This window comes from Pseudomonas sp. RGM2987 (genome assembly GCF_022952855.1).
In the GTDB taxonomy this organism is placed as follows: Bacteria; Pseudomonadota; Gammaproteobacteria; order Pseudomonadales; family Pseudomonadaceae; genus Aquipseudomonas.
The window spans coordinates 1-57,351 of the sequence record NZ_JALJDX010000220.1 but is presented as its reverse complement, the minus strand read 5'-3'; the positions used below and the strand labels follow the sequence as shown (position 1 = coordinate 57,351).

At 56.0% G+C, this 57,351-nt stretch carries 49 protein-coding genes, 3 tRNA genes and 5 pseudogenes (1 of these 57 only partly in view); 31 read left to right on the top strand and 26 right to left on the bottom strand.

The window, feature by feature from the left end; all coding sequences use genetic code 11:
• On the top strand, positions 1-268 hold the 3' portion of the coding sequence (locus RGM2987_RS24750; protein ID WP_245145477.1) for an Lrp/AsnC family transcriptional regulator. 170 nt of this gene lie to the left of the window's left edge; only the last 268 of its 438 coding nucleotides appear in the window; its start codon lies off the left edge, out of view; it ends in the stop codon at positions 266-268.
• 46 nt (positions 269-314) lie between these two features.
• On the opposite strand, the gene RGM2987_RS24745 is transcribed toward RGM2987_RS24750, so the two are convergent.
• Both RGM2987_RS24745 and RGM2987_RS24740 read right to left on the bottom strand, forming a co-directional pair.
• Complete coding sequence (locus tag RGM2987_RS24745) at positions 315-1,664, bottom strand: hypothetical protein (protein ID WP_245145476.1); 1,350 nt, start codon at positions 1,662-1,664, stop codon at positions 315-317.
• Between the two features lie 537 nt (positions 1,665-2,201).
• Positions 2,202-2,873 (bottom strand): Bax inhibitor-1/YccA family protein, encoded by a 672-nt coding sequence (locus tag RGM2987_RS24740; RefSeq protein ID WP_245145475.1) that lies wholly within the window; start codon positions 2,871-2,873, stop codon positions 2,202-2,204.
• A 124-nt stretch (positions 2,874-2,997) separates the two neighbouring features.
• Here RGM2987_RS24740 and RGM2987_RS24735 point away from each other — a divergent pair.
• The 4 genes and pseudogenes from RGM2987_RS24735 to RGM2987_RS24720 all read left to right on the top strand — a co-directional run bounded on the left by RGM2987_RS24735 (position 2,998) and on the right by RGM2987_RS24720 (position 6,367).
• Positions 2,998-3,085 (top strand) — tRNA-Ser (locus RGM2987_RS24735).
• A gap of 134 nt (positions 3,086-3,219) precedes the next feature.
• Positions 3,220-3,600 (top strand): IS66 family insertion sequence element accessory protein TnpB, encoded by a 381-nt coding sequence (gene tnpB / locus RGM2987_RS24730; RefSeq protein ID WP_245145565.1) that lies wholly within the window; start codon positions 3,220-3,222, stop codon positions 3,598-3,600.
• Between the two features lie 340 nt (positions 3,601-3,940).
• Positions 3,941-5,318, top strand: a pseudogene (locus RGM2987_RS24725) (IS1182 family transposase).
• 575 nt (positions 5,319-5,893) lie between these two features.
• On the top strand, positions 5,894-6,367 hold the full coding sequence (locus RGM2987_RS24720; RefSeq protein WP_245145474.1) for a MarR family transcriptional regulator: 474 nt from the start codon (positions 5,894-5,896) through the stop codon (positions 6,365-6,367).
• Here the strand turns inward: RGM2987_RS24720 and RGM2987_RS24715 are convergent.
• Positions 6,357-9,155, bottom strand: a complete 2,799-nt coding sequence (locus RGM2987_RS24715; RefSeq protein ID WP_245145473.1) for an AMP-binding protein — start codon at positions 9,153-9,155, stop codon at positions 6,357-6,359. The two genes, RGM2987_RS24720 and RGM2987_RS24715, sit on opposite strands and share 11 nt — an antisense overlap.
• A 95-nt stretch (positions 9,156-9,250) precedes the next feature.
• On the opposite strand from RGM2987_RS24715, the gene RGM2987_RS24710 reads away from it, so the two are divergent.
• From RGM2987_RS24710 to RGM2987_RS24655, 12 genes and pseudogenes are all read left to right on the top strand, one after another.
• Entirely contained in the window at positions 9,251-10,489 is a 1,239-nt protein-coding gene (locus tag RGM2987_RS24710) for a CoA transferase (protein ID WP_245145472.1), read from the top strand.
• A 117-nt stretch (positions 10,490-10,606) separates the two neighbouring features.
• A complete protein-coding gene (locus tag RGM2987_RS24705; RefSeq protein WP_245145471.1) occupies positions 10,607-11,560 on the top strand; it encodes an ABC transporter substrate-binding protein in 954 nt (317 codons plus the stop codon).
• On the top strand, positions 11,557-12,345 hold the full coding sequence (locus tag RGM2987_RS24700; RefSeq protein ID WP_245145470.1) for an ABC transporter ATP-binding protein: 789 nt from the start codon (positions 11,557-11,559) through the stop codon (positions 12,343-12,345). Before RGM2987_RS24705 ends, RGM2987_RS24700 begins: the two co-directional genes overlap by 4 nt.
• Before the next feature lie 28 nt (positions 12,346-12,373).
• Positions 12,374-13,192: an ABC transporter permease gene (locus RGM2987_RS24695; RefSeq protein ID WP_245145469.1), complete on the top strand. Its 819-nt coding sequence runs from the start codon at positions 12,374-12,376 to the stop codon at positions 13,190-13,192.
• A gap of 33 nt (positions 13,193-13,225) precedes the next feature.
• Positions 13,226-14,212, top strand: a complete 987-nt coding sequence (locus tag RGM2987_RS24690) for a Phenylacetic acid catabolic protein (RefSeq protein WP_245145468.1) — start codon at positions 13,226-13,228, stop codon at positions 14,210-14,212.
• A gap of 304 nt (positions 14,213-14,516) precedes the next feature.
• Complete coding sequence (locus RGM2987_RS24685; protein ID WP_245145467.1) at positions 14,517-14,786, top strand: hypothetical protein; 270 nt, start codon at positions 14,517-14,519, stop codon at positions 14,784-14,786.
• Between the two features lie 2 nt (positions 14,787-14,788).
• Positions 14,789-15,589, top strand: a complete 801-nt coding sequence (locus RGM2987_RS24680) for a Phenylacetic acid catabolic protein (RefSeq protein WP_245145466.1) — start codon at positions 14,789-14,791, stop codon at positions 15,587-15,589.
• A 559-nt stretch (positions 15,590-16,148) separates the two neighbouring features.
• Positions 16,149-17,390: an OprD family outer membrane porin gene (locus RGM2987_RS24675; protein WP_280640049.1), complete on the top strand. Its 1,242-nt coding sequence runs from the start codon at positions 16,149-16,151 to the stop codon at positions 17,388-17,390.
• Positions 17,391-17,730: 340 nt separating this feature from the next.
• Positions 17,731-17,934, top strand: a pseudogene (locus tag RGM2987_RS24670) (transposase); the annotation flags it as partial.
• 314 nt (positions 17,935-18,248) lie between these two features.
• A pseudogene (locus tag RGM2987_RS24665) lies at positions 18,249-19,264 on the top strand (integrase arm-type DNA-binding domain-containing protein); the annotation flags it as partial.
• Between the two features lie 136 nt (positions 19,265-19,400).
• Positions 19,401-19,916, top strand: coding sequence for an NAD(P)H-binding protein (locus tag RGM2987_RS24660; protein WP_245145464.1), 516 nt, complete (start codon positions 19,401-19,403; stop codon positions 19,914-19,916).
• A gap of 48 nt (positions 19,917-19,964) precedes the next feature.
• Entirely contained in the window at positions 19,965-20,246 is a 282-nt protein-coding gene (locus RGM2987_RS24655; protein WP_245145463.1) for a hypothetical protein, read from the top strand.
• A gap of 348 nt (positions 20,247-20,594) precedes the next feature.
• Here the strand turns inward: RGM2987_RS24655 and RGM2987_RS24650 are convergent, their stop codons facing one another.
• Positions 20,595-20,861, bottom strand: a complete 267-nt coding sequence (locus RGM2987_RS24650) for a hypothetical protein (protein WP_245145462.1) — start codon at positions 20,859-20,861, stop codon at positions 20,595-20,597.
• Positions 20,862-21,058: 197 nt separating this feature from the next.
• On the opposite strand from RGM2987_RS24650, the pseudogene RGM2987_RS24645 reads away from it, so the two are divergent.
• Together RGM2987_RS24645 and RGM2987_RS24640 are read left to right on the top strand one after the other, a co-directional pair.
• A pseudogene (locus RGM2987_RS24645) lies at positions 21,059-21,217 on the top strand (integrase); the annotation flags it as partial.
• Positions 21,214-21,543, top strand: a pseudogene (locus RGM2987_RS24640) (hypothetical protein). The pseudogenes RGM2987_RS24645 and RGM2987_RS24640, both read left to right, overlap by 4 nt.
• A 42-nt stretch (positions 21,544-21,585) precedes the next feature.
• On the opposite strand, the gene RGM2987_RS24635 reads toward RGM2987_RS24640, so the two are convergent.
• Entirely contained in the window at positions 21,586-22,488 is a 903-nt protein-coding gene (locus RGM2987_RS24635; protein WP_245145461.1) for a LysR substrate-binding domain-containing protein, read from the bottom strand.
• 110 nt (positions 22,489-22,598) lie between these two features.
• Between RGM2987_RS24635 and RGM2987_RS24630 the strand changes: the two genes are divergently transcribed.
• The 3 genes from RGM2987_RS24630 (at position 22,599) to RGM2987_RS24620 (ending at position 25,583) form a co-directional block, all read left to right on the top strand.
• Positions 22,599-23,444 (top strand): class II aldolase/adducin family protein, encoded by an 846-nt coding sequence (locus RGM2987_RS24630; protein WP_245145460.1) that lies wholly within the window; start codon positions 22,599-22,601, stop codon positions 23,442-23,444.
• A gap of 113 nt (positions 23,445-23,557) precedes the next feature.
• A complete protein-coding gene (locus RGM2987_RS24625) occupies positions 23,558-24,874 on the top strand; it encodes an MFS transporter (protein ID WP_245145459.1) in 1,317 nt (438 codons plus the stop codon).
• 34 nt (positions 24,875-24,908) lie between these two features.
• Positions 24,909-25,583 carry an NADPH-dependent FMN reductase gene (locus RGM2987_RS24620; protein ID WP_348529653.1) on the top strand — a complete coding sequence of 225 codons (675 nt, stop codon included), beginning with the start codon at positions 24,909-24,911 and terminating at the stop codon, positions 25,581-25,583.
• Positions 25,584-25,829: 246 nt separating this feature from the next.
• Here the strand turns inward: RGM2987_RS24620 and RGM2987_RS24615 are convergent, their stop codons facing one another.
• From RGM2987_RS24615 to ilvC, 4 genes are all read right to left on the bottom strand, one after another.
• The gene (locus RGM2987_RS24615) at positions 25,830-26,090 is read right to left on the bottom strand and encodes a LysR family transcriptional regulator (protein ID WP_245145458.1); all 261 of its coding nucleotides are present in this window, start codon (positions 26,088-26,090) and stop codon (positions 25,830-25,832) included.
• A gap of 215 nt (positions 26,091-26,305) precedes the next feature.
• Positions 26,306-27,292 (bottom strand): PDR/VanB family oxidoreductase, encoded by a 987-nt coding sequence (locus RGM2987_RS24610; protein WP_245145457.1) that lies wholly within the window; start codon positions 27,290-27,292, stop codon positions 26,306-26,308.
• A 71-nt stretch (positions 27,293-27,363) separates the two neighbouring features.
• Positions 27,364-28,908: a Rieske 2Fe-2S domain-containing protein gene (locus tag RGM2987_RS24605; RefSeq protein ID WP_245145456.1), complete on the bottom strand. Its 1,545-nt coding sequence runs from the start codon at positions 28,906-28,908 to the stop codon at positions 27,364-27,366.
• Positions 28,909-29,039: 131 nt separating this feature from the next.
• Complete coding sequence (gene ilvC / locus RGM2987_RS24600; protein WP_245145455.1) at positions 29,040-30,056, bottom strand: ketol-acid reductoisomerase; 1,017 nt, start codon at positions 30,054-30,056, stop codon at positions 29,040-29,042.
• A gap of 107 nt (positions 30,057-30,163) precedes the next feature.
• On the opposite strand from ilvC, the gene RGM2987_RS24595 reads away from it, so the two are divergent.
• The 3 genes from RGM2987_RS24595 (at position 30,164) to RGM2987_RS24585 (ending at position 34,183) form a co-directional block, all read left to right on the top strand.
• A complete protein-coding gene (locus tag RGM2987_RS24595) occupies positions 30,164-30,892 on the top strand; it encodes a GntR family transcriptional regulator (protein WP_245145454.1) in 729 nt (242 codons plus the stop codon).
• 205 nt (positions 30,893-31,097) lie between these two features.
• Positions 31,098-32,027, top strand: a complete 930-nt coding sequence (locus tag RGM2987_RS24590; protein ID WP_245145453.1) for an AEC family transporter — start codon at positions 31,098-31,100, stop codon at positions 32,025-32,027.
• A 362-nt stretch (positions 32,028-32,389) separates the two neighbouring features.
• Positions 32,390-34,183 (top strand): DAHL domain-containing protein, encoded by a 1,794-nt coding sequence (locus RGM2987_RS24585; RefSeq protein WP_245145452.1) that lies wholly within the window; start codon positions 32,390-32,392, stop codon positions 34,181-34,183.
• Between the two features lie 120 nt (positions 34,184-34,303).
• On the opposite strand, the gene RGM2987_RS24580 is transcribed toward RGM2987_RS24585, so the two are convergent.
• Positions 34,304-34,495 (bottom strand): DUF2188 domain-containing protein, encoded by a 192-nt coding sequence (locus RGM2987_RS24580; RefSeq protein ID WP_245145451.1) that lies wholly within the window; start codon positions 34,493-34,495, stop codon positions 34,304-34,306.
• A 111-nt stretch (positions 34,496-34,606) separates the two neighbouring features.
• The gene (locus tag RGM2987_RS24575; RefSeq protein WP_245145450.1) at positions 34,607-35,506 is read right to left on the bottom strand and encodes a polysaccharide deacetylase family protein; all 900 of its coding nucleotides are present in this window, start codon (positions 35,504-35,506) and stop codon (positions 34,607-34,609) included.
• Positions 35,507-35,744: 238 nt separating this feature from the next.
• Between RGM2987_RS24575 and RGM2987_RS24570 the strand changes: the two genes are divergently transcribed.
• Both RGM2987_RS24570 and RGM2987_RS24565 read left to right on the top strand, forming a co-directional pair.
• On the top strand, positions 35,745-35,999 hold the full coding sequence (locus RGM2987_RS24570) for a DUF6555 family protein (RefSeq protein ID WP_245145449.1): 255 nt from the start codon (positions 35,745-35,747) through the stop codon (positions 35,997-35,999).
• A 152-nt stretch (positions 36,000-36,151) separates the two neighbouring features.
• Positions 36,152-36,382: a hypothetical protein gene (locus RGM2987_RS24565; protein WP_245145448.1), complete on the top strand. Its 231-nt coding sequence runs from the start codon at positions 36,152-36,154 to the stop codon at positions 36,380-36,382.
• 93 nt (positions 36,383-36,475) lie between these two features.
• Here RGM2987_RS24565 and RGM2987_RS24560 read toward each other — a convergent pair whose 3' ends face one another.
• On the bottom strand, positions 36,476-36,703 hold the full coding sequence (locus tag RGM2987_RS24560; protein ID WP_245145447.1) for a PLD nuclease N-terminal domain-containing protein: 228 nt from the start codon (positions 36,701-36,703) through the stop codon (positions 36,476-36,478).
• A gap of 90 nt (positions 36,704-36,793) precedes the next feature.
• The gene (locus tag RGM2987_RS24555; RefSeq protein ID WP_245145446.1) at positions 36,794-36,979 is read right to left on the bottom strand and encodes a hypothetical protein; all 186 of its coding nucleotides are present in this window, start codon (positions 36,977-36,979) and stop codon (positions 36,794-36,796) included.
• Between the two features lie 252 nt (positions 36,980-37,231).
• On the opposite strand from RGM2987_RS24555, the gene RGM2987_RS24550 reads away from it, so the two are divergent.
• Positions 37,232-37,594, top strand: a complete 363-nt coding sequence (locus tag RGM2987_RS24550; RefSeq protein WP_245145445.1) for an NUDIX hydrolase — start codon at positions 37,232-37,234, stop codon at positions 37,592-37,594.
• A gap of 490 nt (positions 37,595-38,084) precedes the next feature.
• On the opposite strand, the gene RGM2987_RS24545 is transcribed toward RGM2987_RS24550, so the two are convergent.
• From RGM2987_RS24545 to RGM2987_RS24535, 3 genes are all read right to left on the bottom strand, one after another.
• Positions 38,085-38,654: a hypothetical protein gene (locus RGM2987_RS24545; protein ID WP_245145444.1), complete on the bottom strand. Its 570-nt coding sequence runs from the start codon at positions 38,652-38,654 to the stop codon at positions 38,085-38,087.
• Positions 38,655-39,143: 489 nt separating this feature from the next.
• Positions 39,144-39,230, bottom strand: a tRNA-Leu gene (locus tag RGM2987_RS24540).
• A 185-nt stretch (positions 39,231-39,415) separates the two neighbouring features.
• Positions 39,416-39,489: transfer RNA gene (locus tag RGM2987_RS24535), tRNA-Cys, on the bottom strand.
• A 350-nt stretch (positions 39,490-39,839) separates the two neighbouring features.
• Between RGM2987_RS24535 and RGM2987_RS24530 the strand changes: the two genes are divergently transcribed.
• From RGM2987_RS24530 to RGM2987_RS24520, 3 genes are all read left to right on the top strand, one after another.
• Positions 39,840-40,661 (top strand): cyclase/dehydrase, encoded by an 822-nt coding sequence (locus RGM2987_RS24530; protein WP_245145443.1) that lies wholly within the window; start codon positions 39,840-39,842, stop codon positions 40,659-40,661.
• The gene (locus RGM2987_RS24525; RefSeq protein ID WP_245145442.1) at positions 40,661-41,833 is read left to right on the top strand and encodes a zinc-dependent alcohol dehydrogenase; all 1,173 of its coding nucleotides are present in this window, start codon (positions 40,661-40,663) and stop codon (positions 41,831-41,833) included. Before RGM2987_RS24530 ends, RGM2987_RS24525 begins: the two co-directional genes overlap by 1 nt.
• Positions 41,834-41,967: 134 nt before the next feature.
• Positions 41,968-42,747: a TSUP family transporter gene (locus RGM2987_RS24520; RefSeq protein ID WP_245145441.1), complete on the top strand. Its 780-nt coding sequence runs from the start codon at positions 41,968-41,970 to the stop codon at positions 42,745-42,747.
• Here RGM2987_RS24520 and nudC read toward each other — a convergent pair.
• The 10 genes from nudC to RGM2987_RS24470 form a co-directional block, all read right to left on the bottom strand.
• Positions 42,715-43,545, bottom strand: a complete 831-nt coding sequence (gene nudC / locus RGM2987_RS24515) for an NAD(+) diphosphatase (protein ID WP_245145440.1) — start codon at positions 43,543-43,545, stop codon at positions 42,715-42,717. The two genes, RGM2987_RS24520 and nudC, sit on opposite strands and share 33 nt — an antisense overlap.
• Before the next feature lie 6 nt (positions 43,546-43,551).
• Complete coding sequence (locus RGM2987_RS24510) at positions 43,552-44,364, bottom strand: crotonase/enoyl-CoA hydratase family protein (protein ID WP_245145439.1); 813 nt, start codon at positions 44,362-44,364, stop codon at positions 43,552-43,554.
• Between the two features lie 264 nt (positions 44,365-44,628).
• Positions 44,629-46,113 (bottom strand): efflux transporter outer membrane subunit, encoded by a 1,485-nt coding sequence (locus RGM2987_RS24505; protein ID WP_245145438.1) that lies wholly within the window; start codon positions 46,111-46,113, stop codon positions 44,629-44,631.
• Positions 46,110-49,214 (bottom strand): efflux RND transporter permease subunit, encoded by a 3,105-nt coding sequence (locus RGM2987_RS24500; protein WP_245145437.1) that lies wholly within the window; start codon positions 49,212-49,214, stop codon positions 46,110-46,112. Before RGM2987_RS24500 ends, RGM2987_RS24505 begins: the two co-directional genes overlap by 4 nt.
• Positions 49,215-49,404: 190 nt before the next feature.
• Positions 49,405-52,500, bottom strand: coding sequence for an MdtB/MuxB family multidrug efflux RND transporter permease subunit (locus RGM2987_RS24495; RefSeq protein WP_245145436.1), 3,096 nt, complete (start codon positions 52,498-52,500; stop codon positions 49,405-49,407).
• On the bottom strand, positions 52,497-53,813 hold the full coding sequence (locus RGM2987_RS24490; protein WP_245145435.1) for an MdtA/MuxA family multidrug efflux RND transporter periplasmic adaptor subunit: 1,317 nt from the start codon (positions 53,811-53,813) through the stop codon (positions 52,497-52,499). Before RGM2987_RS24490 ends, RGM2987_RS24495 begins: the two co-directional genes overlap by 4 nt.
• A gap of 194 nt (positions 53,814-54,007) precedes the next feature.
• Positions 54,008-54,508, bottom strand: a complete 501-nt coding sequence (gene tpx, locus RGM2987_RS24485) for a thiol peroxidase (protein ID WP_245145434.1) — start codon at positions 54,506-54,508, stop codon at positions 54,008-54,010.
• Between the two features lie 294 nt (positions 54,509-54,802).
• On the bottom strand, positions 54,803-55,474 hold the full coding sequence (locus RGM2987_RS24480; RefSeq protein WP_245145433.1) for a DUF3313 domain-containing protein: 672 nt from the start codon (positions 55,472-55,474) through the stop codon (positions 54,803-54,805).
• An 84-nt stretch (positions 55,475-55,558) separates the two neighbouring features.
• The gene (locus RGM2987_RS24475) at positions 55,559-56,056 is read right to left on the bottom strand and encodes a GNAT family N-acetyltransferase (protein WP_245145432.1); all 498 of its coding nucleotides are present in this window, start codon (positions 56,054-56,056) and stop codon (positions 55,559-55,561) included.
• Positions 56,057-56,239: 183 nt separating this feature from the next.
• Positions 56,240-57,220 carry a LysR family transcriptional regulator gene (locus RGM2987_RS24470; protein WP_245145431.1) on the bottom strand — a complete coding sequence of 327 codons (981 nt, stop codon included), beginning with the start codon at positions 57,218-57,220 and terminating at the stop codon, positions 56,240-56,242.
• Positions 57,221-57,351 lie beyond the last annotated feature (131 nt).

Below are 57,351 nucleotides of genomic sequence, written 5' to 3'. Positions count from 1 at the left end.
CAGGAGCTTCGGTTATCAGCTCCAGGCTATCGTGCGGATTCGACCGTTACCGGGCCAATTGCAGGAGGTGGAACGACAGATCCAGGCAATAGCCGAGTTTACCGAATGCGACAAGGTGACCGGCGACGACTGCTTCATCGCTCGACTGCATGTGCGCTCGATGGAGCAATTGGACACTCTGCTGGACAAACTCAATGTCCACGCCGAGACCAGTACGGCTATCGTCAAGAAGACCCCGGTCAAGCGGCGCTTGCCGCCGATGGTTTGAGCGGCATCAGGTTCCGGCCCCGGTGTGTCCGGGGCCGGTCGGCACGCTATTCCAGGCCTTCCACTTCTGGACTGCGTTGCACTTTGTACACCTCTTGCTGAGGCGCATTGCTCGCTTTCATCAGGTTAGTGGGCTTGATTTTATCGCAGGCATTTTTGCCGTCTGCATACACGCCGCTGTGGTTGCATTTCCAGTCGTAGAAATTTGCCAGTGCGGCAGACAATTGCAGACTGTAGTCGGTACTTTGGGTGTGCGGTGAAAAGGGTTGCCCGGCCGGGATGTTCTGGAACCATTTCATCCAGACATCCCCGCCTACCGGCGGCGGGTTGGGCTGGAAGGTCGGGTTCATCGGCGCCAATTGCTGGTACTCAGCGGTCATATGGCAACTCATGCAGGACGCCTGGGGATTGTCCACCGGGCCGTTGAGGCGTCCGTTCCAACCCAGATGGGTCGGCGGCAACTCCTTGGTGTTGGCATTGATCGCGCTCTGTTTCAGGGCCGGGTTGATTTTGGTTTCGGTCGGCGTCGGGTTGGTGAACGCGTTGCCGTTATCCTTGGGATCGTTGCCCCACATGATTCCCACCGGCACCAGGTTGTTCCAGTTAGCCTTGCCCGTCACGGCGCCGTTGTACTGGAACGTCCCGAAAAGCCAACCGGTATCTTTCACGCGGGTGTCGCGTACAGCGATATCCATCTGGATCAGCGCGACTTTTGTCACCGCCCGGTCGGTCGAAGTGAACGTCTTGGTGGTGTAGGCATTCCACAGCAAAGGATTGGCCAGGGACGGGACGGTGGTGGCGTCTATGTCGGCAAACAACGCTTTGCAGACCACGGTACCGTTGGGGAAGCTTTTGGGCTGCGACGTGTAGCTTGGATCAGGATTCTGCGGGTCTTTCCAGACCTGGCCAATGGTATAGGCACCTATATCGTTGTAGATGCCGACAGCATAGGTTTGCCCACTGCCTGTCTGAGTACTCGCCAATTGCAATGGCTTGATCGGAGCCTCCTTGGTCAGGCCACGAATACCCTCACGGCCGTTGGGTCCGTAATGCTGCCAGGGCATGTGATACCAGCGGCGGACCTTGTTCTTCTGCACATCCCAGGCAATCTCGGTATTGCCTTCCAGGCAATACGCCTTTACCTCGTTCATGTACGAGCGCCAGGTTTCAAAATCGTTGCTGAATGTCGTGGGCAGGTTTTTGAAGAATGTCGGCATCGAAGCAGGCCCGGGTGCCACGGTAGGATAGTCCTGGCTGAGCTGGAACAATTGCCCGGCATAGGCACTTTTGGGCGGAGCGAAGCCGAAATCAGGGAAGGTACCGGCCTGGACGGCCGACATGGATAAAGTACCTGCGAGGGCTAGCAGTGCTGCGATCTTTCCTTGGGGATGGTTCATCGATATCTCCTTATAGGGAAACGCCTGCCGTCCCATCGAATGGCTGGCCGATGCGCAGGGTCTCCTTCTGTTATCAGGCCTGGGCACAATGCCCAGACCCGCTCACGGTCCACGCTATTGTGATGTGACGCACCTCCTTCACGCCCGGAAAGCGGGCGCAATCAGACCTGGCCTTGTAGCCGAATGCGAACGATATCGAGGGAGTGTGCGGCGAAGATTTCGCGCTGTGATTGGCTGGCCGGCCTCATGCTGGCCCTGGCAAATGCGATCCCTTGTCATAGGTGTAGATCAATTATTCGGGAGCGCCATCATGTTGGGGATTTTTGTGAGTCATTGGCTATTGCAGCGGTCTCTGGGAAACCGTTGTGAGGCGAAAGGCTGGATATGAATGACACGACGCCTTCGCGGGCAAGCCCGCTCCCACACTTGGAACGTGGTGCAGCAGTCATCGCAGCACGGATATGTACGCAAATCCAAACCAAAAAAAACGGCGCTTCCCCTACTCGGGAAAGCGCCGTTTTATGTACCGCGATGCGATCAGTCGTCACGCCCCATCAGGCCAAACAGCTGTAGCAGGCTGACAAACAGGTTGTAGATCGACACATACAGGCTGATGGTCGCCATGATGTAGTTGCGCTCGCCGCCGTGGATGATCGCGCTGGTCTGGTACAGGATGCAGACCGACGAAAACAGTACGAAGCCAGCGCTGATCGCCAGTTGCAGGCCGCTGATCTGGAAGAAGAAGCTGGCCAGTACCGCACCCATCAACACGAAGAAACCAGCGGTGATGAAGCCGCCCAGGAAACTCATGTCCTTGCGGCTGATCAGCACGTAGGCGGACAGGCCACCAAACACCAGTGCGGTCATGGCGAAGGCCGAGCTGACGACTTCAGCGCCGCCCTGCATTTGCAGGTAGCGGTTGAGGATCGGGCCCAGCAGGAAACCCATGAAACCGGTCAGGGCGAAGGCCGATACCAGGCCCCAGGCCGAATCACGGAGTTTGTTGGTCAGGAAGAAAAGGCCATAGAAACCGATCAGCACGACGAAGATGTTCGGGTAACCCACCCGCATCTGTTGTGCGACATAGGCCATCACGCCGCTGAAAGCGAGCGTGAGTGCCAGCAGGCCATAAGTGTTGCGCAGGACGCGGCTAACCTCTAGCTGCTCAGCCTGCACGCTGTTGTTCACTGCGTAATCCTGTTCGCGCATGGCGACACTCCTCCGGTTTTGAAACATTCAGTGGCAAGGATAATAACAGACGCTCTGTAACAAGCTACGTAGAGAGTTTGACAGTGTGTTTCATTCGGGTATTATGGCGCCCGCAACGCAATACGGAGGTGTGGCCGAGTGGTTTAAGGCAACGGTCTTGAAAACCGTCGACTGTAACAGGTCCATGAGTTCGAATCCCATCGCCTCCGCCATTTTCTAACGTTAAAGCCCTGATTATTCAGGGCTTTAACGTTTCTACCGTTTAGCAAAAACTCACAACCCACACTTCAGCCCACACCCTCGATTGAGTATTGCTTTTCGACCAGCGGTCAATGTCAATTTTCGGATGCTAAATTGTCGCTGCACTCCTGCAGCGCGCTCCGGCACCGAAACAGTGCTTGTGCGGGTGGTCGCGGTGCTCGGTGCGGCACAGCCACATTGTGCTTATCTGCTCGCCAATCGCCGCGCCACTCGGATGAAAATTCTGGTGCATGACGGCTTCGGGATCTGGTTGGCTGCTCGCCGATTGAATCAAGGCAGATTTCACTGGTCTGGCATTCTTCATGGATCTGAAATGGAACTGAACCGAGCAGCTTCAGGCATTGGTGCTGTGCCTGCCATGGCAACGTGCAAGTTCCGAAGGCTTGATCACGCTGCTTTAACGGCCGCCATTAGTCCATCGACCTATCGCCGCAAATTGGCTGCTCTGGCAAAATCGGCGCCATGATTTCGCTCTCCAATCTCGATCACCTGCCCCCCGAGCTGCGCATCTAGCCGGTGCAGTTGATGACACGCGACGCCGTGGGATTCTTTGAAAATGACGTCTGGCATCTAAGTTCGGGTTTTAGTTGGCCACATTGGTTCCTATGCGTGCTTCGCCCAACGGAGGATCGATCAATGGTCAACAAAGACCTGCTTCCCTCGATGCTATTCAAACTCAATGAAAATAAGCTCGCGATCACTAAAGCCATTGAAAAGCTCTCCTACTCAGACTGTGTGAAAACCTAGCAATCTGCGCGGTGTTCAAAAAAATGCTCCGTATCGAAAGATACGGAGCATTTTTCGTTATGGCCTACATCCAAGGGCAGTCCCGTAGTCAGACCAGCCTGTTTCCGGTCTCGCTGGAAGAGTTGATCCCCGAGGATCACCTCGTTCGAGTCATTGACCTGTACGTCGCCAAACTGGATCTGGTGCAACTGGGCTTTGATAAAGCGCCTAAAGGCACTGGGCGCCCCTCTACGGTTATTTCCAGCGCATCCGTTCATCACGGCGTCTCGAGACCGAGTGCCAGCGCAACATCGAAGTGATGTGGCTGATCAACCGCCTCAAGCCCGACTTCAAGACCATCGCCGACTTCCGTAAAGACAACAAACCCGCTTTTATTGCGACGTGCCGGGCTTTCGTCCAGTTTTGCCGCACAGCGGGTTTGATCGCGGGCGATTTGGTGGCGATTGATGGCAGCAAGTCCCAGGCTGTTGCTTCCTCGCGGCGCCATACGAGTTTGCAGCGGCTAAAGCTCCAGGAGCAGAAGCTGGATAAACGCATTGCCCAGTGACTGGCCGATCTGGATGAGACGGATAAAAACGAAGCCGACGAGAAGGTTGACCGTCGCGCGATCAAGACGGCTTTGGCGCAACTTGAAATCAGGCATTCCAACAATCTGACGTGCCAAGCGCTGATGAAATCAATGGCACTTGAGCAATTCAATACCCACGAAAGCGATGCTCGAATGATGCGCACGCCGCGGGTCGGATACAACGTGCAAACCGCCTTAGACGCTGAGCATTGCCTGATCCTGCATCATGAAGTGACTCAGGACAGCGATGATCGCAAGCAACTTGAACCGATGGCCAAGGCCGCCAAGGAACACTTGCAGCAAGATGAGCTGACGGTCGCTGCCGATGCGGCCTATTCAAATGGCAAGCAGTTCCAGGTCTGTGATGATGGGAGCATCACAGCTTATGTACCGCCCAATCGATCAATTAACTCAAGCGGCGAGGAGAAGGTGTTCTTTGACCGAACCCTGTTTGCCTACGATGCATCGCAGGATCGCTATCAATGTCCAGCCGGTAAGTGGCTGACACTCAAACAGACCAGTAAGGGAGATCGCATTTACCAGGCGGCGGTAAGCGACTGCGCCAGCTGTCCGCTGAAAGCGCAATGCAACGAGGCCAAGCGTCGATATGTCTCACGCCATGCTCATGAAGAGGCTTTTGAGCGAATGGAGCGGCGAATGCAGGCGCACCCCGAGATGATGGTCAGCCGAAGATCATCCTGGAGCATCCGTTCGGCAACCTTAAACAATGGCTATTTGGCAACGCGCGCTTCTTGCTGCGACAGCTTGAGGGTACGAGAGCCGAAATGGCTTTGGCGGTGAACGCCTATAACCTGAAAAGAGCGATTAACGTGCTCGGCGCACGTCAGTTGATGGCGCTGATGGGCTGAAAAGCCTTTTCTCGTCTGCTGCCCGCACAAAACAAAACGCCCCGAATAAGTCGGGGCGTTTGCTTGACGTACCTTCAGCGTGTTTTCACACAGCCTGTACTGGTTACCTATATGACCAGCTCGATCCTGGCAGCCCAGGCCGTCAATGGATTTTCGGAAGTCGACGGTTTTGGGACAAAGATAAACTTTTTCAACTTTGCGTCGGTCGCATCATGACGCGCTGACTCCTGAGGGAGGATCGAGCGCACAGCATCGGGCATCAACTAAATAATGATCCCGGGCTTTCGATTGCCAAACTGATTACCACCGCCCACCCCGTTACCATCTAAGGAATAATTCCCCGCCCAACTGGATGACGTCGATTGCACATCGACCTGCTTGCTGTCAATGGGTGCCCTCACTGGCTAGCGTATTAGCCCTAGCCTGATGCTCACCATTACACGTTCGCAAACGATCGATGAGTGCGCTCCAGCGTACAGACCGTTAGAATAAATACGATGAGCTTACGCCTATGCGCGAAAAACCGAGGTCACAGCCATACTTCAAATGTCACCACCGGCCGGAAGGAGTCATAAATGGTGAAAACTGATCCCAAGACAGTTGAGCAGCTTTTGAATGAGTGCGTTTATTTTGACTTACGTCGTACGACCAGGCGGATTGGAAACCTGTACGATCAGATGATTGCGCCATCAGGGATTACATCCTCGCAATGGTCGTTATTAAGAGCAATTGATTTTGAGCACCATGCCGCGGTAGCCAAACTAGCTACGGATTTGGAAGTTGACCGCACCAGTCTCCGCCGAATGCTTGACCCATTGGAGCGGGACGGACTGATAACTGTGAAGGTAGATCAATCAGACAGACGGGCAAGACTTGTTGAGCTAACCTCTGAGGGGCGCATGGCATTGAAACAAGCGCACCGGCATTGGAAGATGGCCCAGGACAAACTGATGGATGTCCTGGGGGAGCCAGCCATGCGAGAACTGGTCCATGTTCTGCGCAAAGCCAACCGTGCAGTGCGGGAATCTCAAAAAAACCTCAATTTATAGCCGTTTCAGCCTCCACAATAGCGAATTTCATGACCTTTCCAATGGGGTTACGCGGTAGTGCATTCAAAAAAATGACGCGCCGTGGGCTCTTATAATGGGCAATGAGCGATCGGCAGCGCGATATTACTTCCGCCTCAGATAATGCACTACCGGACCGCAGTACGAGTGCCGCATTCACGCTCTCACCCCATCTTTCGTCAGAGCGACCATAAACGGCAGCCTCTTTGACTTCTGGGAACCCTAGCAGGACGTTCTCAACCTCCACAGCGTATACGTTTTCGCCACCGGTGATAATCATATCCTTTACCCGACCTTTAATTTCAATATTGCCGTGAGCATCAAATTCCCCAATGTCACCCCCATGGAGCCACCCTTTTTTTAGGGTAACTTCGCTAGCACTTGGATTATTCCAATACGCTGAAATTACTTGTGGGGATCGAACCACTATTTCCCCTCTGCCCATTCTGGCAAGACGCCCATCATGAGCGTCCACTATGCAAATCTCGCCTCCCAATTCAGCCCGTCCGACACAACCCGGAGCATGCTGCGCATACTTGTCATCTTGGCCGACTTCGTGCCGGGCGATGCTACCTGCCTCGGTCATACCGAGCGTATTGCTAACCTTTACCCACGGAAGCACCTTATGAATGCGATCAAGTAATACGCCAGGAAGAGGTGCCGAAGCCGATGACCAGTATCGAAAGGAGTGGAGCTGTCCCGCGCTACCGCGCTGCTCAATTCGGTCTAATAGATCGACGCCAATTGTAGGGGGGATAAACTGACCCGCAATTCGATGCTCAATCAACAGATCCAATACTGTGTCAACCTTGAACTCACTCCGAACCAGCGAAGACCCACCTGTGGTGAGAGCCCCGAAGATAGCCGGTTCATGTCCGGTGATGTGGAACATTGGGGTTGTGATTAAAAAGCTTCCAAGACGTCGTGTTCTAAACTCACTCGCCATACCAAGAAACGAAAACCACAGTACATTACGATTTGTTCGTACCGCTCCCTTTGGGAAGCCTGTAGTCCCTGCTGTATACAATATGGATGCTGGCCGCCGTTCGTCAGGCACGATACGTGGAGCGGGAGGTAAGTTATCAACTTGCACACCCGAAGCACTGGCAACCGTGGTGAGGGGGTCAAACTCTGCGAAGCGTACTGGACCTCTAACTAGCGTGCCGACCTGACCTACCACATCACCGAGATCGCGATTGTGGAGCAGAAGCTTAGCCCCGCTATCGTCCAACACAAAGGCAATTTCCTTAGCCATGAGCCGGAAGTTTATGGGTACACATATAGCTCCCAACGAATTCGCAGCCAAGTAGGAAATAACAAACTCCACGCTGTTACGCCCAATCACAGCAACCCGGTCGCCTACCCCAACATCAAGAGAATGAGAAAATATTTTCGCCAACTGCTCTACACGCGTCACCAGGTCTGCGTAGGAGATTTTGCGGCCGTCCGTATCAATGGCTAATTGCTCTGGACGCCAGCGGGCGCTGCGCCGAATCAGCTCGGTGACATCAATTTCCGAGACCCAATCAAGCTGGTTTTTTTCCAGGACTTTCAGCTTGGTGGTGACACTTTCGATAACAGTGCCTAGGTCGACACCGCCTTCCCGCGCAAATGAAAAACCATCTGAATGCATCACTACCTTCGTTGGGAGTCGACTCCAACCATCGGCGTAGAAACCGCACGATTCGTCCACTCCAAATCGGTCAACACTGATTTGCGGCGAGCGCGCTGCCAAGACCCCGTCGGCACCACTGCTCTGCTCAATTCCACTGGTGGAGACGACAGCTATGTCAACGCCAGGAAAACCATGCCACAAATCTCGGTCTGAAGAATACTCGGCAACGATCCCGTCGAGTGCACTTAAAAGCAACGGGCGAATTATTATCCCAAGCGCGTTGGCTTTTGCACTCCAGACTGGAATCACCGATGGCAAGGCTTCAGCCGCATCAATAGAGAGGATAACTGTAACTTTCGACTTTCCACTCCAAAGTCTGGAGAATGTATAAAACACCGCTTCAACATGCTTAGGCGCGACAACCAAAGTGTCAAAGCTCCGAAGATCAGGCTCGGTTCGGGAATTTCTAAACCGCTCCTCTTCAATATGATAAATTTCCACTCCACCAGCGAGACCAATAAATAGCAATATTTCAAATAACGCAGGGCTTAGAGAGCCTATCACTGCAATACGCTGGGTGCGATCCGTATGTATGGCGAATGTTCCAAAAAAACCGGTATAGGTTATTTGTCTATGTGTACGCCCGCCGCCGTATTGCCTACCAGTATTAGGAAGCGCCACAGCAGTCCACGCTATGACTGCGTCTTCATCCTCACCCTCCCCTTCATTAACCGAGCGGTTTTTTTCTTGTTCCAGATCGTGATCAGTTAACCTGAAACCGAACAGCGACTGAATATCCAACGCCTTGCCCGGCTGCTCGTGAGCAAAGCCACCGACTTGCCAGTGCGACTGTAATGGATCAATGGGCGGCTTCTCACTGCTACCCAGCACTGGCAATGCGTTCAATCTCGTCAGAGCCCAATATAACAAGGCATTCTCGACAAAACTGCTTCCTAACAATGCCACGCTATTGCCCGCGCGCACTCCAGCAGCAGACAGCGCTGCCGATAGGTGAAGGACATGGTCATAGACCTCAGTCCCGGACATCGACGGCCCTTCAAGGGCAGCTAACAAAGGCTTGTCATGAGCGGATAGTGTCCCGCGACGCAGGAGCGATTTTAAGTTGATTGCATTGACTTGATGAGGGTTGATCATGAGAGATAGGCCGCCTGGAAGTACTCAAGAGGCGTGAACAATATCCAGAAGAATTTGTGCGAACAACAGCATAAAAAGCATAAGCAAATAACCAAATGAGTGTGTACACATCCTTTTTTATCTTTTACAGTTCTTGCACTTTCTTATTCGACGGCAGCAGTCATATGAAGCTTCATGGCATACGCGTTCTCGATTTTTCGCAGTTTATGGCCGGTCCGTTGGTATCCACAACGCTCGCTGATCACGGAGCAGATGTAATAAAAATTGAATCACTGCAGGGTGATCCGACTCGTAATGTCGGTCCCGGGAGTGGACTTAACGGAAGTGATTTTTTCGCGAGTTTGAATCGGGGGAAGCGCAGCGTATCTATCGATTTAAAAAGCTCGGAATCACGTGATGTTGTGCGTCAATTAGTGGAGACGGCGGACATTCTGGTTGAGTCTTATAGCGCTGGTGTCACACAGCGTTTGGGTATCGACTATGCAACTGTCCGGGAATGGAATCCTAGAATTATCTATTGTTCCATTACTGCCTTCGGTCAGTCGGGACCATTGAGTGGCATGGCATCACATGACCAACTGGTTCAAGCAGCAGCTGGCACATTTACCTTTGGAAAGGATGGTGCGCCAATCGTTCCTACCGTGCCAATTGCAGGCGCAGTAGCCGGCTATGCCGCACTCTCAGGCATCCTTATTGCCCTATTAGCCGCACGTCAAGGTCGGGGCGGCGACCATCTAGATTTATCGATGTTTGACGCTACTCTTACGACACGCCCTACCGCTGTAGGGCATGCGCTGCAGGCGCTGCACGAACCTGAGGGCTACCACTTCAAGCCTGGAGTTGCGCTACTGGAAACTTATGAGACGGCAGATGCGCACTGGATCAGTCTAGGCGCCCATGAACCTCGTTTTGCCAAAGCATTATTCAACCGGCTTGGGCGACCGGATCTTATACCACTGGCCAACGCAGAGCCTGGCGAGGCACAAGATCCTGTGCGTGCTTTTCTGAGAACAATATTTATCAGCGAGAATCTGGACACCTGGCAGAACTGGGCGAAAGACACTGGTATCAGTTTGGGCCCGGTGCTCAATTTTGCGCAAGCGTTAGGGCACCCTCACACGTCCGCTAGAAAAATGCTAATACACGACCATGCTGGCCGGGCGCACCTCGGTACTCCGATAAACTTCACTAATGAACCAGGCTCACCAAATATGGAAGTCGCTGCGCTAGGACAACATAGTATAGCGGTTTTATCCGAAGTGGGTATTGACCCAGCATTGATCCAACGACTTGTAACCGATGGCGTTGTCCATTCTTGCCAAATACCCAGATAAGCTAAATGCGTCAAACCGTTTCAATTCTTTAGCGGCGCTGAGTCGCCACGCACCGAGCTATGTTTAAAACAGAGTGAAATAATTATGCGGATAAAACGCCGAACGCCGAAAAAAAGCATGCTCGTATTCGCTGTCTCAATGACTATGGCGATAAATGCTTTCGCGACTGACACTAAGATTCGTTTTGGATACATTCTCGGAAATCCTGCTGCCGCGCTAGTTGCACAGGAACTTGGTTACTTCAAAGATGAAGGAATTGAAGTCGAGCTCATTCCGGTACAAAGCGGGCCCGCGGCAGTAGCCGCGACAGCGAGCGGTGCAGTCGACGCCAGCTTTGGCGATGTGCTTGCCTGGGGAAGTGGCTTGGCTAACGGCTTTACTCAGGTAAAACTTATTCTTCCAGGTACCCACGGAGCCACTAGCCGGCTATTGGTCAGCAAGGGGAGTCAACTACGAACACCTGCTGACTTCATAGGCAAGCGCATTGGAGTCCCTCCACCGTCGATGATAACAGTATCCCTGAAAGTATGGCTGGCACGCGCCGGCGTCGATATCAACTCAGTCAAATTTGTGATTATTCCTAACAGTGGCGATGGCAATGCCCTTGCTCGTGGAGATGTCGACGCCGTAGTTACTTTTGAACCCGCTACTACCCGATTGGTTCTGGAGCAAGGTGCAGTGCCTCTGCTCGACCCCACGCTGGTAGGGCCGCCAGCGGATGCTACGTTCACTGCGTATTACGCTAATGATGACTTTTTGAAACGCGATCCCAAGGCGGCTGAGCGCTTCATTAATGCTATTCGACGCGGGGCAAAAAAATATGGAGACCTGCCGCGCTTAGAGGCGGTAGCAATACGGGGGAAATACAGCGGGATTGACCTTATCAATCTGTCGCACACCGTTCCAGGCTTAATCGAGCGCATGGATCTGGGAGCCTCGCAGTTATCATCTGTGAATCTTAGGGAAACCCAAGCGTGGGTCGACAGGGCGGTGACCTACGGGGGGGTGCCGCGACCAGTTGATATCTCGCCTTATGTCACGCCTTCGGCATTTGAGGCAAGTTTGAAATGAGCATTCCACTACCACGCCCCACACAGTTAATCAGTTATCAGGCACTTACAAAAAAATACGGAAAGGGAAAAAACTCCGTCGCGGCCATTAGTAACGTCAGTGGTAGTGTTCCAGGCGGCTCATTCTTATCAATTATAGGTCGCTCCGGAAGTGGAAAATCGACACTCCTCCGGTTACTTGCAGGACTGATAGACGCTGACGCCGGTATTATCAGGGTGGGAGGTCGACCCATCGGCAAAGACAGCAGCGTGCGTTATGTCTTTCAGAACTATAGTGAGTCGTTATTACCTTGGGCCACGGCCAAGAGCAATGTCGAATTTGGATTGCGCCACGCAACTGTATTACATAATAGTAAGATTTCGGAACTGGACGCTAATCACTACTTATCTCTAGTGGGCCTCGCGGGCCACGGCCACCGCTTTCCCTGGGAGTTATCGGGGGGAATGCAACAACGACTGGCAATCGCACGTGCGCTGGCTTCTGCACCGAGCATCGTATTGATGGACGAGCCTTTTGGGGCAGTGGATGCGCTAAGCCGAGCGAATCTTCAAGATATGATTCTCAAGCTATGGAGCGAGCTTGGAGTCACCATCATCCTAGTAACGCATGACATAGATGAGGCTATCTACTTATCTGACCGTGTCATGGTAATACGTTCAGATGGATCGGGAATTGCCGCCGATATCGAGATCAACCTGCCACGCCCCCGCCATCAGTTTGAAACACGTGAACAACCTGGTTTTAATCGCTATCGCAAGGAATTGTATGATCACGTCCTCAGCTAATACGAACCGAAGTACACGACTTTCTGGCATGAGAAAATTCTTTGTGCGCGCGCAGGTCTCACTACCCAATTGGCATAGAGTTGTCCATTCGCGCATTATGGGGTGGGCGGCTATAGTTGCCTGTATTTTTACTTGGGAACTTGTTGTAAAAACCGGGCTTTTAGTATCTCCAAGTCTTCCAGCCGCCTCCACGGCAGCCGCGACTTGGTGGAGGGAAATAACGGAAGGAACACTATCTACTGAACTCGCTTCCACGCTAGGAATAATGGCGGTCGGTTATTTTTGTGCAGCTGTCTTGGGTATATCGCTAGGATTGCTGATGGCGTCAGCAAGACCCGCTTGGGCTCTATTGGAGCCTGTTGTAGAGTTGCTTAGACCTGTGCCTGTATCGGCGACGGTACCTCTCCTCATCCTCTTCCTGGGCATAGACTCAAAGCTCAAAATTGTCTCCGTTGCACTAGGTGCGGTATTTCCCATTCTTCTGGCGACTTACGCGGGAGTTAAGAGCGTTACACCAACTATGCGCGAAACCGCATGCACATTCCAGCTAACCCGGTGGCAGACACTAAAAGAAGTTCTAGTGCCCAGCGCTGCGCCTCACATTTCCATAGGCTTAAGAACTTCCCTAGCAATCTCGTTAATCGTAACTGTTTTTGCCGAAATGATTGCTGGGAGTTCAGGCATTGGATTCTTTATTTTACAAGCTCAACAGACTCTGAGTGTCGATAAACTCTACGCGGGTGTTCTCATGCTTGCCATTGTTGGCTACATATTAAATGCTGCTTTCCTGCAAATGGAAAATTTAATTCTACCATGGCGTGTCGGCGGCCCACGACGTCGTCACTAACAGTGATAATAACTTAGATAAAACGAGGTAAAGATGACCACACTGAATGCGCCACTCCTAAATAATAGGAGCATATCTTCGAAGCCTATTCGAAATACCGAGATCGAAGAGTTGGCATTACAAGCTCGACTCAATGCCGGTGGTACGGTAGAAGATGAAAGCGAAATGACTGAGCGCTATCGAAATGTACTCATAGCGACTATCTCTATTGCAGCAGACCTTGAAGTCATGACGTTGCCTATGCAACACAATGCACTTTTCAAATCCAACTCTATTGACGAGCGCATTGCGTTGGCATCGGCGCTGCAGGATGAGATGGGACACGCGCACGTGATGTTTAGGCTGCTAGAGGACTTTGGCATTGATACCCAAGAATTGATTTTCGAACGCGCCCCCGAAAATTTCAAAACGTTTTACAATCTGGAGTGGGAACCTGTCGACGCTATTTCTACCGCCATCGGGCATATTATGGGTGATTTAGCTGGATATATAACTACTTTAGATCTTGAGCAAAATTGTTCATATGGCCCCTATGCGCGCTCACTTCGCAAGGTTAATTTCGAGGAAAACTTCCACGTCAAGCGAGGTGAATACAGCGTCCGTTGGTTCATGAGCTTGGGTCCTGAGATACGTAAACGAGTTCAAAAACAAATCGACGACACCTTCCCTCGAACTGCGGAATGGTTCGGGACAACTGATGACGTTAAATCGCGCACCGATCAATTGCATTATCGCGTACGCGGTCACAGCAACGACCAACTGCGCCAGCAATGGTTAGCGAGAGTAGTTCCTTTTTGTGAAGAAGTTGGTCTTAAAGTGCCGGCCCATTTCGATGAACAGCGCGGCATCTACGTTTTGGACTATCAACTTCCAATACTCTACGATGAAAAACTCGAAAAATGGGATTTTCAAACCGTGACCTGGAAAGAGAAAATTGCGCAGTGGAAACGTGGTGGGCCCTTTAAGATTCCAGCTCTCACGCGCCTTCAACAGGAACTTTGGGGTAACTCACTATGGTGAATGAACAGGACATCCGAAGGGCCCTTAGTGTAGTCAACGACCCTCACGTTCCGGTCTCAATTGAACGCATGGGCATGCTTCGTAATATCAGTATAGATGCGCGGGGCTTGGTTGTTGTTGAACTTGGCATTCCATGCTTGGCCTGCCCAGGAGTTTCTATGCTGAAGAGTGAAATCGTGAATGTGGTAGGCCGCTTGGCGGGTGTCACTCACGTGGAGGTGGATGAAGGGTGGCATCACCAATGGGACACCTCCATGATAGCGCCAGAGGCCCGTATTTTCATGCAGCGAAACGGAATCAGCACATGACAAGCAATACTCACAAAAAAATAATTGATTTGAAGCTAGAGATAGGCGAATCAGGGCCGATATATTATGAAGTTTTTGCTCGTGAAAACTCGCGAAAACCGTTGACTCATATAGGCTCAATTGACGCTCCAAACCTTAACTTAGCAAAGGCTAGAGCTTGGTTTGTGTTTGATCATCAGCCCTGGTTAGAAATGGTGCTTGTACCTAACAATGTCATCACGCCTGTTTTGAATAACGAGCACTACCTACATGTGAAAGGGGTTTAAAGATGTCAACTGACGAAATTGTTTGTCCCTCAGCAAGAGCAGAGACTGACGAAAAATTGCTTTTTGACGAACTGTTATGTGTAGCAGACAGCAAATTCATACTGGGTAACTGGTACTTTATCGCATTACCTAATGGTCGCTCAGTGTCCGACTGGACCGCACTTTGTGCGATGATGCAAAATCATTACGGGCACGCCCGAGCACTTTATCGATATCTGTCTCGCTATGGGTTCACCCGCCAGCAAGCTGAGTGGCAACGTAGCGCAGTAAGTATTCGCAGCGCGCGCGTGCTGGATAGTGCGCCAGCCTCGTGGGTTGACTTCGTTGTTACCAGCGATCTTTCTGAGCAGGCATTCTCGGCTCGGCTTGCCTCGCTCGCTGCCAGCACTTCGATCGACCCGCAACTGAGTCGCCTGGCAACGAAAATTGTCAGGGAAACCGACTTCCATCAGCTGTATCTAGATGGATGGCGCCGCCTGCTGGTCGATGGCCGTGCAGAAGAAACTCAGCATGCACTTGATCAGCGCTTACCTATTTTGCTGGAATGGTGGGGCCCAAACCATAGCGCTTCCGACCGTTTACATCTGGCTGGCCTACGCTCAGCCTCCGATCACAAACTTTCACAGGACTTCATTGAGGGGATCGCTAACGCGTACCATCCGCTGGGGGGGTCATCAGCCGTTCAGAACGCCACGGGCTCCGATACGTGGGCTCTTGAAGTGCGCCGTAGCGGTCCGCGGGGAATTCCGGCAACGCTGCATGAATTGATCCGATTCAAGGAACCAGAACTTGCGATTCCCTGACCAGGTGAAGGATAAATTTCCAAAGACGGGTCCTGGGCAAGTTCAATGTGCCCACTGCGGCAGTACAAGCGTTCAGATCCAATCTTTATTTGGAGGCAGCGTATCGGAAATACTCTATCGGTGCGCGGAGTGCCGCAGTTTCTTCCATTGGGTAAAGCTTCAAAAATAAACCGGCTGGTTACCCGCGCGGCGCCAGCTAACATACCCCAGGCGAAATCGCCAAGGTCTTTGTCACCTCAAATAATAGCAGGATAAACAGTTCGGCCTTTGAGTACAGTTAACAACTTCCTGATCTCGACCCGACACACAACTCTAAATCAGTTAATGCGTAACATTAATAATTAGTCGCACGCCCCACAATTATTAAATTAATGCTTTCTATACTTTTTAGGATCGTTAGCGCTTTGGTGCATAATCGCACTTTAAGGGCGCGAACAAACACGCGCAAACACAGCTGCACACTTCAAGCGTGCAGCTTTGCAGTAACAAACCACTAATCTCTCACGGCCCAGGCAAATCTTTTACCGCCTTGACCTCCACTAGTTAAAAGGTACACACAATGCTCCGAAACACACCCAGGGGACACATCTTAACTTTAATTGGTAAAACCGTAGCACTCACGGTCACGACGAATTCAGCGCTTGCTGATTACTTACATGATAGCCGTCTGGATATAGACATGAAAAATTTCTACCTTCACCGCAACTATTCTGGCCCACCTTCAAACGTCGGCAGTTGGTCGCAGGGTTTTGATCTAAAATTTGTTTCTGGTTATACCGATACACCACTCGAGGTAGGACTGGATATTGATGCCCAATACGCGTTGAAGCTTGACTCCGCCGGTAATGACGGTTCATTACCGTACAGCGAGACTGCCGGAAAGGCTTCTGATGCAAGCCGTGCGGGCGTAACAGCTAAATTCAAGTACTCAAATACCGAATTAAAAATTGGCGACTTTCGGCCTCGACTTCCAGTCGCGTGGTTTGATCCTAGTCGTCAGCTTGAAACTATATATCAAGGAGCAGTCGTCGAGTCCAATGAAATCGATGGTTTAAATATCATGACAGGGAGCTTCTGGTCGGCGGCAACCCGGGCCTCATCCAATCATGAAAAATTCTCTCTTTCTGGCCCACCAGAGAGCCCTGAGAGTTCGGGGCTCGATTTCGCCGGATTTAGTTACAAAATCACCCCAACTCTTGAAGCCAGTTATTACTTTGGGTTGATGCACGACTTATACAGACAGCATTACGCAGGCCTCTCGCACTTCGCCGATCTGGGTAACGGATTCAATCTCAAGACAGACGCCCGATTTTGGCAAAGCATCGACGAGGGAAGAGCAAAAGGAGGTAACATTGATAACAAAACTTATGGTCTTCAATTTACAGTCACCAAAGGCTACCACCTATTTGGATTAGGCTATCAACAATTGGAAGGCGAATCAGGTTTTCCGACGCTCAGCGGCTATATTCCGAACTTGCACATGGTCAACTGGAGTTACACTGTGTTTGCTTTCGCCGATGAGCGTTCATGGACCACTCGCTACGCTTATGATTTTGGCGGTGTCGGGATTCCAGGATTAAAAATGGGAGCGCGCTTCACAAAAGGTACGCATTGGGATCTAGGCCAAGGACAAGGAAACAATCAGCAAACAGAGCGCATTTTATTCGCCAACTACGTAGTTCAATCTGGCGAATTGAAAAACTTGTCATTCGATGCTCGAACCATTCTTGCCCGATATGAAAAAGGAGCAAACTTCAGCGAGCTTCGACTAACAACCACCTATCCCTTGAATGTCTGGTGAACAATGTCTTGAAAGACGCATTGCTGAAAAACAAACAGCTAGTCGCTTGCGCTGAAGATGGATTTCACCCCAAGAGAAAAAACGCCGAGTCGGCCTGCTGCTCATGGCAGTTAATGCTGCACAGAGGCTGTGTGCTATTTGCCGGGCTATGGCGCCAGCTGCTTGTGCGGCCTGCCTAGTTCACGAGGCAAGTAGTTGACTCTTGAAGGGGTATGCACAACATAGAGCTAATCGGAACGCCGGCTGCCGTCCATATCTCGCTCATTGAAGCGATGCCCAGTGCGCTCGACCGAGGTGCTGAGCACACGCAATTTCATCACCAACTGCGCCTGGCGCCCAGCACAAAGCCAAGCGTGAAATCGCGAACCTCAAAACCCAGACAAGGGCCAAGGTTGAGCATCCGTTTCGGGTAATCAAACGCCAGTTTGGGTACGCAAAAGTACGCTTTCTTAGGCTGATGAAGAACACGGCTCAGTTGACCACGCTATTCGCGCTGTCGAACCTGTGGATGTCTCGAAAACAGCTGACGGGTATGGGCGAGTTACACACTTTACCGGGGAGACCGGGCGAAAACGCCCTCAATACCCGATGCATTGTTCGCTTTCAGCGGACAGCGATGCGTGCCGAGGACATTTAGACTTGACGCGGTCGCGCGCCAAGTTGATCGGTGCATCCCTAACGGATTGCTACAGCCACGCGAACTGCGCCTATGAGAGGAGGTGGGTTTGACCTCATACGTTGATCGACCAGCTAATCCGCGAAACCGGCCTTAAGCGGTAAGGCTCAATCCCACGTATGTTTTGTCAGAACTCCGGGTGAAAGGGCCTGGAAGAGTCGTCATTTGCGCTTGAGAGGTTAATCCGCATTCACTGGACCGCCAATGATGCCGGCCCCATCCTCAAGGAGGATGGCAATCTGGCCTGTCGAATCTCAGTCCGCAAGGACGGTGTGTCGGTCAGCTTTTTCTAAAGTTATCGCTGGGGCGAGCAGAATAAGGAGTACGCCTGCGGAACCTGGCCGCGCGAATCCCTGACGGACATCCGCAAGGCGCGTAACCAAGCCCGGGCACTCATTGATGAGCAGATCAATCCCAATGGACACAAGAAAACCGCCAAGGCACAGCCATACGCCGCAGCTAACGGAGAGGTCGAACAAGTAAAAACGACGAAGGTGCAAACGTTGACCGTCCAGGATCTGGTCAAGGCCTGGCTGTTGGATGGCGTCGCGCGTAAAGACGGCAATGCCGAGTTGCAACGACGCCTTAACAAGGACCTTTTGCCAGCAGTCGGCAAGACCGCTGTAAGCAGTATCTCCGAACACGATATTCGGGCGCTGATCCGCACTGTGGTCAACCGCGGCGCTCACCAGCAAGCCATCAGTTTCTTCACCGACCTCACTCAGATGTTCAGCTGGGCTAGAAAATGTCAGCCCTGGCGGGCCTTATTGATTGAGGTGATCCGACGGAACTGGTCGACAACTCCCCATTGATCCCTGCCAACTACGAAGCGGAAAGAAGCCGCTTCCTTTCCCCGGCTGAGCTGTTGGAATTGCACAACCGTTTCCTGCAAATGACCGCCGATTACGACACCCTCCCCGCGGGCCAGAAATACGACGGCATTCGACTGCAAAAGAAGGAAACGCAACTGGCACTGTGGATCAGCCTGGGCACGCTGTGCTGTATTGGTGAGTTGCTCCAGGCCGAATGGAAGAATGTCGATCTGAACCGGCAGACCTGGTTCCTCCTCAGCGAAAACGTCAAAGGCAACCGAAAAAAACAGGACCACCATATCTTCCTCTCCCCCTTCGCCTTGCATTTCTTTCAGGAGCTGAAGTCCCTGACAGGAGGCTCTCAATGTTGCTTTCCGAACAAGCAGACTCTGCCCGGCAAGACAGGCACTGATTTGCACACACCTATAGTCCGGTGAAGGATTGAAGCACCCTCTCAATTAACCGAGCCTGACGCGACTCATTGGCTCGAGCGCAACCTAGAAGCGAATGGAATTAGAGTTAATGAGCAAAAACGTTAATCGTCCCGTGCTGGTGACCGGAGCGACAGGGGCTGTCGGCTGTATCGGCCGCACAGTGACCGAAACGCTGCTTGCCAGATGGCTGAAGGCACGCGCCTTGGTTCGACGCGAAGATACTCGCTCTGCCGCTTTACGTCAGCTCGACGCTGACGTGGTGGTAGGCGACCTGACCGATCTTACGTCGACGCATCGTGCGATCGAAGGTGTCGCACGAATCTACTTTGGCATGTCTGTGTCGCCGGCTTATCTGGAGGCCACGGTCAATAAGGCTGCGGTGGCGCGGCATCACGGTGTCGAGGCCTTCGTGAACATGTCACAGATGACGATGTCACAGATGAGTTTCACTGAAAACCAACAACCCTCAGCACAGCTGCACTATTTGGTCGAGCAGGCGCTCGCATGGTCGGGGCTGCCTGTCGTGACGCTTCGACCCACAGTGTTCATGGAGGGGTTCTTTCTGCGTTTTGCCGCAGCCAATGTTCGGAAAAAGAACACATAGCTGCTTCCGCTAAGCCAGAGCAGAACCTCACCCATCTGCGCCGCAGATGTGGCCGATGCCGTATCGGACATCCGGTTTGATCCTGCACCTCATATCGGCAAGGCCTACAAACTCACCGACCCGCAGTCCACTGATATGGAGCACCATGCCCGGATATTCTCTGATGCGCTCGGCCGACCCATCACCTATCGGGATGTGTCGGTGGCAACCTGCGCGGACAATTTGCGCGATGCCAGCGTCCCCCCGCACGTCGTCGACCACCTCTCGATCATGGCTCAACTGCATCAACAGGGCGGTACGACCGTGAAACAGACGAACTGCCCGCTCTGACCGGTAAGCCTGTGACCACAATGGCTGATTTCGTCCGCCGCCACGCAGCGGAGTACGCGCAGCAGACAACCGACCTATGAAATTCGGCTCACAAACATCGACTCTCTTAATCCTTTGCGTGGACATGAGTGATTGGACTACTTGCCTATAGGTTGGATGGGACCCCTATTGTCTCGGTCTTCCTAACGGACGAAGAATGGAAAACTGAAGCGTTGAACAAATCCCGGGACGTCTTCATGCCCGAGAGCAAAAGCCAAGCGGTGCTCAAGGTTTCGCGGCTCGGGCACCGCTTCTTTTCGCATAAGCCAGGTGAACGCGGACTCAGTCAGTCGGGGGGGAAAGCGATGATCATGTCATGCTCAAAATTAAATCACTTTTTGCTGCAACGGCCACGGGTTGGTCTGCACTTCCTAAGCAGTCGGGGGTGACAGCTTCCGGCAAATTTTTCGGGCTGACATTCTCTGCACTCACCCGAACGGTAAGAGCAAGGTAGCCATCGAAATACAACGATCGACACAACGCGATGTTGATTATGAAACACGCCAAAAGACCCACGAGGAAGGAGGTATCCGCTGCATCTGGATCGACATTTCCAAGAAAGCGTATCGTCATCACATCAGCAAGCCAACCAAGGCGCTTCCTCGATTCGAGTGAAAGCGTGAGTCTCCCGAGAGGGCACCATTTGCAGTACATAGACGGCTATCAGCGTCTACTCAAAACCCTAGAGCCCGCGAAATGCGGGCTTTTTGGTCTCTGGAGCTCCATCCCCGCCTCTTGCAGCCAGCCTCTTTTTGGTACATTTTCTGTACAGACGGTATGAGCAGATTACAAAGCAACTTGCGCCAATCAAAGGAGGTAGTTGCTACCAGCTCGACCAACACCTTGATCAGGAGGCACGCGCACAAATCAGCTATGAGCTGGGGCACGGTCGTATCGACGTAGTTTCGGCCTACATCGGTGGCCGAGCATGAGCAAGCCATTCGATATGGAGGTATTCCTCGCGGGAGTCATGTACGGCTCGCAAACTACACGTCAGCGCCACCTACACTAGGCAAAAGCCATCCAAGCAGCTAAAGCTGTGCGCTGGCACCGAGACAATCCATGGACTTGGCAGAGAAAACACCTTGCGTGATTTTTGAATTACCACCTAAACCATCACACTGAATCGACGCGCTATTACTATTTGCTGACCATGCAATTACTCACTCATCGCCTAGGAAAATCTTGGCAATTCAACCTCTACGCAAAGGTCAGAAAACGGCCAGAAGTAGCCGATGGACAGAGCGATGGCGCATGAGTGCCTCATCGATCGACGACTTCATCGTGCGCCTTCGCAGTGTTAAGCACCGTCCTCACGACATGCCTCAGTCAGCCATTCGCGAAATGCCACTGTCTTCGGTGAGTTTCTCTGCGTATGTCGATAGCAGAGAAAATGAATTTCGCGCACTACAGATCGACAGTCTTCAACAAGATATTTAACCAGACTGCCACTAGCCAATTCTTGTTGAGAGAAACGCACACTCTCAAGTGCCAGGCCAAGCCCATCGACTGCCGCAGCTAATGCCAGGGCGCCTCGGTCAAATGAAGGGCGATGCATGATCTCGGGGATCGGCTTTCCATGCTGACGAAAGTAATCTTGCCAGGATAGTGGGTTGAGCTGCGATTCGATAAGGGGAATGGAGTCCATTTCGTCGAGCTTGATGTCTGTTCGACCGCCCAGCAGCATCGGTGCACCTAGGGGGCAGCACTCCTCGGCCCCCAGGCTCTGAACACAAATATCAGAGCTTTTGAGGGCCGTTCCGTAAGCAATCACCATGTCCAGTTCAGCATGCTTATGCAAATCAATCGGCGTGGCGCTCGATGAGAGCTGAATGGTGAATTGGGGGTATTTGGCGAAAAAATCTGGCAGACGTGGGCCTAGCCACTTGCTCGCGAAACTTGGTGAACAATGAACCGAAAGCTTCTCGGTCTCAGCGAACGGTCGTAGCTCCGTACATATCTGATCCACAGCATTGAACGCAGGTTGGACGACATTGAACAACCTACGACCCTGGTTATTGAGCTCAAGGTGTCGACTGTGGCGTACGAAAAGTGGAAAGCCGAAAAAACTTTCGAGACTCTTGATCTGGTGACTGACTGCAGATGGAGTCTGGTGGAGCTCAGCCGCAGCAACACTGAAATTACCGTGTCTTGCAGCTGCTTCAAAGGCTCGAAGCGCAACCAGGCTAGGTCGATTACTCATTATTTTTGTCCTGTGAAATTATTTCACAGGACAGTGAAATAGCATCGTTTGTATCAGTTTGCAAGGTTTGTGAAGGTACAACCTCAACCGAGCCAATGGCGGATGCCTTCATGAATATCAGCGTTAAACAACCAGACAGCACACTGACCAAATCCAAGAACCGGATCTCCATTTATCAGCCTGAACAAGAGGGTCTGATTTATCCGGAGGTGCCGGAATTTGAAACCTATGCCGAACAACGCAAGCATTTGAAAGAGCGCCTGGTTGCGGCATGCCGGGCGTTCGCGCTGCAAGGTTATGACTACGGCTTTGCAGGTCACCTGACCGTGCGGGATCCAGAGTTTCCTGAGCTGTACTGGACGAACCCGATGTGCGTCCATTTTTCACAGGTCAAGGTATCCAACCTGATCCTGGCTGACCACAATGGCAAAATTATTGAGGGGGAATACGCCATCAATCGCGCCGGTTTTGTACTGCACGCCAACGTCCATGAGGCTCATCCACACATCGTTGCGATGTGTCATGCCCATACCGTATATGGTGGCGCATGGGCCAGTACCGGCCTGCCGCTGGAGCCGATCACTCAAGACGCCGCAGCGTTCTTCGAGGATCAACTGGTGATCACTGCCGAAGCTGGTGCGGTAGCGGTTAAAACAGACTCCGGGAAATCCATTGCCTCTCTCTTCGGCAAACACAAAGCCATCCTGCACCAAAATCACGGCCTGCTGACCGCGAGCAGCCACAGTATCGAAAGCGCCGCATTCTGGTTCATCGCGCTTGAGCGTTGCTGCCAGCAACAGCTGATGGTGGCGGCAACTGGTATCAAGCCAAAACTGGTAACTGACGAGCGCGCCCGCTTCAGCCGAGAAAACGTGGGCAGCGATTACATTGGCTGGCTTCACTTCCAACCAATCTGGGGCCAGTTGCTCCAAACCCAGCCAGACATGCTCGACTGATGGTTTCCTGCTGTAAGTTTCTAAAATAATACGACACCCCTTGCAGCGTTTGAACACTCGGCAAGGGGTGAGACGCGAGCCTTATAAATTTAAAAATGCTTGGAGGCGTCCTCATGAACACCATTGCCGACCGTGCTCAGCCATTACCAGGAACACTGTTGAACGCGGAGGATCTCATATATAAAAAGGTGATTTTCCGGCTCATTCCGTTTCTCTTCCTCTGCTATGTGTGCTCCTACCTCAACCGTATCAACGTGAGTTTTGCCAAGCTGCAAATGGCTCAAGATCTAGCCTGGAGCGACGCCGTTTATGGCCTCGGAGCAGGTATGTTTTTTATTGGCTATTTTGCCTTTGAAATTCCGAGCAACATCATCATGTACAAAGTGGGAGCTCGACGCTGGATTGCCAGGATCATGGTGACCTGGGGTGTGATTTCCGCAGCCATGATGTTCGTCAATACACCAATGCAGTTTTACGTCATGCGGTTTCTTTTGGGCGTAGCTGAAGCAGGTTTCTTCCCCGCAATCCTTCTTTACATCTCCCAGTGGTTCCCTTCATCCAAAGGTGCCAAAGTCACCGCTCTGTTCATGGCTGCGATCCCGATGTCGGGTGTCATCGGCGCTCCGCTTTCGGGGTGGATCATGCATTCTCTGAGTGGTGTGCAGAATCTCGCTGGCTGGCAGTGGCTTTTCATCCTGGAGGGGCTGCCAACCATCATCGTAGGGGTTTTCGCTTACTTTTATCTGACAGATAGAATTGAGGATGCACATTGGCTAGGCGAGGAAGACAAAAAAATTCTACGCCACAATATCGACAAGGAATCCAGCGGCAAGCACCTTCACCGGATGATGGACGGCCTCCGAGATCCCAAGATATGGCTGTTGAGCTTTATCTATCTGTTCTTCACCATGGGGCTGTACGGCGTTAGTTTCTGGCTTCCAACGCTTATCCAGGCTTCAGGCGTCACAGATTCGATGCACCTGGGTCTGCTGACTGCCATTCCCTATAGTTGCGCCGTAGTCACCATGATCCTTGTAGGGAGAAGTTCGGATCGTTTCAAAGAGCGACGCTGGCATCTTGCTGTGCCTGGCGTGCTCGCGGCAGCAGGTTTCCTGATCAGTGCATCGTTCCAATTAGACATCCTGATCAGTCTTCCAGCGTTGTGCTTGGCCACAATGGGGGTAATGACCACTATCTCGCAGTTCTGGACATTGCCGCCTGCAATCCTGACCGGCGCGGCCGCTGCCACCGGCATTGCGTTGGCTAACTCCATAGGTAGTGCCTCGGGTTTCATCAGCCCCTTCGTCATGGGCACGATAAACTCGGTAACACACAGCACCAGCGCGGGAATTATCATGCTTTCCTTCGTGCTGGTAGGCGGCTGCCTGCTTGTTTTCCTAGTCCCCAAAAGATTGCTGACCTACAAGTAATCGCCGGAAGCCCTCTCACAGAGGGCTTCTTCTTTTGTTGCCTGCCAGCGTTCTTAGCGTCATCGCCCGTGTTACTGCAACGCACCAATCTACCCTTTCCAAGCACCGTGCTAAGCCTACCGGAGGCACTTTGAGAACCATTCATTTATTAGGACTCTGCGCGAGCTTGAGGCGCGAATCGAACAACGCAATCATATTGAGCACTATAAGTACTGAATTATTGCCACCGAACGTCCTTTTGCACATCCACCCACTGCACGATCTCCCGCTATACAACGGTGATCAAGATGGGGACGACGCGCCTGTACCAGTCGTAGCATTACGCGAGGCAGTCAATCACGCCGAGGGGGTCATCCTTGCCTCTCCTGAATATAGCCACGGAATGTCAGGGGTAATGAAAAATGCCCTGGACTGGCTGTCCAGTCCCCACCGGCGGTCGCCACTAAAGGACAAGCCGACCCTAATGTTGACGGGATCGACGGCCTTCATTGGTGGCGCTCGTGCCCAGCAGCAGCTCAGCGAGACGTTATGGGCCATCCAAGCCGCACTTGTACCGTACCCTCCTATCGTTATCAGCGATATTCACACCAAAATATCTGATCACCGTCTAACGCATTCAGCAACACGTGAATTTCTTGCTCGAGGAATTGTGACGATGGAGCAGTCGATCCGAATGGAGGCATCAAAGCCAGAGCTTATTTGGGCATAGCTGCGGACACAGGAACGTGCCGAGGAAGGTATAGCTTCCTGACCTCAAATTTACCAAACTGAGCGCCTAGTCAGAATTGATCTATCGCTGGGCGTCACCCGAAATGTGCAGACACCATGCATCAGTCAAAAAGAAAAAGTCGCTTGAGGCAGGATTTCTGACCACAACTTCTACTGCCTGTAATGCATCCTGGACGTCCGCTCACGATATCAAGGGCGTCCCTTCCTTAACCTGTCGAGCCCCCCATTAACGACACTCAGCAAGCTCCTCGCTGAGCGTTTTCATGGCGCAGACCACCAACTTCGCTACATGCCAAACTTTCACACCGTCAGGGCTGAGTATCCTTTTCTTCGATGACGGGTCAAATAGCACCACACCAAATTCAACCCCCAGTGAGTTCAAATGCTTACTCACCGCAGGCTGGCCAATGTTCAACTTCAGCGCTGCAGCGCTGACCGTGCCATACTCAACGGTGGCCAGAAAACTTTCAAGCTTGATTAGATTCATTTGTGCGACCCTGATTCAGGATTGGATTTCGACGCGAATCTGGAATGGCGAGCTCAGCACGTGTAAAGTTTATTTCGCCGTAGATGTGCAGGTCGTCATCTATGCACCCATCTCGCTCCCTTGCAGGTGGGAATCTTGTTGAGTGAAATGAATAGGGTGCAGGCGGGGCATGACAGGGGTTGGCCGAACGATGTCGCCCCCCCCTATTTGTACATTCAGAGATCGAGCAGCAAAGTACCGCTCACGGCGCGAGATACACAGCAAGTAAGAAATTCAGGCCTCTCGCTGTCATCGAGAATGAAGTCTTGATGGGCGACAGTACCGGCCAGGTAGCGCACCTTACACGTCCCGCACAAACCAGATTGGCATGACGTCTCCACTGGATAGCCAGCGCTGTTCAAAGCCTCTGCCAAGCTCTGATCTGGCGCCACTTCCAAACGCTCACCCGTGCTGGCGATCTCGGCGATGAATCCACCGACAATCGAGCACTCGTCAGTTTCTTTCTTGACGGGCGCCTTGAAGTGCTCGAAATGTACCGACCCACTTGGCCAGTGCTCCGAAGCATCCTTGCAAGCCTGCATGAACCCTCCTGGCCCGCAATAATAGAGATCGCACGAGCCCTCGGGATTCTTCAAGATCGAAGGAATATCGAGTTTATTACTAGGATCACCCCCATCGAAATGGAAGCTGATTCGACCCGATTTCGCCAACCCTTCGAGCTCTGATTTGAAGGCGGCAAACTCCGGCCCCTTGGCGCAGTAGTACATTTCGTATGAAATGTTTTGCGCCTCTAAATGGTGGGCCATCGACTTCATCGGTGTCACCCCGATGCCTCCGGCCAGAAGGACGACCTTGGTTGAACCAGGGTGCAATTCAAAATTATTTCTGGGCGCGCTCACGCGTACCCGGTCACCTACTTTGATGCTTTCGTGCACCGCCGCAGAGCCGCCGCGACCATTAGGATCCTTCAGCACCGCAATCATGTAACGATGGCGCTCTGATGGAGAGTTGCAAAGCGAATATTGACGAACAATGCCAGAACCGACGTGGATATCAATGTGCGCGCCAGCAGTGAAGGGCGGCAAATCGGAGCCGTCTGAAGAGACAAACTCATAGGAATTTACGCCGTTCGCTTCCATCCTGATTTGCCTGACCACCAGCTCTAGATGCGTTGCGGCTGCGTTATCTACAATTGCGTTCATACCTCACCTCGGCGATGCGCTTACAACTCTCGAGATAAGAACTATCTCGAGAGCTGATGTGGGCCTTTTTGTTATTTTTTGAAGCTTTGTTCGAGCTGTTCGAGTCGCTCTTTCACGAATGTGGCTCGTTCGTCCCCCTTCAACTGATCTGCCTCGGTAAGAATTGCCACAGTTTCTTTGGCCAGACGACGGCGGTTTGCAACCTCTTGTTCCACCGTATCGGCGATTGGCATTTCAAAAACGTTACCTGCGCAATAGCTATTGGGAGCGCCGTTCATTGAGCGCAGCCATTCTGCAAAACCATGAGCACCTGCAGCGGGGTTCGTTCCGCGAACAGCGTCACGGAGCATTTTGCGGAACGCGTAGACACCTGCATCGAACTTGGTAGGGTTTTCGAGTTTGTGAACAGCGATAGGCCGCTGCGAGATGATCGCCTCGTAATCGCCTGGCGCGTATTGAGCGTCCTTGTAGATCTCACGTTCACGGTGATTCGTCGGGATCGGTGGCAGCTCATCAAGCTTGTATTTGCCAAAGCGCTCAGGCCGACGCATCGCCACCTGCCCTTCGAGAAAGTCGATCGTCTCGTAACCGACCATGTTTTTGTCACCGATCCCACGTGTATCAATACCTGGGCCCATGACACGCCAGCCCATCATCTTGCTGTTCTCGTCATCGACCGGAACTGTCCAGCGAACGATGTGGAATCGGCTGAAGAGCTTTTTCGCCGATCCATCCTCGGAGGTGTACGCGTGCAAGCTCAGATTGGGCAATACCTGGTGCTGTATGCGCAGGAACATCCTGTCGTCGTTCACGCGACGTGCGCCGGCGCAGGCGAGGCTTCGACCTTGATGGACGGGGATGAATTGCATGTCTGGTGCAACTTCCATTGACGCTGCGCCGACCTCATCGAAAGTCGTGCCCTGGAAATTTTTATTCACCACATTTTTGGCGGAGTGCAAGGCCGTAGGGTGGAAATTGTCTGCCGCGTTGTCTTGAACCTGCATCCAGTTGCAATGCTGGAAGTTGCTGTAAGGAACCAGCTCGTCACCTTCAGCGACGGTAAAGTTTTCTTCCCACTCAGGGAATGGCGGCTCTTCATCTGGTGGGCCCATGTAAGCGAACACCAAACCATGACGCTCGAACGCCTTATATGCACCCTGGCGGATTGAACAGGCGTATTTCTCCGCCTCTTTCTCTTCACCGGCAGGAAACGGCACGTGTAAACACGCGCCGTCCACGTCAAATACCATGCCGTGGTAGCAGCACTTAATGCCACGTTCCTGGATCGCTCCATATTCCAGAGATGCGCCTCGGTGGCAGCAGTGAGCATGCAGCACGCCAATCTGACCGCTGCCGTCACGGAATGCCACCAGCTCTTCGCCAAGAATCTTCATAAAGCGCGGAGTATCAGTGAGCTCAAGCGACATACATACCGGATGCCAGAAGCGTCGGAGGTATTCTCCCATCGGAGTTCCTGGGCCAGTCTCAGTCAATTCAGGATCATGGTCCGGCACATTGTTGGTGTGGTAACCACCATAGGCGATGAGTTTTTTGGCGATCGGTGCGCCGGCACCAGTCGACTGCTTGGCTTCGTGCTGTTCAAATTTCTCGGTCATGACCATGTCTCCGTTTTTATTTTGTCGTTAGAGCTCAGGCTACGGAACTCTGTATACACATTATCTGGACGTAATGGGCCAACGGGAATGCGTTTAAGGGTTTTTTATTTCCTCATCAATAGGTGGGCTGATCAGTTGTAAGCTTTATCCACCAAGGCCGAGGCCTTGATCCACGGCATCATTGCCCGCAGTTGTTCGCCGACGACTTCAATAGGATGGCGCTTCAGTTGATTTCTGCGCGCAGTTAGCAGGGAGTTACCTGCCTTGCTTTCAAGGATGAATTGTTTTGCATACGAACCATCTTGAATGAACGCAAGGACCTCTCGCATGGCCTGGTTGGTTTCAGCTGTCACAATCTTCGGCCCGGAAACGTATTCACCAAACTCAGCATTGTTGGAGATGCTGTAATTCATGTTGGAAATGCCGCCCTCGTAGAGAAGGTCAACGATCAGTTTCAACTCATGCAGGCATTCGAAGTAAGCAAGCTCTGGGGAGTACCCGGCTTCGACCAACACCTCAAAACCGCCCTTAATGAGTTCGACTGCGCCGCCGCACAGAACAACCTGCTCACCAAAAAGATCGGTTTCTGTTTCTTCTCGGAAATCGGTTTCGATAATGCCGGCCTTGCCGCAACCTATGGCCGAGGCATACGCCAGTGCCAAATCCTTGGCTAAATCAGAGATGTTTTGAGAGATCGCGATCAGAGCCGGTACGCCGCCACCTGCCGCGAATGTCGAGCGCACGGTGTGACCAGGTGCCTTGGGAGCAACCATGAACACATCGAGGTCTGCCCGTGGCGTCACCTGACCGTAGTGGACGTTAAAGCCATGGGCAAAGACCAGCGCCGCGCCGTTACGAATTGCTGGCTCGACCTCCTCAGTGTAGACCTGCGCAATCGACTCGTCGGGAATGAGCATGACGACGAGATCTGCACCACTCACGGCTTCGCCGACTTCCATGACCGAGAGGCCAGAGGCCGCTGCTTTTGCCCAGGATGTACCACCGGCTCGTAGACCAACGACCACGTCGATGCCACTGTCACGCAAATTCAGCGCTTGCGCGTGCCCCTGCGAACCGTAGCCGATGACTGCCACCCGCCTGCTTTCCAGCAAGGCCAGGTCGGTGTCTTTGTCGTAGAACACTTTCATTGGTAAACCTCTTCCGTCTTCTATATTCTGTATACAGAACACATTCTTTGCTCACCATCAGAGAATGTCAAGGCATCAAGTTGGAATCATTCCGGAGAACGTGGACAATGAACGCCGTTACCAAGCCAACGAAGGCACAACAGACCGCCATGATTACGAAGTTTCAGAAAATTCAAGCGCGCCCTGACTATGTGGATGAGGTCTACAGAGCGCTTCTAGATGCGATCAGCGACGGATCCATGGCTCCTGGAGTGCGATTTACCCAAGAAGAGATTGCGGAGCAGATGAATGTCTCGCGCTCCCCTGTTCTCCAGGCGATACGTCTCCTGAAAAAAGATGGCCTTGTCCAGGATGCTCCTGGCAAAGGCGTCTTAGTGACACCATTGACGGTTGAGTCAATCAGCAATCTCTACCTGATCAGAGGTGCACTGGATAATCTGGCAGCAAAAATGGCAGCGGAACAACGGCATCAAATGAATCCGAAAATCATTGAAAATGGTCGGCGGGTTTCCAGGGGGAAAGACGTCAAGGCAATGGTCGACGCTGACATTGCGTTTCACCAGGACATCTATACGGCATCGGGAAATCCTTTCATTTCTGAAAGTGCTCAGATTTATTGGGTGCATCTTCGTAGGGCGATGGGGTCGGTGTTGCAATCCTCTGCCTCCCAGCGAGAAACGATCTGGGATGAGCATGAGGCCATCGCCATCGCCATCGCCGATGGGAACTCCAAACTGGCAGGAGAGCTCACAGACGTGCACACTACGAAAGCACGTATCTATCTCGCCACTCGTCTAGACGAATTCTTAGGGCAAAAAGAACTTCTGGCTCAGTAGGTTTTGATGGCCGCTATGCCATGGCACCTACGCCCAGATGACGACCTAGCATTGAAACCAACACGGTTAGCTCGGTGACTTTGCTTAATGTGAACTAGCAAATTTCGCCGTCTGAAAAGATCAAGCATTAAATGCTAGGGCGAAATATTTTCTGTTGATGTCCAGACCGGGTATCGACCCACCTGCATATGTGAGTTTTCGGCCAATGGCCTCTGTTCTAAATGTCATCCTGCCCGTATTCGCGCTTATTCTGGCGGGCTTCGCCTGTAGACGCCTAGGATTGCTGGGCCCTAACGCTGCTTCAGAAATCAATCGAATGGTGGTCTGGTTGTGTCTCCCTGCTTTGCTATTTGAAGCAATGGCAACAGCGGTGTGGGAGCAGATCTGGCAACCGGGATTCATCTTCAGCTATGGGCTATCGACGGTCGGCCTATTCGTCATTACTTTGATCTGGCGACTTCGGCGTACACGTAGCCTGGTAGATGCCAGCGTTCAAGGGCTGAGCGCCACCTACGCCAATACGGGATACATGGGCATTCCGCTATGCCTTTTGGTATTCGGCAAGGCAGGCATGGAGCCCGCCCTGATCTCTTGCCTGGTCGTGATCTGCGTACTGTTTTCTATCTCGGTGATCTGTATCGAGGTCGGGCTGCAGAGTGAAAAGAGCCTCGCAAAAGCTGTGGGGAAAGTCATGTTCGCGCTGATCAAAAACCCTATCGTGGTGGCGCCGATTTTAGGATCGTTGTGGACGGCTACGGCTCAACCCTTGCCCGCGTCCTTCCATCAAGTCCTCAAAATGTTATCGGCGGCTACCGGCCCTTGTGCGCTAATTTCCCTGGGACTTTTTCTGGCTCACAGGCACAAGGGAAAAATTGAGCGTGGTACGAGCTTGGTGTTTATCAAGCTGCTTGTTCACCCCCTGGTTACGTGGGTTTTGGCGTTTTATGTTTTCCGTCTTCCACTCATGTGGACCCAGGCGGCTTTGCTCCTAAGCGCACTACCGACAGGGACAGGGCCATTCATGCTTGCCGAGTTTTACCGACGTGATGGCTCGCTGGTTTCCAGCACGATACTGATGTCGACATTGGGGTCTCTGATCACTTTGTCGATGTGCATTTATTTCATTGGAGCGTAAGCAGTCACTGAATTCCGGTAGCTGGGTTCAAAATCGCATCAGCGTCAACACATGATGAAGCTACTTTGAGAAAAATGTTTCACTTGGAGCGCATGCTAACTTCCAGAAAATAAACACAAAAAGGTTAGTTTTAGAGCATTGAGAATTTTAGAGATGAAGACACCTGATGACGAACGCTACACTCACCTCTGTGATGGAACCTTCGCCGTAAGCAGGGAGCTCAACGTGTATCCAGGTACCCGCAAACCGCCGCAACAAGCCGCACGACAAATCCACCTTTGTGTCTGGCTCAAGCCTTAGCATACCTCCCCCGACGGGAACTCACCGACGCCTTCGATAGAGACTCTGCACAGGAGACTGGCGTGACGAACATTATCCAGAAATATAAATGGCCCGCCTTGCTGGCCGTCGCGCTTGTGGTCTTCAGCGCCTTGATATTCTTCCTGATCAAGTCATACACGTACGACTCCTCGACCTACTTTGAATCCCGTGACTTCATTCGCCAACTCAAGCAATCCGACGCGAACTGGAACGTCAAAATCCTCAGGAAGAAAATCGGCGTCAGCAATAACTTGTCGCTGTCGCAGCCGGCGGAAGCAGGCAGTCGCTGGGCGCAGCTGGAGCGGCTCAACAATTCAGGCCCGTTGGCGGCGCTTTGGGTGTCCAGGCGCCAGGGCTACGTGGATGCGGTCAAGAACAAGACCCTGCTGGTGAACGAGTTCGACCAACACAATACCAATCTGCGTACATCCCTGGACGCGCTGCCGCTTGTCGAAGACCAGATTCAGACGCTGCTCAAGGGGCTGGACACTCAAAGCCCGGCACAGCGCCAGACCGCAGCCTCCCAAGTGCTGGAGCTGACGTTGACGACGCTGGAGTTCGCGCTCTATGTCACTGCCGATAAAGCCCAGGAAGTCCAACGCCAGCTGGATGAACTGACACCTTACGTTCTGCAGTTGCCCACGCCCCAACAGGCGCCCTTCTCCACGCTCGCCGGACACGTCAGGACCATTCTTGAGGAACAACCGCTGGTCAACGACCTGCTCGATCGCATCAGTGTCATTCCGGTTGCCCAGGAGTTGGACAACATCAACGAGCTGCTGAACGAAACCCAACGAAGGACAGCGGCGACGGACCGTCAGTACCATATTTACCTCGCGGTGTGTGCCAGCCTCATGGCGCTCTTGATGATCTACCTGGCGGTGCGCCTGGTGCGCAGCTACGCCGTCATCAACCAGATCAACCAGCAGTTGCAATCGTCCAATGAGCGGCTCGAAGAACGGGTACAGGAACGCACCCGCGAACTCAAGGCAGCCGAACGCGAGCTGATGGATGCCGCACGCATGGCGGGCATGGCGGAGATCGCCACGAACGTGTTGCATAACGTCGGCAACGTACTCAACAGCGTGAATATCTCCGCGGACCTGGTGACCCGCAAGTTAAGAAACAGCAAGACCATCGGGCTCGGGAAAGCGGTCAACATGATGAACGAGCACGCCAACGATCTTGGTCACTTCATCACCCAGGATGAAAAAGGCAAGTTGCTGCCGCGTTATTTCAATGAGTTGGTCGACTCCATCGCCGCCGAGCAAGCGCTGCTCATCGACGAACTGGCACAACTGACCAGAAGCATCGATCACATCAAGGAAATCGTCACCACTCAACAGTCCTACGCGGGGGCCGCCCGACTGATCGAACCGCTCAATGTCAGCGACCTGTTCGAGGACGCGTTGCGCATGAACGCCGGTGCGCTGAGCCGTCACCACGTGACGGTCATCAAGGACTACCAGGATGCTCCCGCGATCATGGGCGACAAGCACCGGCTGCTGCTGATTCTGATCAACCTGATCAGCAACGCGAAATTCGCCATGTCCAATACCCCGGAGCCGCGTGAAATCATCTTGGGCATCCGGATCGTCGATCAAGCCACGCTGTGCCTCAGCGTCAAGGATCGAGGCGAAGGCATTGCGCCCGAGAACCTGGCGCGGATCTTCAACCACGGCTTCACGACCCGCAAGGATGGCCATGGCTTCGGCTTGCACAGCTGTGCACTGGCGGCGGTTGAGATGAACGGCCGCTTGCTTGTCCATAGCGACGGCCCTGGTCATGGCGCGCTGTTTACCCTGGAGATTCCGCTGGAGCCAGCCCTCAGTTGACTACTGGCGAACATCGGTCATTGTGGGAGCGGGCTTGCTCGCGAAAGCGATAGCCCATCCAGCATTGATGTAGCTGACCCACCGCTTTCGCGAGCAAGCCCGCTCCCACAGATCATGCAGTTATTTCACATTGGCAGCCCTACCACCACGCTCTTTCCTGGCCGGTAGCGCTGCGGCGTAGGCCAGTGCTTCCTCGCGAGACGCAAAGGAGCCCAACCGGTCTGCCTGGGTGCACACCCTCCACGGCCCACTGTTTACGCTGAGCACGTCATAACCATTGATGTGCATTTTCGTCAGCATCGCACTGCTCATAGTCACCTCCTGCGAGATAAACCTGGGTTACGTCGCCCACCATACTCCAGTTCGCGAGAGGGTAACGACCGGGTGTCGCAATGCTTGTCGACGTCGCACAGCCACGAGCCCTCAGTGGGAATCCGAATCCCACAGCCAGTCCCACAGACCGGGCAGGTGCACCGGCTGGCCGGGATTCTTGATCGTGCGGGCCATGGCGGCCCGCTCCAATGCCATGCGGTCGTCGTAGAACGGCCTGGTGTCCGTCCTCACGCCCGTCTCGCGGGCCGCGTCGAGCAGGATCTGCAGGTACTCCCGGGTATGCCGTGCGGTGTAGCGGTTGAGGTCGTGAAACGTGACCACTACCGGAATCACACCATCGACGGCAGGCAGTTCTTTCGCAGCAATACGCTCGCGCACTTCTGAGAGCTGGCGTATCAGGTTGATCCGCCGTCGCGGGCTGGCGGAAAACCCCCAGATCTTGCCATCGTTAGCACTAAGGTCCGTCAGCAGTATGTGCATGCCATGCTGCTGGTAGGCGGCAAAAGTACGCCTGTCGTAGCTCCAGAATGGTGGCCGCAGCAGGACAGGCGCTGCACCGCTGATGGCAGCGATGTCGGCACTGCCATCCACCAGTGAGTGCTCCAGTTCATCCGGACTCAGGAACCGATGATTGTCGTGCCCATTGGTGGCCGTGTGAAACCCGAGTATGTGGCCTTCGCGCTGCTCCCGGTGCATCACCGAACGCCCGATAGCGCTGTTACCGGCTCTCAGTGCCCGGGTCTGGACGAAGAAGATCGCCTTGATACCCGGCTGCACGGGGTTATGAGCAAGGGCGTCCAGCACTTCTTTGCTCGGGTTCCAGAACGATGATGCGCTGGGGCCATCATCAAATGTCAGCAGAAAACGGATCGGGGGCTGCTCTTGCAAGCGCTGCTCGGTTTGCGGGGTCAGTTCGATGGGCGGGCCGATGCACCCCGACACACCGATGGCGAGGACTGCAATAACCAGCGCCCGGGTGATTCTTTTCATGTCTTGCCTTATGTAATGCCGCACCTGCCCTGCCTTTGATCCCTGGCCCACGGTGTTGAAGCTCACCTTGGAGAAGGTTAACCGGGTTTGGTTCCGGGCGACGAGCAATACGTATTCACAAGGCTGGCTGGAGATCCACCATCATGGACGATGGGTCTCATTTCGACCGTCTGGAAATCCAATGGAATTTTCCGCTTGCCTCCGTATCCATCCGTATAGGACTAATTAGGGAGGATTTATGGGCGGGCCATCGCTTTACATCATCGACTACATGCTCCATGGCGAGCCGAAGTCATTCATCATCCGCGCCGAGGTGATGAATAACTCAGAAGCTTGGCATTGGGCCAGTTGCGATGCGGGTGTCGGGCGTATACCCAAGTTCGGACGGGAAAAGGTCAAGCGGGTTTCAAAACCCCTTGCAGAGAAGTATGGCATTACCGACGTGCGCTGGCGCGCCAGTGTCGCGCCGTCCTGGATCAAGGAGTCCGGCTGATTCGATAGAACCCATCCTTCGGCGCCCGGCTGTCCAGCCGGGTGCCGGATTCTTCGACAGATCCAGAATAACTCAACTACGCTTAATCAATAGTGCGACCCACTTCTGGTGGGTTTTGTGCTGGCCTTTCCACTCATCAACGGAGGTGTGACATGTCGGAAAAAGAGTCCATCACCACCCTGCTCACCTTGCTGGAATCGCGTCAGGTCCGGCTGGCAGCAGCCTGCAAGGAAATTGCCGACTGGGTCGACAACCAGGGCGGGCATCCAACAGCCGTGCGCATCCGTGACCGACTCAACGACATCGAGAAGGATGCCCCGTCGATCCAGAGCGCGCTGACCTCTCTCAAGCCCATTGAGCGACCACTGCCCAGGTTCCGCTGAGCCTTGCGTCAACCGACTTGAAGCAGACACAGCCCTGCGAACCCACCCGTGGCCGCTGGATAACCAGTGACCAGGGGCTCGCATCCCTCTGCGCTAGCCTTTGCTATGCTCGGCAGACGTCGGGCCTTCCTTGATGCCGCGCGGCCCGGCAACGCCCCAGATGACCAGGCCCAGCACCGGCAGGATAATCAGCAACAGCGCCCAGCCAGCCTTGGTTCCGGCCGACTTGTCGCTACGAAATACACTGACGATTGCCCACAAATCCACAAGCAGTAACAGCACCGCTACGGCAATCCAGAAATAACTGGCTAATTCAGACATGGCCTAATCCTCTTGTCGGTCTATGGATTAGGCACAACCCTGTCGAGACCGTTCAAAGAATCTGTCGCCACCTCTGTGCCAGCCCCTGGCCTACACACGTTCGTTCAGATACTCGACCCAACGCTCATAGGCCTCATGCTGGAGTCGAACAGCCTCCTCCCAGATCGTCCCTGTCATCTGATGGGCACAAATGAGCTTCATCATTTCTGCCGTCGCCGCATCAAGCTCCACCAGGAGTTCGTGAGATTTGAGTCGGAAATCATCGACACTGGTCATTTCTCCTCACTTCCCCGCGCTGGGGTCTGCCGTTCACTCCCCATGGATTCATTTTTTCGCCTCTGATTCATTTTAGGCGATGATCGGTCGGCGCTTGCGATAACTGCCCGGCGGCATGAAATGAAAGTCAGCCGTTCCCACCAGGCTGCGGTCGTATTGACAAGAGCAGGAAATTTAGCGACACGTGAGTGACCCGGGCACTAATATTTCAGTCATATTTCACTTTTGTGACAGTACCCACCAGGCATGCCCATGAAAATTCGAGCGACCATCATCTGTGAGGAGGCGCGCCAAGTGCTGCTGGTGCGCAAGCCCAACAGTCGCTGGACGCTGCCAGGCGGTACGGTCGAACGCGGAGAAACCCACGTAGAAGCCGCTATCAGGGAACTGGCCGAAGAAACCGGGCTGGATGCCGAGAACCTCCTGTACCTGATGAGGATTAAGGACGGGGCCACTGAACACCACGTGTTTGAAGCATCAGTGGCCAATCTCACGGAGGCCGGGCCGCGGAATGAGATCAGTGATTGCCTCTGGCACCCATTGGATGCCATGGCTCAACTGCAGTTGAAAAAGGGGACGCGGGAAATCCTGGAAGCGTTTCGGCGAAGGTTGTAATCATTACGGCCAACGCGAGGAATCCATCAGGCTGGCTCCGACGGCTCTGGCGTTTGGGGATTGGCGCCCTGCTCCACTGGCGATCCTTTCGGGGGGATCCAGTACGCATCCCGCACTTCATCCAGAGCCCGCCAGGGTTCGATCCCGAACCTGGCGTTCGGACAATTCGATTCATGTGTAAATGTGAGCGTTCGATCTCGCTCGGGCTGCTCCGCGCCACAGCCTTTGCATTTCACGGTCTGATTTCGCAGGGCCCAGCTTTCATGCCAGGCGATCAGCTTTTCGAGAGGAGTCACTTGCTGCATTCCGCTTAAAAACCTGTACAAAAATATAATTCATGTACAGGTTATTGGCTACCCGGTCGTTCATACGTCGCTAACCTGCGGAGCTCGACCTGGAAAATTGCGGACTGGAAATGAACAAGGGTTCGCATCAGTTTCGCCCGCAAGCCCTTGATTTTAGAGGGTGCTCGACGCCGGAATATCTTCATCTACAAAGTAGTCGGATCGATACCAGCGGCCTTAAGGGACTGTGAGAATGATTCATCCAAGACCACTTCATAGATCGCTGAGGGAGTCTGATCAATACCAAATGTCCTATATTTCAAAATCTGCCCAGCGAGCATTTGGTGGAGAATCGCCCTTGCTTTTGCTCCTCCGGTAACCGTATATCCCCCCATCAGTTTGTAGACATTCAGGCCGCGGTCACCAGCTTGCTTTGAGAGTTCTGGGTCCAATCCCAATAGCAACCTCCCGGACGGCAGCGCAAAAAATATGGGAGTCTCCTGAGACGAGATTGTCCAAGCCTCGTTACGATCAATCCAGACTTGAGCGCTCAGCACCGGATTCCGGGACTCGTGAGTTGACACTAGCCCGACGTAGACGTCACCTTCAGCCATCCGTACCACTGGGTACATTTTGGTCGGATCGGCGAAAGGCGAACTGCCCGCTTTATAGCTACCCGTGGTGACCATGGCGCTGCTTTTCCGGGTAATTGCATCAGTCTCGCTTGAAACTTTCCAAGCAGGACCAGAGCAACCACCGAGTGCAGCCAAAACCATGATGGCCCCTACGAACGCACTCCTTCTCACCGTCGCCTTCTCCTTGAATACCGCGTTACTTGATAATTTCCTTTGCTACATCAGCTGAAAAGCTCAGATTGTATCCGCGTTCATGCAGCCGCCATGAAATCATTGGCATCTATTAATTGGCTCGGTCCGCTCGACGCGCCTGATCGTCACCGGACGAAAAGTGATATGCGGAGGGATTCGACACCATCCAAAGGGTGCAGGCGTCTCGACTAGGCGTTTAAAAAATGCAGTATGTGCGGGCCACAGCCGGCACGGACAAGGCAGAATCAAGCGGCGACATCATGCAGGCCAAGGATCAACTTGGGCATACGACCGTTGTCATGACAGAGCAGTACATCCGCAACCGGAAAGGCAAAAAGGTATCGCCATCGAAGTGAATTGCGGACCAGCATCAAAATAGCGGACCGGAAACGAACAAGGGTTTGCATTAGCTTTCGCCTGCAAACCCTTGATTTAATATGGTGCCCGAAGCCGGAATCGAACCGGCACGCCCTTACGAGCGGGGGATTTTAAGTCCCATGCGTCTACCAGTTTCGCCATTCGGGCGGTAGCGCGTCAAAGCCGCGGAGAAGCTTTGGATAGCCATTCTCCGGGCTGGTGCAGCAGAGGGGAAATATATACATCCCTCCCCCATGAAGCAAGGTTGCATCTGTCCTTTTCAAGACAAAAACCTTCAGCGCCTGCAAACAAAAAAGCTCTGTAAATCATAGATCTACAGAGCTTTTTAAAAGTGGAGGCCGAAGTCGGAATCGAACCGGCGTAGGTGGATTTGCAATCCACTGCATAACCATTTTGCTATTCGGCCTCAGGACGCCTGATGCAATGCAGCCACATCAACCGTTGTACAAACCTACTAAAGGAAACGGGACCCTGACTGGGCGCTATCTCCTTGAAAACATTGAGATTTTTTAGACCCCAGTGCGTTCGATGGGCGCAATTATGTACTCATTTGCCTGGACTGGCAACCCCTTGATTTCAAAAAAAAATCGCCCAGCGGTCGAGGTTTCGCCATGCGTCCAGGAACTCTATCTCGGACGGCGCTAGGCTGCGGGCGTGTCGCCCGCCTCATCGGAAAGCCCGCATACCGATGGAACAACCAGGCCGTTTGCCGGTTCATTCCTTATATCTCCTGCGGATTTATAAGGATCACTCATCATGACCGAACGTCCACAACTGGTTGCGAGTCGGGCAGCGGCTCCGACCCCGTCGCATCCCAATCTCGGCACGCCTGCGCGTGCGGCGTCGCTGCTGGCCGGCACGCTGTTGCTCGCCAACGGCCTGCGCCAGGGCGGGCTCAAGGGATGGTCCCAGGCGCTGCTGGGGGCTTGCGCCGCCTGGCGCGGGTATTCCGGCACCTGCAGAGTCAAGAGCGCATTGGCGCACACCCCGTTCGAGCAAGCTTTCGAGCAGGATCGCGGCTGGGATGGCAGCAAGGTGATTTCCCGCAGTATCACCGTGAACAAGCCACGCGAAGAGGTGTTCGCGTTTTGCCGCAATCCGGCAGATCTCGGCGCCCTCGTGCCCTGGATCGATGCGATCGAGCAAACCGGCGAGCATACCTATCGTTGGCTTGCCACTGGGCCGAGGGACAAGGTTCTGTATTGCGATCTCGAACAGTCCGAGCCCAAGGATGGCCGCAAGCTGCACTGGATCGTAGCGCCACAGACACGCTTCAAGCATGACATCCAGATGCTTTTCAGCGACGCGCCAGCTGGCCGAGGCACGCAGATCAAGGTGATCGTGGCCTGCGAGACCTCGTTTGGCGCCGCCGGTTATGCCCTGGCTGCCGCTATTTCCAAGTTCTCTGACAAGGCCCTGCTGAACCTGCTGCGTAGCATCAAGCAACAGCTGGAAACCGGCGAGGTCACCACCAACCGGATGCGTGCCCAGGGTGACAAGGACTTCCTGTTCGTCCATCCGGCTGCTGGCGCCACTCAAGATCCCACGACTACTCCAGCCACCGGAGGAACCGCCTGATGCGCGCATTGACCTGGCAAGGCCCGAACAAATTGCAAGTCGAGACGGTCGACGATCCCTCTATCCTCAACCCCCGCGATGCCATTGTCCGTGTATTGCTGTCGTCGGTCTGCGGCTCGGACCTGCATCTGTTGGGCGGCTACGTGCCGACCATGCAGGCCGGCGACATCATCGGCCATGAATTCATGGGTGAAGTGGTGGAAACCGGCTCGGCCATTACGCAGTTCAAGAAAGGCGATCGGGTGGTCACGGTGTCGATTATCGGCTGCGGGCATTGCGAGCACTGCCAGCGCTCGGACTTTTCCTGTTGCGACAACTCCAACCCCAACCCCACCGCAACGGAGATCGCCTACGGCCAGCCGGCCTGCGGCATCATTGGCTACAGCCACGCGTTCGGCGGTTTTGCCGGCAGCCATGCGACTTATATCCGCGTACCGTTCGCCGACGTGAATCTGTTCACCATCCCCGAAGGCGTCAGCGACGAGCAAGCCGTGTTCGTCTCCGATGCGGTGCCCACCGGTTACTTCGCCGCCGATAACGCCGACATCCAGCCCGGCGACACCGTGGCAGTCTGGGGCTGCGGCGGCGTCGGCCTGATGGCGATCAGCAGCGCCTACCTGCTGGGCGCCGAACGGGTAATCGCCATCGACCGTTTTGCTGATCGCTTGCGCCTGGCGGAAGAGAAAGCCGGGGCGATCGTCATCAACTACGAAACCACCGACGTGCATGCCGCCCTGCTGGAACTGACCGGTGGCCGGGGCCCGGATCGCTGCATCGATTGCGTCGGCATGGAAGCCCATGGCACCGAACTCGACTACGTCTACGACAAGACCAAGCAGATGATGCGCCTGCACACCGAGCGCGGCACGGTGCTCCGGCAATCGATCCGAGCCTGTCGCAAGGGTGGCACGGTATCGGTGGTGGGCGTGTATGGCGGCTTGCTCGACAAGTTTCCGATGGGAGCCATCGTCAACAAGGCACTGACCCTGCGGTCGGGGCAGCAACCCGGCCAGCGCTATGTGAGGCGCTTGTTCGAGCATATCCAGAAAGGTGAACTGGACCCCTCCTACCTGCTGACCCATCCCATGGGCCTGGAGCAGTCGGCGCAGGGTTATGCCATGTTCAAGGACAAGCGCGAGAATTGCCTGCGGGCAGTATTCCGGCCTGAGTGAAGCGTGGCGAGGGCGTTCGCGCCCTCGCCATCGACCCTTTAGATGTCCTGATAGAGTCGCAGCCTACTGCCATTATGGGTAACATAACGGCCTTCCCCGCAGCCCTTCTGCGACCTGCCGAATAAGCCCATTCCATGCCTTTTGAACTCAGCGTCGACCTCACTACTCTCGCTATCCTCGCCATTGTCGCGTTCATTGCCGGTTTCATCGATGCCATCGCCGGTGGCGGTGGCTTGCTGACCACGCCTGCCCTGCTCACCGCCGGTCTGCCGCCCCATCTGGTGCTGGGCACCAACAAGCTCAGTTCGACCTTCGGTTCGGCCACGGCCAGTTTCACGTTCTACCGGCGCAAGCTGTTCCACCCCCGGCAATGGACCCACGCCCTTATCGGCACCCTGGTAGGCGCCCTGGTCGGTGCCGTCGTCGCGCACTACTTGCCCGCCGAATGGCTGAACAAGATGCTGCCGGTGATCGTCTTCGCCTGCGGCTTGTACCTGTTGTTCGGCGGCACGCCCAAGGCACCGCTGGACAGCGATGCGCCGATCAGGAAAAAGTGGCAATCGCCCCAAGGCTTTACCCTGGGCTTCTACGATGGCGTGGCCGGTCCGGGCACGGGGGCGTTCTGGACGGTGAGCAGCCTGCTGCTCTACCCCATCGACCTGGTCAAGGCCAGCGGCGTGGCCCGCAGCATGAACTTTGTCAGCAATATCGCAGCGCTGGCGGTGTTCATCTTTTCTGGACAAGTGGATTGGGTAATCGGCCTGAGCATGGGCCTGTCGGTCATGGTCGGAGCGTTCTTCGGCGCCCGCACCGCCATCAGCGGCGGTGCGAAGTTCATCCGGCCGGTGTTCATCACCGTGGTCCTGGGGTTGACCGTGCGCCTAGCCTGGCAGCACTGGTTCAGCATGGCCTAGACGCCGCGCCACGTAGAGATCGATCAGGTAGCGTGCAATGGAGCGCGATGCCGGCAGCGGTGGCATGTCGTGGATGCTGAACCACTGGGCGTCCTCGATTTCTTCCTCCTGGCAAACGATCTCGCCACTGGCGTATTCGGCGTGGAAACCCAGCATCATCGAATGTGGAAACGGCCAGCACTGGCTGCCCATGTACTGGATGTTCTTGACCTCGATCCCAACTTCTTCGCGCACCTCTCGAACCAGGCAGTCTTCCACCGATTCGCCCGGTTCGGCAAAACCGGCCAGGGTGCTGTAGACGCCTGGGACGAAGCGATGGGAGCGGCCCAGCAGGACCTCGTCGCCGCGAGTGATCAACACGATCATGCTCGGCGAAATCCGCGGATAGTGCCGCAGCTCGCAGATATCGCAATACATCGCCCGCTCCCGTGGGATCTGGCTCATTCGCTTGCCGCAACTTCCGCAGAAGCGATGTTCCCGAGCCCACGTGCCAATCTGCGCCGCGTAGCCCAGCACCTTGTACAAGGTGTGGTCGTCCTCGAGCATGAACGCCCGCAGGCCTTTCCAGTTGCAACCGGGAATGTCCAGCGGACTGTGCAGTTCCAGCAAATAGACCGGCTCGCCATCGAGGTGGCCGATGCCATGCTCGGCGAGGATCGACAAGTCCTGGCGCTTGAGCCAGTCGCGGGGGAACAGTGCGCCATTGGCATCGTACAGAAAGCCTTCCGGGCTACGGGCAACCGCCCAGCCGCCCGGAAGATCGGTATCGAGTACTGCGGTGGTCCAGCGTGCAATCATGATCAATCAATCCAGAAATTCGGGTTTCTGTTTGCTCATATGGGCGGCCATGGCCACGCGCAGGTCAGTCGATTGCAGCATGGCGGCGTTCCAGGTAGCGACATATTCCAGCCCATCGTCGATGCGGTGATCGCGCATGTAGCTGATCATCTCCTTGGTGCCGGTCACGGCAATCGGCGACTTCGCGGCGATTTCCCGGGCAATGCCCATCACGCCGTCGAGCAGGCTGGCGGTATCACTGTAGACACGGTTGACCAGGCCAATGCTGCGCGCTTCGTCGGCACCGAAGGTACGCCCCGTATAAGCGAGTTCACGCAGCATGCCGTCCCCGATGATCCGGGGCAAGCGTTGCAATGTGCCAACATCGGCGGCCATGCCGATGTCGATTTCCTTGATGGAGAATTGCGCATCCTCGGCGGCGTACCGCATGTCACAGGCGCTGACCAGGTCGATGGCGCCGCCCAGGCAGTAACCCTGGATCGCCGCGAGCACCGGTTTGCGGCAGTTGTCCACGGCGTTGAACGAGGCTTGCAGTTGCAGGATCTTGCGCCGCAGCAGGCGTGCGTTGCGCCCTACATCCTTGCCCAGCTCATTGGCGACACCTGCCAGCATCATCAGGTCGATCCCCGATGAAAAATGCCTGCCGGCACCGCTGAGCACGACGACTCGTGCCTCGTCGGTATCGTCGATCCATTGGAAAATCTCGATGATCTCGCTCCAGAACGCGGCGTTCATCGAGTTGATCTTTTCCGGGCGATTGATCTGCACATGGGCAATGTTGTCTGCAAGTTCGACGGTGAACGCTTGGTATTGCGACATGGCAGTGATCCTTGACCGGCTGAAAAAGAGGCTTGAACTATAGCAAGGCAACACGACAGGTCGTAGGCAGTGCATCGGCCAAAAGCGGGACTTGCCGGTTGCCATGAAGATCAGCCTGTGGCGAGGGAGCTTGCTCCCGCTGGGACGGTCCGACGCCTCGGGCGCAGCGGCCCCATTTTTTTATGAGCGCTTCGCGCTCAAGCGGGAGCAAGCTCCCTCGCCACGGGTTTACCTGCCTTCCAATGAAAGAACGGTACGCCCCAGTCACTCGGACTTCTCCCCCGACTCCATCTGCCCATCCCAACCCCCACCCAACGCGGCGATCAGTTGCACGCTGGCGATCAGCCGGCTCTGTTGCAGGCTCAGCACGCTGCGCTCGTTGCTCAGGGCGGTGGCCTGGACGGTCACCACGTCGAGATAGGCAATCAGCCCGGCCTTGTACTGGTTCTGGGTCAGGCGCAGGGATTCGCGGGCGGCATCCAGGGCTTCCTGACGCACCCGGGCTTCGTCTTCCAGCACCTTGAGCTGAATCATGTAGTTTTCCACTTCGCGCAGGCCGTCGAGCACGGTCTGGCGGTAGGTGGCGACGGTCTGGTCGTAGGCGGCGACGGTGCGGTCGACTTCCGCCGAGCGCTGGCCACCGTCGAACAGGGTCATGGCCAACTGCGGCCCCACCGACCAGAAACGGTTCGGCACGCTCACCCAGTTGTCGTAGGTACTGCTGCTGTAGCCGCCACTCAGGCTCAGGGTGAAGTCCGGATAATAGGCGGCCTTGGCTACGCCGATATTGGCGTTGGCGGCCATCACCGAGCGCTCGGCCGAGGCGATGTCGGGCCGGCGTTCCAGCAACTGCGACGGCAGCGCCACCGGGATTTGCGGCAATGCCGGGATGTCCTGGGTTTCGGCCAGGCTGAATTCGGCCGGTGGCTGGCCCATCAGTACGGCGATGGCATTTTCAAATTGCGCCCGCTGCCAGATCAGGTCGATCAGGTCGCCCTGGGTGGTCTTGAGCTGATTCTGGGCCTGGGCCACCGCGTCCTTGCCGGAAACACCGGCGCGGTACTGATTCTCGGTCATTTTCAACGAGCGCTGGTAGTTGTCCAGCGTGGTCTGCAACAGACGCTTCTGCTGATCGATCACCCGCAACTGCAAGTAGTTCTGCACCAGTTCAGACTGTTGGCTCAGGCGCATCGCGGCCAGGTCGGCAAAACTGGCCTGGGCGCTCGCCTCGTCGGCTTCCAGGGTGCGCCGCAGCTTGCCCCAGACGTCCGCCTCCCAACTGACCCCGGCCTGGGCGCTGTAGGTGTCGCGAATGCCGCTGGAGGAGCTGCTCAGGCTCGAATTGCTGCTGCCGGTGCCCTGGCTCGAGCGATTCTTGCCAACGGTCAGGTCCACTGTCGGGAAAAATGCACCCCGGGCGCTGCGCACCAGAGCCTGGGCCTGGCGGTACTGGGCTTCGGCCTGGGCGACGGTCTGGTTCGAGGTGTTGAGTTTCTCCACCAGGCCGTTGAGCTGGGCGTCGCCGTATAGCTCCCACCAGGCACCACGGGCGAGCGCGTCGCTGGGGTTGGCCTGGCGCCAGCCCTGGGCTTGCTTGTATTGCGCCGGAGCGGCAGCTGCCGGGCGCTGGTAATCCGGGCCGATGGCGCAGGCGCTGAGCATCGCCACGCACAACGCCAGGCTCAGCGCCCGCGAACCACGGGCGGTCGTCAGCACGGTGGCAAGGTTGAAAAGCGAACGGTCGTTCATAACGGAGTTTCCAGGGCAGCATCAGTGCGCACGCCGCGCCAGCGGTTGAACCGGTGGCGCAGTTTGTCGAGATAGAGATAAACCACCGGAGTGGTGTAGAGGGTCAGGACCTGGCTGAACACCAGCCCGCCAATGATGGTCAGGCCCAGCGGCTGGCGCATCTCCGCGCCTTCGGCGGTGCCGAGCAGCAGCGGCAAGGCACCGAGGATCGCCGCCAGCGTCGTCATCAGGATCGGTCGCAACCGCAGCAGGCAGGCGCTGCGGATCGACTCCTGCGGCGACATCCCCCCACGCTCCAGCTGCAGGGCCAGGTCGATCATCAGGATCGCGTTTTTCTTCACCACGCCGATCAGCAGGAACAGACCCAGCAACGAGATCAGGCTGAACTCGCCGCCCAGTGCGTAGATCGACAGCAGCGCGCCAACCCCGGCCGACGGCAAGGTAGACAGGATCGTCAGCGGATGAATGTAGCTTTCATACAGCACACCCAGCACCAGGTACACCGCCAGCAAGGCACCGAGAATCATGAATGGCTGGCTCTTCTGAGTGGCGGCGAACGCATCGGCGGTGCCGGCCATTTTCGCAATCACATCCTCGGGCATTCCCAGTCTGGCAATGGCCCGCTCGATGGCCGCCGAGCCCTGCTCCACGGTCACGCCCTCGGCCATGTCAAACGAAATACTTTCGGAGGCAAACTGGCCTTCATGGCTGACCCGGTCGTCCTCCAGGCTGTTCTCGTAATGGGCGATCGTTGACAGCGGCACCCGCGCACCGTCGGCCGTGATGACCTGCACCTGCTCGAGGGTACTCGGGTCCTGGGCGTACTTGGGATTGACCTCCATCACCACCTGATACTGGTTGAGGCTGTCGTAGATGGTGGAGATCTGCCGCTGGCTGTAGGCGTTGTTGAGCACCGCCGTCACCATGCTCATGTCGATACCCAGGCGCTTGGCCTGGTCGCGATCCACCACCAGCGTCACTTGCTGCGCCCCGCCCCCGTCGCGAGCGTCGATGGCGGTCAGTTCCGGCAAGGCCCTGAAGGCCGCCGTGACCTTGGGGTACCACTCACGCAAGGACGCCAGGTCAGCGCTTTGCAGAATGTAGGAATATTGCGAAGTGGTCTGCTCGCGCCCCCCACCAAATTGCAGGTCCTGGTCGGCCATCAGCATCAACTGGGCACCGGGCACCTTGGGCATTTCCTTGCGCAAGCGCTCAATGACCTTCTGCGCAGAAATACTGCGCTCCTTGATCGGCTTGAGGCGCACCAGCATGAACGCGTTGTTGGTGCCGTTGTTGCCGCCGATGAAACCGGCAACGCTCTGCACCGCGTCGTCCTTGAGCACCGCGCGGCGGAAGATTTCCATCTTCGGCTGCATCACATTGAACGACAGCCCATCGTCACCGCGCACGAAGCCGATCAGTTGGCCGGTGTCCTGCTGCGGCATGAAGGTTTTCGGCACCACCACATACAAGGCGACGTTCACGCCGATGGTCAGCAGCAGGCTCAGCAAGGTCAGGCGCCGGTGGCGCAGCACCCAGTCGAGGCTCGTGGCATAGCCGCGGACCATGCGGTCGTTGAGGCGCTGGCTCCAGCGTTGCAGGCGGTTTTCCTGCCCGGGCACGTGGGGTTTGAGCCAGCGGGCGCAGAGCATCGGCGTCAGGGTCAGGGAAACCACCAGCGAAACGACGATGGACGCGGCCAGGGTGATGGAAAACTCACGGAACAGGCTCTCGATGATCCCGCCCATGAACAGGATCGACAGGAACACCGCCACCAGCGAGACGTTCATCGACAACAGGGTGAAGCCCACCTCCTCGGCTCCCCGGTACGCGGCCTGCATCGGCGGCACACCTTCGTCGATGTGCCGGGAAATGTTCTCCAGCACCACGATGGCGTCGTCCACCACCAGCCCGGTGGCGAGGATCAACGCCATCAACGACAGGTTATTCAGCGAGAAGCCATACAGGTACATCACCGCGAACGTACCCACCAGCGAGACCGGCACCGCCAGGGTCGGGATCAGCGAGGCGCGGAAGTTACCGAGGAACAGGAACACCACCAGCACCACCAGCGCCACGGCGATCAGCAGGGTCATTTCCGCTTCGTGCAAAGTGGCCTTGATCACCGGCGAACGGTCCATCGCCAGGTTCAACTTGACGCTGGCCGGCAGCACCGCCTGCAAGGCCGGCAGTTGTGCCTTGATCTCGTTGACCGTCTCGATGATGTTGGCGCCGGCCTGGCGGTTGATCACCAGCAACACGGCCGCGTCGTCATTGAAGAAGCCGCTGTTATAGCGATCCTCGACGCTGTCACTGACTTTCGCCACGTCCTTGAGTCGCAGCACAGAGCCGTCCTGATAACGGATGACCAGGGTCTCGTAGTCCTTGGCTTTCTCCAGCTGATCGTTGGCCTGGACCTGCCACATGCGCCGGTCGTCCTCCACCGAGCCCTTTGGCCTGCGCACGTTGCTGTTGGCGATGGCCGTGCGTACATCGTCCAGGGCGACGCCGTACTGGTTGAGCAACTGTGGTTCCAGCTCGATACGCACCGCCGGCAGGGAGCTGCCGCCGATCTGCACCTCGCCGACTCCCGACACCTGGGACAGGCTCTGGGACAGGATGGTGGACGCCAGGTCGTAGAGCTGGCCTTTTTCCAGGACGTCCGAGGTCAGCGACAGCACCATGATCGGCGCCTGGGACGGGTTGACCTTCTTGTAGGTGGGCATGCTGCGCATGCCGCTGGGCAGCAGATTGCGCGAGGCATTGATGGCCGCCTGCACTTCCCGCGCCGCGCCGTTGATGTCGCGGTCCAGGTCGAATTGCAGGATCACCCGGGTGGAACCCTGGCTGGAGCGGCTGCTCATGGTGTTCACCCCGGCGATGGCGCCGAATGAACGCTCCAGCGGCGTGGCCACCGTCGAAGCCATCACCTCCGGACTGGCGCCTGGCAAGTTGGCCTGGACAACAATCACCGGGAAATCCATCTGCGGCAGCGGCGAGACCGGCAACAGCCCGAAGCACACGCCGCCGAGCAGCATGATGGCGAAGCTCAGGAGCATGGTCGCCACGGGGCGGCGGATGAATGGCCCGGAGAGGTTCATGGGTGAGCGCTCCAGCCATCAGGCGCCATGTAGCACACACTTATGTGGCAGGCGCTTTTGTGGCCGATGCTTTTGTGGCGAGGGAGCTTGCTCCCGCTTGAGTGCGCAGCACTCACAAAAAGGTCTGCTGCGCAGCCCAGCGGGAGCAAGCTCCCTCGCCACAGGGTGTTCGTCCGGCCCACGCTACGCGTCATACCTGCACCTCTTTCCCATCAGCCCGGGCAAAGCGCCGCCCCAGCCGATCGAAATACAGGTAGATCACCGGCGTGGTAAACAGCGTCAGCACCTGGCTTACCAGCAACCCGCCGACCATCACCAACCCCAATGGCTGGCGCAGTTCGGCGCCGGAGCCGGTGGCGAGCATCAGCGGCACCGCACCGAACAAGGCCGCCAGGGTGGTCATCAGGATCGGCCTGAAGCGCAGCAGCGCGGCTTGATAGATCGCGGTCTGCGGGTCCATGCCCTGGTTGCGCTCGGCGTCGAGGGCGAAGTCGATCATCATGATCGCGTTCTTCTTGACGATGCCGATCAGCAGGATGATCCCGATGATCGCAATCATGCCCAGGTCGTTGCCGCTGAGGATCAAGGCCAGCAAGGCGCCGATGGCCGCCGAGGGCAAGGTGGACAAAATGGTGATCGGGTGGATGTAGCTCTCGTACAGCACGCCCAGCACGATGTACATGGTCACCACCGCCGCCAGGATCAGCAGCAACGTACTCGACAACGATGCCTGGAAGGCCTGGGCCGCTCCCTGGAATTCGGTCTGTACGCCCACCGGCATGCCGATGTCCTGCTGGACTTTCTCGATCACCTCCACTGCATGCCCGAGGGCTACGCCCGGCGCCAGGTTGAACGACATCATCACCGCCGGGAACTGCCCGATGTGGGCAATCGCCAATTGAGCCTGGCGCTCCTCGACATGGGCCAGGCTCGATAGCCGAACCTGTCCGCCGTCGGTGGTCTTGACGTGGATCTGATCCAGCGCCTGGGGCCCGATCCGCTCGCCGGCCTGGGCTTGCAACACCACGCGGTATTGGCTGGCCTGGGTGTAGATGGTGGAGATCTGCCGTTGGCCGAAGGCGTCATACAGCGCGTCGGTGATGTTCGCCACCGAGACGCCCAGGCGCGAGGCCGCGTCGCGGTCGATCACCAGATAGACCTGCAAGCCCTTGTCCTGCAAGTCGCTGGCGACGTCGGTCAGTTCCGCCTGGCGCGCCAGGGCCTCGGCGAGACGGCCGCTCCAGAGGCTGAGCAACTCGGCGTCCGGCGACGACAGGCTGAACTGGTACTGGGTGCGGCTGACCCGGTCTTCGATGGTCAGGTCCTGCACCGGCTGCATGAACAGGCGAATGCCCACCAGCCGGTCCAACTGTGGCTGCAAGCGGGCAATGATCGCCGTGGCGCTGTCATCCCGTTGGCTGTGGGGCTTGAGGTTGATCAGCAGGCGGCCGCTGTTGAGGGTCGCATTGTCGCCATCCACGCCGATATAGGACGACAGGCTCTCTACCGCCGGATCGGCAAGGATCACCTTGGCAAGCTGCTGCTGGCGCTCGCTCATGGCGGCAAAGGAAATCGACTGCGGCGCCTCGGAAATACCCTGGATCACCCCGGTGTCCTGCACCGGAAAGAAACCCTTGGGCACCGCCAGGTAGAGCACCACCGTCAAGACCAGACTGCCCACCGCCACCAGCAACGTCAGCGGCTGGTGCTTGAGCACCCACTGCAATTTGCGTCCATAGGCGGCAATCAACCAGTCGATCCAGGCGCCGCTGGCGCGGTAGAAGCGGCCCTGCTCCTCTTCCTTGGGCTCACGCTTGAGCAGCCGCGCGCACATCATCGGCGTCAGGGTCAGGGACACCACCAGGGAAATCAGGATCGCCACCGCCAGGGTGATGGCGAACTCGCGGAACAGCCGCCCAACCACGTCGGCCATGAACAGCAGCGGGATCAGTACGGCAATCAGCGACAGCGTCAGGGAGACCAGGGTAAAGCCGATCTGCCGGGCGCCCTTGAGCGCGGCCTGCAACGGGCTGTCGCCTTCTTCAATGTAGCGGGCAATGTTCTCCAGCATGACGATGGCGTCGTCCACGACGAAACCGGTGGCGATGGTCAAGGCCATCAGCGTCAGGTTGTTGATGGAGAACCCCGCCAGGTACATCACGCCGAACGTACCGATCAGCGACAGCGGCACAGCCACGGAAGGGATGATGGTCGCGCTGAAACGGCGCAGGAACAGGAACGTCACCATCACCACCAGTGCGATAGCGATCAGCAATTCATGCTGCACATCGGTGACCGAGGCGCGGATGGTCTGGGTCCGGTCCGTCAGCACGGCGACATCCAGGCCGGCCGGCAGGTTGTCGGTGATGCTCGGCAACAGGGCCTTGATCCGGTCTACCACTTCAATGACGTTGGCGCCTGGCTGGCGCTGGATATTCAACAGCACGGCCTGGTTTTCATTGGCCCAGGCGGCAAGACGCTCATTTTCGGCGCCGTCGACAATCTGCGCCACGTCCTTGAGCCGCAACGGCGCGCCGTTGGCGTAGGCCAGGATCAGTTCGGCGTAGTCCTTGGGCGAGGTCAACTGGTCGTTGGCGTCAAGCATCGAGACCCGGGTCGGGCCGTCGAAGTTGCCCTTGGGCTGGATGACGTTGGACGCGCTGATCAGCGTGCGCACGTCCGCCAGGTTGAGTCCGTTGGCCGCCAGGGCCTCGGGGTTGACCTTGATCCGCACGGCCTGGCGCTGCCCGCCGGCGATGGTGACCATGCCGACCCCGCTGATCTGGGCGATTTTCTGCGCCATGCGCGTATCGACCAGGTCATTGAGCTTGGGCAGCAGCATAGTCTTGGAAGTGATCGCCAGGGTCAGCACCGGGGTATCGGCCGGGTTGACCTTGTTGTAGACCGGCGGTGCCGGCAGGTCGTTGGGCAGCAGATTGGTGGCCGCGTTGATCGCCGCCTGCACCTGCTGCTCGGCGACGTCCATGTTGATTTCGAGGTTGAAGCGCAGGGTAATCACCGACGCACCGCCGGAACTGGTGGAGGCCATCTGCGTCAGGCCCGGCATCTGCCCGAACTGTCGCTCCAGGGGTGCGGTCACCGCGCTGGTCATCACGTCGGGGCTGGCACCCGGGTACAGGGTCATCACGCGGATGGTCGGGTAATCGACCTGGGGCAAGGCCGATACCGGCAGCAGCCGATAGGCGATCAGGCCGGCCAGGACAATGGCCAGCATGCTCAGGGTGGTGGCAACGGGGCGGAGGATGAACAGCCGCGAGAGATTCATGCGCCGTCCTTTTTCGCCTTGTCGGTCGCAGCCGGCTCAGCCGGGGCCGCCGCGGTCTTGCCTTGCAGGTGCTCAGTGGGCGTGGTGGGCACGTCCTGGCTGTCGTTGACCACTTCCACTTCGCTGCCTTCCTTCAAGCGGTCGGTGCCTTCGAGCACGACCCGGTCACCAGCGGCCAGGCCTTCGGTGATCACGGTGTTCTCGCCGTCGCTGGCACCAATCTTCAACTTCCTGATGGTGACTTTCTTGTCGCCCTCCAGGGCATAGACGAAGGTGCCGCTGGTGCCGAACTGAATGGCCGCGGTCGGTGCCAGCACCACGCCTTTGAGGGTGTCGGCCAGCAGGCGCACATTGACGAACTGGTTGGGGAACAGCGACTGGTCGCGGTTCTCGTAGCGAGCCTTGAACTTCAGGGTGCCGGTGGTCACGTCGATCTGGTTGTCGAGGCTTTGCAGGACGCCGCTGGCCTGGAGTTTCACGTCGCCACGGTCCCAGGCTTCCACTGGCAGCTTCGCGCCGCTGCGGTAGCGTGCGAGCACGGTTTCCAGGTTGTTTTCCGGCAGGGTGAACACGACGCTGATGGGTTGGGTCTGGGTGATCACCGCCAGGGCGGTGGTGTCATTGGCCGCCACCAGGTTGCCGATGTCCAGTTGCCGCAGGCCGACGCGCCCGGAGATGGGCGCACGAATCCTGGTGAATTCGAGGTTGAGCTTGGCGTCGTTGACCGCCGCCTGATTGGTCTTGACCGTGCCCTGATACTGGCCTACCAGCGCGGCGGCGGTGTCGAGGGTCTGCTTGGCGATGCTGTCTTCGGCATACAGGCCGCGGTAGCGTTCAAGATCGACCTGGGCATTTTTCAGTTGAGCCTGGTTCTGCAGCAACGTGCCCTCGGCCTGGAGCAAAGCGTTCTGATAAGGACGCGGATCGATTTCAGCCAGCAAGTCACCCGCCTTGACCATCTGCCCCTCTTCGAAAGCGATCTTGACCAGCTCACCGCCCACCCGGCTGCGTACGTTGATGGTGTTGAGCGCGGTCACCGTGCCCAACGCCTTGTAGTACAACGGGAAATCTCCGGTGACCGCCGGCGCCACCCGAACCGGAATCGGCCCGGCCGCGCCGCCAAACCCGGGTCGCATGCCCCCTGAGCGCCCCATGTGCCCGGCTGCGGCCTTCTGCCCTGCCCCGGGCTTCTGGCTGGTGGCGGTAGGCCAGAATTTCCAGGCGAGCAGCGCGACGACCAGGACGATGAACAGGCCGAACAGCCAGCGACGGGAATTGCGAGAAACAGAGGATGGCATGGAGTGGTCAACCATTGGGCGCGAGGGCTTCTTTTACGGAAGGCTGAACGATAAGCACTGTCGGGTATTTAGCAAAGCGCCTTTACCGGCAATTTACCTTGGGCTTACGAATCCAGGAGTCAGGCTAAGACGTTGAAACACAAATGAAAACGGCCTGGACTCAAGGCCCGGGCCGTCAACAATTGTAATAAATGCTTATATCAGGAAACTTATTTCAAGGCAGCCAGCGCCGCGTCGTAGTCAGGCTCTTCTGCAATTTCCTTGACCAGTTCGCTGTGCAGCACGGTGTCGTTCTCGTCCAGTACGACCACGGCACGGGCGGTCAAGCCCTTGAGCGGGCCGTCGGCAATCGCCACGCCATAGTCCTGGATAAATTCGGCGCCACGCAGGGTCGACAGGTTCTGGACGTTTTCCAGGCCTTCGGCACCACAGAAACGCGCCTGGGCAAACGGCAGGTCGGCAGAGATGCACAGCACCACGGTGTTATCCAGGCCGTTGGCCTGGGCATTGAACTTGCGCACCGAGGTGGCGCAGGTCGGCGTGTCGACACTTGGGAAGATGTTCAGCACTTTGCGCTTGCCGGCGAGGCTCGCCAGGGTGACATCAGACAGATTGCCGGCCACCAGGGAAAAGGCTGGCGCCTTGGCGCCGACTTGCGGCAGCTGGCCATTGACTTGTACCGGGTTGCCTTTGAGCGTGACTGTAGCCATGAACGGACTCCTTCTGACAGGTTTGAAAAAGGCTGAGGCCGGAAGTTAACCATGAAATGGTTGCGCGACCTATGGCTGGTGATAAAAAGTCATGGTGTGGGACCACGCTATTTGCTGAAGGTTTGGACAAACATCGTGGCGAGGGAGCTTGCTCCCGCTTGAGTGCGCAGCACTCACATAGGGCTGCTGCGCAGTACTCACATAGGGCTGCTGCGCAGCACTCACAAAAAGGGCTGCTGCGCAGCCGCGGGAGCAAGCTCCCTCGCCACGGGTCCGGTGATCTCCTCGGGATGTTTATTTGGATTTGAGTTTCAGGAACGACTGGTGCAGATCCGCTGCCCAGCCATCGATCACACCTTTGACGTCGTCTGGCTTCATCACTTGGGATTCATTGGACAATGGCTTGCCCGTGCCCTTGCGCACGACCTGGGCCACCAACGCATTGTTGCCACCGTCGAGAAACACCGCTTCGGTGCCCAGGGTGGTTTCCTGGTCACGGATGCCGCTGGCGGTGCTGACCGCTGCCGCCACCAGTGCAATCGGCACCACTTCATAAGGTTTCAGGCCTTCGGTCTTGCTGCTGACCGCGGTGATGGCCGCACGCACCACTAATACACCGGGACCAGGCGCGGTTGCCAGGGGCAGGGATTTTCCCGCTTCACGCTTGAGCGCCTGGTCGTAGTAGCTGGTGATGCCGGACAGGGTCGCCTGAGGGATCTTCACGGTCGGCTGTGGCTTGGGGTACAGCTGGGTCGGTTCGATATAAAGGCTGGTGTACTTTTTCAGGTCGATCTTCGGATCGACCCAACGCATCACCTCGGCCCCCGACGGTGATTTTTCTTCCTTGAGGCGGCTGTAATCACCGAGAAATCCCGAGTACTCATCCGGCTGGGTGACTTTGCTGGAGCAACCCGTCAGGACAAGCGAGGCGATGCATACGGTGCCAATCATTGACGCGAGCTTCATGCTGTCACTCCTTTAGGCCACACGAGACGGGGCGGAATTACAGGTATAGCCAATGCACAGGTTTTTGCCTGTCCTGACACATGTTCAGCGCAGCCGCGCCATTGCTAGGGTGTCGACCCAACGCCCGTCGCGCACGGCATAGTCACGCATCAAGCCTTCGGTTTCGAAACCGAACTTGCGATACAGCCCGATAGCCGCCTCGTTGTCTGCGTACACAATCAATTCGACACGTCGCAGGTTCATCCAGTTGTCGGCCACGTCCAGGGCAGCCGCCAGCAACATCGAGCCCACGCCCTTTCCGTGCCAGGCGACGGCTACGCCCATGCCCAGGCTGGCGCAGTGGGCGCGGCGAACCCGCGAAAACTGTTCCATCCCAAGATGACCGATCACCTCGCCCTGATGGAGAGCAACCAGTTTCAACTGTCGTTCGTCCTCTGCTCCCAGGCGCTTGCGCCAGACTTCACTGGACTGGAAGGGCATTTGCAGCACCTGCCGAGTCACCGCCGGATCGTTGTAGAGCGCGGTGACGTCGCAGATATGGGCTTCGGTGAAGCGTGCGAGGGTGATGGAAAAATCAGGCATGCGGCTCCTCCCTGGAGTCATGAAAAGACCGACCACTATAAGCCGTCGATTCTCTCGTTAGCGAGCAAAAGCCTGTGGGAGCCGAGCTTGCTCGCGATGACGGCAGCAAATTCGATAGATGTCCGCCTGACCCACCGCCATCGCGAGCAAGCCCGCTCCCACAGGGCGCAGCTCACTACCGGCTCAGGTTTGAAACCAGTCCTTGCGCTCATCCAGTGTGTGGTGGATCAGCTCGATGAGCAGTTGCACTGGCGGCAGGGCTTGGGCCTGGGCGTTGACGGCCATCCACAAATGCCGCTGCATGGTCTGATCGAACAGCCCTGGCAAGGCGACCAGTCCTCGGTCGAAGCGACTCATGTACTGCGGCAACAGCCCGATGCAGGCGCTGCAGCGGATCATTTCCAGCATCAGTTCATAAGACTGCACCTGCACGACGCCGGCCCGGCGTTGCTCCAGCAGCTTATTCCACGGTGCGAAGCTGTCTACCTGCTGGTCTGCCTGCCATTGCACCAGCATATAGTCGCTCAGGTCGTTGAGGCAGTCCGGGCGGGTGGCTGGCCGGGAATAACGCTTGGCGATGTGTGGCACATAGTCCAGGCACGCCAGCCGAACCGCCGGCAGCGTGGCAAAACTCGGACCGGACGCCGACGTCTGCCCATCGCTCAACCACAACACCAGATCGGCACTCACGGCTTGCAAGGCCAGTTCACTGTCCAGCGTGAGGATCTGCAATCGTGCACTGGCGTTGCGCCGCAGCAACGAGATCAGGTCGCGCCCCAGGATGTCATGCAGGATCGATTCGGCCACCGCCAGGCGCACCAACGGTTGCTCGTTGAGTGGCGGTGGACCGTCGTTGATCAGCGCGATCAATCGCGCCTGCAACTGCCGTCCGTCACGGCTGAGGGTCAAGGCGCTGCCCTGGAAGCTGAACAGCGGCCGTTGCAGTCGCGCTTCCAACTGCGCCAGTTGCTTGCGCAACCAGGTCGCCTTGACGTTGAGGCTGCGGGCCGCTTGCATGAAACAGCCGCAACGGGCACTGACCAGGAAACACTGGGCCACCGCAGGCTCGATGCCGCCGGCCAATGCCAGCCAAGGGTCCGGGACACGCAACGGCGTGCGATATGGTGTAACAGCCTGGCGTCCTGCTGGCTCGGTGAAGGTCATGGGTGACTCCCTGTCGGTTGTTCAAATAAGCGAGGAATGTGCATGACTCCAGCCAGGCACTTTCCCTTGTGGCGAGGGAGCTTGCTCCCGCTGGGTTGCGCAGCAGCCCAAAAGCAGGCATCGATTGATTC

Excerpts from the sequence above, each read along its gene's own strand:
- RGM2987_RS24475 (WP_245145432.1), bottom strand. The coding sequence starts at position 56,056 with ATGCCTGATTTTTCCATCACCCTCGCACGCTTCACCGAAGCCCATATC.
- RGM2987_RS24500 (WP_245145437.1), bottom strand. The coding sequence starts at position 49,214 with ATGAACCTCTCCGGGCCATTCATCCGCCGCCCCGTGGCGACCATGCTC.
- RGM2987_RS24705 (WP_245145471.1), top strand. The coding sequence starts at position 10,607 with ATGCTCGTATTCGCTGTCTCAATGACTATGGCGATAAATGCTTTCGCG.
- RGM2987_RS24525 (WP_245145442.1), top strand. The coding sequence starts at position 40,661 with ATGCGCGCATTGACCTGGCAAGGCCCGAACAAATTGCAAGTCGAGACG.
- RGM2987_RS24710 (WP_245145472.1), top strand. The coding sequence starts at position 9,251 with ATGAGTGTGTACACATCCTTTTTTATCTTTTACAGTTCTTGCACTTTC.
- RGM2987_RS24565 (WP_245145448.1), top strand. The coding sequence starts at position 36,152 with ATGTCGGAAAAAGAGTCCATCACCACCCTGCTCACCTTGCTGGAATCG.
- RGM2987_RS24740 (WP_245145475.1), bottom strand. The coding sequence starts at position 2,873 with ATGCGCGAACAGGATTACGCAGTGAACAACAGCGTGCAGGCTGAGCAG.
- ilvC (WP_245145455.1), bottom strand. The coding sequence starts at position 30,056 with ATGAAAGTGTTCTACGACAAAGACACCGACCTGGCCTTGCTGGAAAGC.
- RGM2987_RS24510 (WP_245145439.1), bottom strand. The coding sequence starts at position 44,364 with ATGTCGCAATACCAAGCGTTCACCGTCGAACTTGCAGACAACATTGCC.
- RGM2987_RS24675 (WP_280640049.1), top strand. The coding sequence starts at position 16,149 with ATGCTCCGAAACACACCCAGGGGACACATCTTAACTTTAATTGGTAAA.
- RGM2987_RS24700 (WP_245145470.1), top strand. The coding sequence starts at position 11,557 with ATGAGCATTCCACTACCACGCCCCACACAGTTAATCAGTTATCAGGCA.
- RGM2987_RS24685 (WP_245145467.1), top strand. The coding sequence starts at position 14,517 with ATGACAAGCAATACTCACAAAAAAATAATTGATTTGAAGCTAGAGATA.
- RGM2987_RS24560 (WP_245145447.1), bottom strand. The coding sequence starts at position 36,703 with ATGTCTGAATTAGCCAGTTATTTCTGGATTGCCGTAGCGGTGCTGTTA.
- RGM2987_RS24615 (WP_245145458.1), bottom strand. The coding sequence starts at position 26,090 with ATGAATCTAATCAAGCTTGAAAGTTTTCTGGCCACCGTTGAGTATGGC.
- RGM2987_RS24610 (WP_245145457.1), bottom strand. The coding sequence starts at position 27,292 with ATGAACGCAATTGTAGATAACGCAGCCGCAACGCATCTAGAGCTGGTG.
- RGM2987_RS24555 (WP_245145446.1), bottom strand. The coding sequence starts at position 36,979 with ATGACCAGTGTCGATGATTTCCGACTCAAATCTCACGAACTCCTGGTG.
- RGM2987_RS24595 (WP_245145454.1), top strand. The coding sequence starts at position 30,164 with ATGAACGCCGTTACCAAGCCAACGAAGGCACAACAGACCGCCATGATT.
- RGM2987_RS24605 (WP_245145456.1), bottom strand. The coding sequence starts at position 28,908 with ATGACCGAGAAATTTGAACAGCACGAAGCCAAGCAGTCGACTGGTGCC.
- RGM2987_RS24505 (WP_245145438.1), bottom strand. The coding sequence starts at position 46,113 with ATGAACGACCGTTCGCTTTTCAACCTTGCCACCGTGCTGACGACCGCC.
- RGM2987_RS24495 (WP_245145436.1), bottom strand. The coding sequence starts at position 52,500 with ATGAATCTCTCGCGGCTGTTCATCCTCCGCCCCGTTGCCACCACCCTG.
- RGM2987_RS24575 (WP_245145450.1), bottom strand. The coding sequence starts at position 35,506 with ATGAAAAGAATCACCCGGGCGCTGGTTATTGCAGTCCTCGCCATCGGT.
- RGM2987_RS24625 (WP_245145459.1), top strand. The coding sequence starts at position 23,558 with ATGAACACCATTGCCGACCGTGCTCAGCCATTACCAGGAACACTGTTG.
- RGM2987_RS24520 (WP_245145441.1), top strand. The coding sequence starts at position 41,968 with ATGCCTTTTGAACTCAGCGTCGACCTCACTACTCTCGCTATCCTCGCC.
- tnpB (WP_245145565.1), top strand. The coding sequence starts at position 3,220 with ATGCTAAATTGTCGCTGCACTCCTGCAGCGCGCTCCGGCACCGAAACA.
- RGM2987_RS24635 (WP_245145461.1), bottom strand. The coding sequence starts at position 22,488 with ATGAGTAATCGACCTAGCCTGGTTGCGCTTCGAGCCTTTGAAGCAGCT.
- RGM2987_RS24690 (WP_245145468.1), top strand. The coding sequence starts at position 13,226 with ATGACCACACTGAATGCGCCACTCCTAAATAATAGGAGCATATCTTCG.
- RGM2987_RS24715 (WP_245145473.1), bottom strand. The coding sequence starts at position 9,155 with ATGATCAACCCTCATCAAGTCAATGCAATCAACTTAAAATCGCTCCTG.
- RGM2987_RS24480 (WP_245145433.1), bottom strand. The coding sequence starts at position 55,474 with ATGAAGCTCGCGTCAATGATTGGCACCGTATGCATCGCCTCGCTTGTC.
- RGM2987_RS24550 (WP_245145445.1), top strand. The coding sequence starts at position 37,232 with ATGAAAATTCGAGCGACCATCATCTGTGAGGAGGCGCGCCAAGTGCTG.
- RGM2987_RS24490 (WP_245145435.1), bottom strand. The coding sequence starts at position 53,813 with ATGGTTGACCACTCCATGCCATCCTCTGTTTCTCGCAATTCCCGTCGC.
- RGM2987_RS24530 (WP_245145443.1), top strand. The coding sequence starts at position 39,840 with ATGACCGAACGTCCACAACTGGTTGCGAGTCGGGCAGCGGCTCCGACC.
- RGM2987_RS24590 (WP_245145453.1), top strand. The coding sequence starts at position 31,098 with ATGGCCTCTGTTCTAAATGTCATCCTGCCCGTATTCGCGCTTATTCTG.
- RGM2987_RS24580 (WP_245145451.1), bottom strand. The coding sequence starts at position 34,495 with ATGAGCAGTGCGATGCTGACGAAAATGCACATCAATGGTTATGACGTG.
- RGM2987_RS24720 (WP_245145474.1), top strand. The coding sequence starts at position 5,894 with ATGGTGAAAACTGATCCCAAGACAGTTGAGCAGCTTTTGAATGAGTGC.
- nudC (WP_245145440.1), bottom strand. The coding sequence starts at position 43,545 with ATGATTGCACGCTGGACCACCGCAGTACTCGATACCGATCTTCCGGGC.
- tpx (WP_245145434.1), bottom strand. The coding sequence starts at position 54,508 with ATGGCTACAGTCACGCTCAAAGGCAACCCGGTACAAGTCAATGGCCAG.
- RGM2987_RS24570 (WP_245145449.1), top strand. The coding sequence starts at position 35,745 with ATGGGCGGGCCATCGCTTTACATCATCGACTACATGCTCCATGGCGAG.
- RGM2987_RS24630 (WP_245145460.1), top strand. The coding sequence starts at position 22,599 with ATGAATATCAGCGTTAAACAACCAGACAGCACACTGACCAAATCCAAG.
- RGM2987_RS24660 (WP_245145464.1), top strand. The coding sequence starts at position 19,401 with ATGAGCAAAAACGTTAATCGTCCCGTGCTGGTGACCGGAGCGACAGGG.
- RGM2987_RS24545 (WP_245145444.1), bottom strand. The coding sequence starts at position 38,654 with ATGGTTTTGGCTGCACTCGGTGGTTGCTCTGGTCCTGCTTGGAAAGTT.
- RGM2987_RS24680 (WP_245145466.1), top strand. The coding sequence starts at position 14,789 with ATGTCAACTGACGAAATTGTTTGTCCCTCAGCAAGAGCAGAGACTGAC.
- RGM2987_RS24745 (WP_245145476.1), bottom strand. The coding sequence starts at position 1,664 with ATGAACCATCCCCAAGGAAAGATCGCAGCACTGCTAGCCCTCGCAGGT.
- RGM2987_RS24695 (WP_245145469.1), top strand. The coding sequence starts at position 12,374 with ATGAGAAAATTCTTTGTGCGCGCGCAGGTCTCACTACCCAATTGGCAT.
- RGM2987_RS24470 (WP_245145431.1), bottom strand. The coding sequence starts at position 57,220 with ATGACCTTCACCGAGCCAGCAGGACGCCAGGCTGTTACACCATATCGC.